Annotated in this window: 42 protein-coding genes and 6 pseudogenes (2 of these 48 cut by a window edge); 22 read left to right on the forward strand and 26 right to left on the reverse strand. The window is 71.1% G+C overall.

Going from position 1 to position 57,671, the window contains the following annotated elements:
- From M2266_RS30290 to panD, 3 genes are all read right to left on the reverse strand, one after another.
- Window positions 1–235, reverse strand: partial view of a carboxypeptidase regulatory-like domain-containing protein gene (locus M2266_RS30290; RefSeq protein WP_277441813.1) — the beginning only. The gene continues 3,854 nt to the left of window position 1, outside the view; the window shows 235 of its 4,089 coding nt (coding positions 1–235); it begins with the start codon at window positions 233–235; the stop codon falls past the left edge of the window.
- Between the two features lie 271 nt (window positions 236–506).
- Entirely contained in the window at window positions 507–1,484 is a 978-nt protein-coding gene (locus tag M2266_RS30295; RefSeq protein ID WP_277441483.1) for a helix-turn-helix transcriptional regulator, read from the reverse strand.
- A 118-nt stretch (window positions 1,485–1,602) separates the two neighbouring features.
- A complete protein-coding gene (panD, locus tag M2266_RS30300) occupies window positions 1,603–2,028 on the reverse strand; it encodes an aspartate 1-decarboxylase (RefSeq protein WP_277441484.1) in 426 nt (141 codons plus the stop codon).
- A gap of 227 nt (window positions 2,029–2,255) precedes the next feature.
- On the opposite strand from panD, the gene M2266_RS30305 reads away from it, so the two are divergent.
- Together M2266_RS30305 and M2266_RS30310 are read left to right on the forward strand one after the other, a co-directional pair.
- Window positions 2,256–4,163, forward strand: a complete 1,908-nt coding sequence (locus M2266_RS30305; protein ID WP_277441485.1) for an SMI1/KNR4 family protein — start codon at window positions 2,256–2,258, stop codon at window positions 4,161–4,163.
- Between the two features lie 401 nt (window positions 4,164–4,564).
- Complete coding sequence (locus M2266_RS30310; RefSeq protein WP_277441486.1) at window positions 4,565–7,168, forward strand: discoidin domain-containing protein; 2,604 nt, start codon at window positions 4,565–4,567, stop codon at window positions 7,166–7,168.
- A 78-nt stretch (window positions 7,169–7,246) separates the two neighbouring features.
- Here M2266_RS30310 and M2266_RS30315 read toward each other — a convergent pair whose 3' ends face one another.
- From M2266_RS30315 to M2266_RS30325, 3 genes are read right to left on the reverse strand one after another with little or no spacing between them, the layout of a single operon-like run.
- Window positions 7,247–7,612 carry a hypothetical protein gene (locus M2266_RS30315; RefSeq protein ID WP_346780969.1) on the reverse strand — a complete coding sequence of 122 codons (366 nt, stop codon included), beginning with the start codon at window positions 7,610–7,612 and terminating at the stop codon, window positions 7,247–7,249.
- Window positions 7,609–7,938: a metalloregulator ArsR/SmtB family transcription factor gene (locus M2266_RS30320; protein ID WP_277441814.1), complete on the reverse strand. Its 330-nt coding sequence runs from the start codon at window positions 7,936–7,938 to the stop codon at window positions 7,609–7,611. The genes M2266_RS30315 and M2266_RS30320 overlap by 4 nt, the downstream gene beginning before the upstream one ends.
- A 5-nt stretch (window positions 7,939–7,943) precedes the next feature.
- On the reverse strand, window positions 7,944–8,132 hold the full coding sequence (locus M2266_RS30325; protein ID WP_277441487.1) for a hypothetical protein: 189 nt from the start codon (window positions 8,130–8,132) through the stop codon (window positions 7,944–7,946).
- Between the two features lie 206 nt (window positions 8,133–8,338).
- On the opposite strand from M2266_RS30325, the gene M2266_RS30330 reads away from it, so the two are divergent.
- The 7 genes and pseudogenes from M2266_RS30330 (at window position 8,339) to M2266_RS30360 (ending at window position 17,980) form a co-directional block, all read left to right on the forward strand.
- Entirely contained in the window at window positions 8,339–10,471 is a 2,133-nt protein-coding gene (locus M2266_RS30330) for a discoidin domain-containing protein (RefSeq protein WP_277441488.1), read from the forward strand.
- Between the two features lie 400 nt (window positions 10,472–10,871).
- On the forward strand, window positions 10,872–11,954 hold the full coding sequence (locus tag M2266_RS30335; protein WP_277441489.1) for an ABC transporter substrate-binding protein: 1,083 nt from the start codon (window positions 10,872–10,874) through the stop codon (window positions 11,952–11,954).
- An 86-nt stretch (window positions 11,955–12,040) separates the two neighbouring features.
- The gene (locus M2266_RS30340; RefSeq protein ID WP_277441490.1) at window positions 12,041–13,681 is read left to right on the forward strand and encodes a sugar ABC transporter ATP-binding protein; all 1,641 of its coding nucleotides are present in this window, start codon (window positions 12,041–12,043) and stop codon (window positions 13,679–13,681) included.
- Window positions 13,678–14,649, forward strand: a complete 972-nt coding sequence (locus tag M2266_RS30345; protein WP_277441491.1) for an ABC transporter permease — start codon at window positions 13,678–13,680, stop codon at window positions 14,647–14,649. The genes M2266_RS30340 and M2266_RS30345 overlap by 4 nt, the downstream gene beginning before the upstream one ends.
- 35 nt (window positions 14,650–14,684) lie before the next feature.
- A pseudogene (locus M2266_RS30350) lies at window positions 14,685–15,678 on the forward strand (ABC transporter permease).
- 135 nt (window positions 15,679–15,813) lie between these two features.
- Window positions 15,814–16,831 (forward strand): annotated as a pseudogene (locus tag M2266_RS30355) (LacI family DNA-binding transcriptional regulator).
- Window positions 16,832–16,897: 66 nt separating this feature from the next.
- Window positions 16,898–17,980: an aldose epimerase family protein gene (locus tag M2266_RS30360; protein ID WP_277441492.1), complete on the forward strand. Its 1,083-nt coding sequence runs from the start codon at window positions 16,898–16,900 to the stop codon at window positions 17,978–17,980.
- 98 nt (window positions 17,981–18,078) lie between these two features.
- Here the strand turns inward: M2266_RS30360 and M2266_RS30365 are convergent, their stop codons facing one another.
- On the reverse strand, window positions 18,079–19,854 hold the full coding sequence (locus M2266_RS30365; RefSeq protein ID WP_277441815.1) for a cellulase family glycosylhydrolase: 1,776 nt from the start codon (window positions 19,852–19,854) through the stop codon (window positions 18,079–18,081).
- A gap of 328 nt (window positions 19,855–20,182) precedes the next feature.
- Here M2266_RS30365 and M2266_RS30370 point away from each other — a divergent pair, with 328 nt between their 5' ends.
- From M2266_RS30370 to M2266_RS30385, 4 genes are all read left to right on the forward strand, one after another.
- On the forward strand, window positions 20,183–21,424 hold the full coding sequence (locus M2266_RS30370; protein WP_277441493.1) for a glycoside hydrolase family 6 protein: 1,242 nt from the start codon (window positions 20,183–20,185) through the stop codon (window positions 21,422–21,424).
- A gap of 276 nt (window positions 21,425–21,700) precedes the next feature.
- Window positions 21,701–24,049 carry an AbfB domain-containing protein gene (locus M2266_RS30375; RefSeq protein ID WP_346780970.1) on the forward strand — a complete coding sequence of 783 codons (2,349 nt, stop codon included), beginning with the start codon at window positions 21,701–21,703 and terminating at the stop codon, window positions 24,047–24,049.
- Between the two features lie 306 nt (window positions 24,050–24,355).
- The gene (locus M2266_RS30380) at window positions 24,356–25,204 is read left to right on the forward strand and encodes an alpha/beta hydrolase (RefSeq protein ID WP_277441494.1); all 849 of its coding nucleotides are present in this window, start codon (window positions 24,356–24,358) and stop codon (window positions 25,202–25,204) included.
- A gap of 295 nt (window positions 25,205–25,499) precedes the next feature.
- A complete protein-coding gene (locus M2266_RS30385; RefSeq protein ID WP_277441495.1) occupies window positions 25,500–25,718 on the forward strand; it encodes a hypothetical protein in 219 nt (72 codons plus the stop codon).
- Here the strand turns inward: M2266_RS30385 and M2266_RS30390 are convergent.
- Together M2266_RS30390 and M2266_RS30395 are read right to left on the reverse strand one after the other, a co-directional pair.
- Window positions 25,683–26,132 (reverse strand): RNA polymerase sigma factor, encoded by a 450-nt coding sequence (locus M2266_RS30390; RefSeq protein ID WP_277441817.1) that lies wholly within the window; start codon window positions 26,130–26,132, stop codon window positions 25,683–25,685. The two genes, M2266_RS30385 and M2266_RS30390, sit on opposite strands and share 36 nt — an antisense overlap.
- Window positions 26,133–26,203: 71 nt before the next feature.
- Window positions 26,204–26,674 carry a DUF4231 domain-containing protein gene (locus tag M2266_RS30395; protein WP_277441496.1) on the reverse strand — a complete coding sequence of 157 codons (471 nt, stop codon included), beginning with the start codon at window positions 26,672–26,674 and terminating at the stop codon, window positions 26,204–26,206.
- A gap of 164 nt (window positions 26,675–26,838) precedes the next feature.
- Here M2266_RS30395 and M2266_RS30400 point away from each other — a divergent pair, with 164 nt between their 5' ends.
- Complete coding sequence (locus M2266_RS30400) at window positions 26,839–27,111, forward strand: GlsB/YeaQ/YmgE family stress response membrane protein (protein WP_138354225.1); 273 nt, start codon at window positions 26,839–26,841, stop codon at window positions 27,109–27,111.
- Between the two features lie 80 nt (window positions 27,112–27,191).
- Here M2266_RS30400 and M2266_RS30405 read toward each other — a convergent pair.
- Window positions 27,192–28,792, reverse strand: a pseudogene (locus tag M2266_RS30405) (Na+/H+ antiporter).
- 81 nt (window positions 28,793–28,873) lie between these two features.
- On the opposite strand from M2266_RS30405, the gene M2266_RS30410 reads away from it, so the two are divergent.
- From M2266_RS30410 to M2266_RS32495, 3 genes are all read left to right on the forward strand, one after another.
- Window positions 28,874–29,134 carry a UBP-type zinc finger domain-containing protein gene (locus tag M2266_RS30410; protein WP_277441497.1) on the forward strand — a complete coding sequence of 87 codons (261 nt, stop codon included), beginning with the start codon at window positions 28,874–28,876 and terminating at the stop codon, window positions 29,132–29,134.
- A gap of 450 nt (window positions 29,135–29,584) precedes the next feature.
- On the forward strand, window positions 29,585–29,797 hold the full coding sequence (locus M2266_RS30415; protein ID WP_277441498.1) for a hypothetical protein: 213 nt from the start codon (window positions 29,585–29,587) through the stop codon (window positions 29,795–29,797).
- Window positions 29,798–29,801: 4 nt separating this feature from the next.
- Window positions 29,802–30,125: a hypothetical protein gene (locus M2266_RS32495; protein WP_346780971.1), complete on the forward strand. Its 324-nt coding sequence runs from the start codon at window positions 29,802–29,804 to the stop codon at window positions 30,123–30,125.
- 26 nt (window positions 30,126–30,151) lie between these two features.
- On the opposite strand, the gene M2266_RS30425 is transcribed toward M2266_RS32495, so the two are convergent.
- Window positions 30,152–31,618 (reverse strand): DHA2 family efflux MFS transporter permease subunit, encoded by a 1,467-nt coding sequence (locus M2266_RS30425; RefSeq protein WP_277441499.1) that lies wholly within the window; start codon window positions 31,616–31,618, stop codon window positions 30,152–30,154.
- Window positions 31,619–31,748: 130 nt separating this feature from the next.
- Between M2266_RS30425 and M2266_RS30430 the strand changes: the two genes are divergently transcribed.
- Window positions 31,749–32,207, forward strand: a complete 459-nt coding sequence (locus M2266_RS30430; protein ID WP_277441500.1) for a MarR family transcriptional regulator — start codon at window positions 31,749–31,751, stop codon at window positions 32,205–32,207.
- 129 nt (window positions 32,208–32,336) lie between these two features.
- Here the strand turns inward: M2266_RS30430 and M2266_RS30435 are convergent, their stop codons facing one another.
- The 4 genes and pseudogenes from M2266_RS30435 to M2266_RS30450 all read right to left on the reverse strand — a co-directional run bounded on the left by M2266_RS30435 (window position 32,337) and on the right by M2266_RS30450 (window position 37,980).
- The gene (locus tag M2266_RS30435; RefSeq protein ID WP_277441501.1) at window positions 32,337–32,918 is read right to left on the reverse strand and encodes a helix-turn-helix transcriptional regulator; all 582 of its coding nucleotides are present in this window, start codon (window positions 32,916–32,918) and stop codon (window positions 32,337–32,339) included.
- A gap of 52 nt (window positions 32,919–32,970) precedes the next feature.
- A pseudogene (locus M2266_RS30440) lies at window positions 32,971–34,993 on the reverse strand (NADPH-dependent 2,4-dienoyl-CoA reductase).
- 105 nt (window positions 34,994–35,098) lie between these two features.
- A complete protein-coding gene (locus M2266_RS30445; RefSeq protein ID WP_277441502.1) occupies window positions 35,099–36,007 on the reverse strand; it encodes a LysR family transcriptional regulator in 909 nt (302 codons plus the stop codon).
- A 287-nt stretch (window positions 36,008–36,294) separates the two neighbouring features.
- A complete protein-coding gene (locus M2266_RS30450) occupies window positions 36,295–37,980 on the reverse strand; it encodes a discoidin domain-containing protein (protein WP_277441503.1) in 1,686 nt (561 codons plus the stop codon).
- A gap of 340 nt (window positions 37,981–38,320) precedes the next feature.
- On the opposite strand from M2266_RS30450, the gene M2266_RS30455 reads away from it, so the two are divergent.
- Complete coding sequence (locus tag M2266_RS30455; protein WP_277441504.1) at window positions 38,321–42,325, forward strand: discoidin domain-containing protein; 4,005 nt, start codon at window positions 38,321–38,323, stop codon at window positions 42,323–42,325.
- A gap of 132 nt (window positions 42,326–42,457) precedes the next feature.
- On the opposite strand, the gene M2266_RS30460 is transcribed toward M2266_RS30455, so the two are convergent.
- Window positions 42,458–43,237, reverse strand: a complete 780-nt coding sequence (locus M2266_RS30460) for a DUF6227 family protein (protein WP_277441505.1) — start codon at window positions 43,235–43,237, stop codon at window positions 42,458–42,460.
- A 213-nt stretch (window positions 43,238–43,450) separates the two neighbouring features.
- On the opposite strand from M2266_RS30460, the gene M2266_RS30465 reads away from it, so the two are divergent.
- Window positions 43,451–44,704: a phosphodiester glycosidase family protein gene (locus M2266_RS30465; protein ID WP_277441506.1), complete on the forward strand. Its 1,254-nt coding sequence runs from the start codon at window positions 43,451–43,453 to the stop codon at window positions 44,702–44,704.
- An 8-nt stretch (window positions 44,705–44,712) separates the two neighbouring features.
- Here the strand turns inward: M2266_RS30465 and M2266_RS30470 are convergent.
- The 6 genes and pseudogenes from M2266_RS30470 to M2266_RS30505 all read right to left on the reverse strand — a co-directional run bounded on the left by M2266_RS30470 (window position 44,713) and on the right by M2266_RS30505 (window position 50,653).
- Window positions 44,713–46,129 (reverse strand): annotated as a pseudogene (locus tag M2266_RS30470) (GH1 family beta-glucosidase).
- Window positions 46,130–46,204: 75 nt separating this feature from the next.
- Entirely contained in the window at window positions 46,205–47,131 is a 927-nt protein-coding gene (locus tag M2266_RS30475; RefSeq protein WP_277441507.1) for a carbohydrate ABC transporter permease, read from the reverse strand.
- Complete coding sequence (locus tag M2266_RS30480) at window positions 47,128–48,090, reverse strand: sugar ABC transporter permease (protein WP_277441508.1); 963 nt, start codon at window positions 48,088–48,090, stop codon at window positions 47,128–47,130. Before M2266_RS30480 ends, M2266_RS30475 begins: the two co-directional genes overlap by 4 nt.
- Before the next feature lie 153 nt (window positions 48,091–48,243).
- Window positions 48,244–49,555, reverse strand: a pseudogene (locus M2266_RS30495) (extracellular solute-binding protein).
- A 476-nt stretch (window positions 49,556–50,031) separates the two neighbouring features.
- Window positions 50,032–50,190 (reverse strand): hypothetical protein, encoded by a 159-nt coding sequence (locus tag M2266_RS30500; protein ID WP_277441510.1) that lies wholly within the window; start codon window positions 50,188–50,190, stop codon window positions 50,032–50,034.
- Between the two features lie 76 nt (window positions 50,191–50,266).
- The gene (locus tag M2266_RS30505; RefSeq protein ID WP_277441511.1) at window positions 50,267–50,653 is read right to left on the reverse strand and encodes a hypothetical protein; all 387 of its coding nucleotides are present in this window, start codon (window positions 50,651–50,653) and stop codon (window positions 50,267–50,269) included.
- A gap of 264 nt (window positions 50,654–50,917) precedes the next feature.
- Here M2266_RS30505 and M2266_RS30510 point away from each other — a divergent pair, with 264 nt between their 5' ends.
- Window positions 50,918–51,145 (forward strand): hypothetical protein, encoded by a 228-nt coding sequence (locus M2266_RS30510; RefSeq protein ID WP_277441512.1) that lies wholly within the window; start codon window positions 50,918–50,920, stop codon window positions 51,143–51,145.
- A 113-nt stretch (window positions 51,146–51,258) separates the two neighbouring features.
- Window positions 51,259–51,504 (forward strand): hypothetical protein, encoded by a 246-nt coding sequence (locus M2266_RS30515; protein ID WP_277441513.1) that lies wholly within the window; start codon window positions 51,259–51,261, stop codon window positions 51,502–51,504.
- 445 nt (window positions 51,505–51,949) lie between these two features.
- Here the strand turns inward: M2266_RS30515 and M2266_RS30520 are convergent, their stop codons facing one another.
- The 4 genes from M2266_RS30520 to M2266_RS30535 all read right to left on the reverse strand — a co-directional run.
- Complete coding sequence (locus M2266_RS30520; RefSeq protein ID WP_277441514.1) at window positions 51,950–52,753, reverse strand: ABC transporter ATP-binding protein; 804 nt, start codon at window positions 52,751–52,753, stop codon at window positions 51,950–51,952.
- Complete coding sequence (locus tag M2266_RS30525) at window positions 52,750–53,715, reverse strand: iron ABC transporter permease (protein WP_277441818.1); 966 nt, start codon at window positions 53,713–53,715, stop codon at window positions 52,750–52,752. Before M2266_RS30525 ends, M2266_RS30520 begins: the two co-directional genes overlap by 4 nt.
- 94 nt (window positions 53,716–53,809) lie before the next feature.
- Window positions 53,810–54,874, reverse strand: coding sequence for an ABC transporter substrate-binding protein (locus tag M2266_RS30530; protein ID WP_277441515.1), 1,065 nt, complete (start codon window positions 54,872–54,874; stop codon window positions 53,810–53,812).
- An 88-nt stretch (window positions 54,875–54,962) separates the two neighbouring features.
- Window positions 54,963–57,671: the 3' portion of an amino acid adenylation domain-containing protein gene (locus M2266_RS30535; RefSeq protein ID WP_277441516.1), read on the reverse strand. The gene runs 1,737 nt beyond the window's last position; only the last 2,709 of its 4,446 coding nucleotides appear in the window; the start codon falls outside the window, past its right edge — the gene reads right to left on this strand; it ends in the stop codon at window positions 54,963–54,965.

Here is a 57,671-nt window from a genome sequence, read left to right on the forward strand (position 1 = left end):
CGTAGGCGCTCTGCAGGTCACCGGGGCCGAACCCGTTCGGGGTGGCCGCGTTGATACCGACGGTGCCGCGCAGGTCGGTGCGGCGCAGTGCGAAGCAGCTGAACTGACCGGGTTTGGCGGCGCCGCACTGGGCCGTGACATCGGGCCGGGCGGAGGGTGCTGCCGACGCCGTCGCCGCGGCGGGCAGTTGGAGGCCGAGCAGGGCGACGGTGGCGGATGCGGCGGCGGCTATCACCGACGCCACACCTCTGCGTCTTCCGGGCCGCCGCTGTAGGGGTATACGCAAAGCAGGACTCCTGGAATCTGACCGGAGCCGGCCGGTACAGGGGGTCGCCCGGCCGACGGCGGGTCCAAAGGACCGCTTGCGTATACCTACGCCTCAGCCGTATCAGCGGAACGTGACAAGGTTGTCGGATACCTGACAGTCCTTGAACCGGCATTCGGCGTCGCGTTCCTGTCAATCGGACGCGGTGGCTCCGGCTGGAGCCCGGTCGCCGTATCGGCGATCACGCCCCCGACTCGTCAAGCCAGTCGTGCCGCGCCGCGTGCCAGACCAGCTGGACGCGGTTCTCGACGCCCGCCGCCCGCTCCATCACCGCGAGATGGCGCTGCACCGTACGGACGGCGACCCCCAGCGCGCGGGCCATCGCCTGGTCGGTACTCCCGTTCACCAGCATCGCCAGGATGCGCAGCTGCACGGCGCTGCGCCCGCCGGAACCCCGTTCGCGCAAGGGCGTACTCGACGCCCACACCGTCTCGAAGAGCGCGACGAGCGCGTCCAGCAGACCGCTGGGACGTACCAACAGCATCGCCGGGCCCGGCACTTCGGCCTCCGGGGCCAGCGGCAGCAGGGCCAGTGACCGGTCGGCGATACAGAGCCGCATCGGCAGACTCCGCGCGACCCGCACCTCCTCCCCCGCCCGCTTCCCGCCGGCTCGGCCCAGGGCGCCGGGGGTCTCCAGCGCCGTCCGGTCCCGCACCACCCGGTGGCGGACACCCTCGTCGAGCCGCTCCGCCGTGTCCAGCGGATCGTGCCACTCCCCGTCCGCGGGAAAGGGGCCGCGCACGAACGAGGCGACCTCGGTCCGGGCGGAGCGCCGCAGCTGCTCGGCCCACAGGCCGGCCGCGCCGTAGCCCTCCACGACCTGGACGATCTCCTCGGACCGGTATCCCTCGTGCACCCGCTGGTACTCGACCGCCAGCCGGTCCAGCAACTCCCGCCCCTGCCGCAGCTGTTCCTGCGTCCGGGCCACCAGCGGCAGCAGTCCGACCCGCGGTGGCGCCGGATACCAGCGCCCGTCCCCGCCGGACCGCGCCAGCCCGCGCGCTCCGAGCTCGGCGCAGACGGCCTCCGCCCGCGTCACCGGCACCCTGAGGTCCCGTGCCAGCCCGTCCACCCCGACCCCGCGGGTGGCCACCAGTAACCGGTAGGCGCGATCCGCATCGGCACTCAACCCCAGGGCCTCAAACGGACGTTCGGTCATGATCGGCCACACTAGCCGGAGTCGGGGCGCGGCTCGCGGGGAACGAGGGTATGTCACACAGCTGATGCACAGCGTGACGCGTAGGGTCACCCCCGCGGAGCCACCACGTACGGCCGGGCTAGCCCGCGGAGCTCAGCGCGTGCGGACCGCGGACGGTCCCACTGCCGGGCACCGGCTCCGACGGGTCCGCGCCCAGCGCGACGATCTTGTTCCCCTCGCCGACATGCACGATCCTCGGCTTCAGGGCCCGCGCCTCGGCGTCGTCGACCTGCGCGTAGCTGATCAGGATGACCAGATCACCGGGGTGCACCAGGTGCGCCGCGGCACCGTTGATCCCGATCACGCCGGACCCGCGCTCGCCCTCGATCACATACGTCTCCAGCCGGGCGCCGTTGTCGATGTCGACGATGTGCACCAGCTCCCCCGGCAGGAGGTCGGCCGCCTCCATGAGGTCGCCGTCGATCGTCACCGACCCCACGTAGTGCAGATCGGCCTCGGTCACCCGGGCACGGTGGATCTTGGACTTGAACATGGTGCGCTGCATGGCAGAACTCCTGGAGCTAGGCTCCCTGCCTGCGTTTTTGCAGGTCAAGGGCATCTTCTGCATCTTACAACTCGTCGCGTCCGCGTCCAGGGCGGCGGCGGAAGCGTGGTCGGGCACACGGACGGCACCGCTGGTCGGGACGGTTCCCACGGCCGGGCTGAGACGCATGTCACGTGGAGGGACCGCCGGGCCGAGCGGTGTCAGTAGGGGGTGGCAGCATCGGGCGTATGACGGAGACCACGGCATTCGACTGGCGGACCTTCCTGCTCACGTGGAGCGGGGAGTGGGCGGATTCGCCGGCGGCGGACGACGAGACGCGGGGCGAGGACGAGGAGGCCGCGCGGCGGGCGCGGTGGCTGGGGTTCCCGGCCGCGTCGGAGGAGCGGATCGCGGCGATGGAAGAGCGCCTCGGTCGCCGCATGCCGCCGTCGTACCGGGAGTTCCTCAAGGTCAGCGACGGGTGGCGGCACGCGGGCGGGTTCGTGTCGCTGCTGGCGGGGACCGAGGGCGCGCGCTGGCACGACAACGAGTCGGGTCTCGCGGACATGTTCGAGGAGTACCTGGACGAGGACGCCGAGCCCGAGGAGCGGCGGGAGGCGGACCTCTGGCGACGCGGGTTGCAGCTCGATGTCGAATCCGACATCACCCACGTCCTGATGGATCCCGAGGAGGTGGACGAGGACGGTGAGTGGGCCGTCTACACCTGGGCGAGTTGGCGGGCCGAGCCGCCCGAGCGGCACGCGAACTTCTCCGCGTTCATGCGGGAGATGTACCAGGAGTTCCACAGCCTGCGGGCGCACCGGCGCGACGGGGAGCCGGTGTTCGCCAACGACACGACGCGGGAGTTGGACACCGCCGTGGACGAGGCCCGGCTGGAGGCGCTGCGCGGCGGCTGGGAGGGGGCCTTGCGGAGACTGGACGAGGCCAAGGAGTACGGCAGGCCGCGGGCCGCCGGGTTGGGCGATCAGATACGCCGCCTGCTCGGACAGACCTACATGGTGTATTACGACGGCCTGGTGACGGACCCGCGGTACGCGCCCGACCTGCTGCCCACGCTGGTCGCCGAGCACGCGGCGCAATCGTACCGGGACGACTCCACGCTGATGTTCCATCTCCGGGGCGCCGACGACGACCTGGCGTCCTCGGCCTACGCGACGCTGGCCCAGATACGGGAGGGCACATACCGGTACACGGCGGCCGGGCCGTTCGGGGAGGCGGTCGAGCGCGCGCGGGAGCTGGCGCGGTGGGGCGACACCGACGGGGCGTGGCGGACTCTGCTGCACGCCCTGCCGCGGTGGGAACCGCTGGGACCGGACCATGTGGCGCCGTTGGGGTGGGTGGCCGACCCCCTGCTCGGACCGCTGCTGACTCCCGAGAGGGGCCGGGCACTGCTGTCCACGCCGAGGGGCGGGCAAACGGGTGGGACACCGGGGCCGACGGTCGAGCTCGACCCGGGGGGCCTGGCGTGGCTCGCGGAGCCGGACCCGGGCAACAGCCGTACGTCCTACCGGTTCGTCCTGGTGGAGGGCGTACAACCGCAGGAGTTGCCCGGCCGTCTCGCGGACGCGGACGGGGACGGCGGCGTGCTGAACGAACCCACGACGTCCTGGGAGGCGCACCGAAGGTTCCGACACGACCAGTCATCGTCCTACGACGACCGGGCTCTGGTGGCGGTCGGCCGGGCCGGCGCCGGTTGGAGCTTCGCCTTCGACGGCAATTGCGCCCCTTTCCGCCGGGAGCGGTTCGTCTCACCCGCCGCGGCCGCCGGCGCGGGCACCCGCGCGGTGGTGGTGTGGAGCGGCCTGAGGACGTGGCACGGCACTCCGTCCTTCCACCTTTCGGTGGCGCGGGACGGCGCCGAAGAGTACGCCTTCGCGTACGCGAACGGCGAGGTGCGCCAGAGCGGGCGGATACCCGGGGCGCTGGATCCGAGCCGGTTCTTCGGTGCCCCGGAGGACGCGGCCGAGGCGGAGCGGCCGCTCCTGGAAGCGGTGGCCGCGGAGTTCGGTGTGTCACTGCCACGTCACGCCATCGTGAGCGGGCGGCTGCACACCTTCACCACCCGCTCCTGGACGCGGCCGCCGGGGAACGGCGAGGCGTACCTGGTGTTCCGCCGAACCCGCCCTGAAAAATGACCCGCCGTCCGGTGTTCATGACCTGAAGGCATGTCAAGCCCGCCCTGCCGCCGCTCGCGGTCGGTTCCTCGCGCGGCGGAGGTGCGGGGCCCGCCGCCCGGAGCGACGCGGCGGATACTTTCGGACATACGCGCTGGTCATCGGCATCGCTTCAACACCTGTCGCAATTCCCGTGCCATTTATCGTTATTGGTGGAGCTTCTTCCGGTCGCACCTCGCACTGCGTGCACAACTCTTGACATGCATGAAACACAAGGAGAACCATCGCGGTGTACCGGGAGAGCGCTCTCTCACACCCGTGGAGGCGCGCCCGCAAGTCGCTGCCCGTGTCGTCGTTCGGCCGCCCCCTGGCCGGACGACCGCCGAGCCGTGCCCTCGCACGTGAAATCAGGAGAGTCGCTCATGCTCGCACCCCCCACCGGTCCACCAGCGTCGAGACCAGCGGCACTGGTGAATCCGCGCAACACGGCAGTGGCGGTCATCACGGCGCTGATCGCCTCGTTGCTCCTCTTCGTCCCCTCGCATTCCGCGCACGCGGCCGACACCCTCCTGTCGCAGGGCAAGGCCGCCACGGCGTCCTCCACCGAGAACGGCGGCACGGCCGCCGCCAACGCGGTGGACGGGAACACCGGGACCCGCTGGTCCAGCGCCGCCGCCGACCCGCAGTGGCTGCAGGTCGACCTCGGCGCCACCGCCACCATCAGCCAGATAGGTCTCAACTGGGAGACCGCGTCCGCCAAGGCCTTCAAGATCCAGGTCTCGGACAACGGCACCGCCTGGACCGACGCGTACTCCACCACGACGGGCCCCGGCGGCGTGCAGACGCTCTCCGTAAACGCTTCCGGGCGTTATGTCCGCATGTACGGCACCGTCCGCACCACCGGCTACGGCTACTCCCTCTGGGAGTTCCAGGTCTACGGCACCACGGGCGGCACCACTCCCCCCGCCGACGGCACGCTGCTCTCCCAGGGCAAGGCCGCGACGGCGTCCTCCACCGAGAACGGCGGCACGCCCGCCGCCAACGCGGTCGACGGCAACGCCGGCACCCGCTGGGCCAGCGCCGCCAGTGACCCGCAGTGGCTGCAGGTCGACCTCGGCGCCACCGCGACCATCAGCTCCGTCACCCTCAAGTGGGAGGCGGCGTACGCCAAGGCGTTCAAGATCCAGACGTCCGACAACGCGTCGACGTGGACCGACGTCTACTCCACCACCACAGGCGCCGGCGGCAACCAGACGCTGGCCGTAACCGGCACCGGGCGCTACGTCCGGGTCTACGGCACCGTCCGCGCGACCGTATACGGCTACTCCCTCTGGGAGTTCCAGGTGTACGGCACCGGCGGCGGGCCCACCGACCCCGGTGGCCCGATCGAGGGCGGCGGCGACCTCGGCCCCAACGTCAAGGTCTTCGACCCGTCCACCCCGAACATCCAGGGGACGCTGGACCAGATCTTCACCCAGCAGGAGTCGGCGCAGTTCGGCAGCGGCCGCTACCAGCTGTTCTTCAAGCCGGGCACGTACAACGGCCTGAACGCGCAGGTCGGCTTCTACACCTCGGTCTCGGGTCTCGGCCTCAACCCCGACGACACCCAGATCAACGGTGACATCACCGTCGACGCCGGCTGGATGGCGGGCAACGCCACCCAGAACTTCTGGCGCTCCGCGGAGAACCTGGCGATCACGCCGGTCAACGGCACCGACCGGTGGGCCGTCGCGCAGGCCGCGCCCTTCCGCAGGATCCACGTCAAGGGCGGTCTGAACCTGGCGCCCGCCAGCTACGGCTGGGCGAGCGGCGGCTACATCGCCGACAGCAAGATCGACGGCACCGTCGGCCCGTACTCGCAGCAGCAGTGGTACACCCGTGACAGCTCGGTCGGCGGCTGGACCAACGGCGTCTGGAACATGGTGTTCTCGGGCGTCCAGGGCGCTCCGGCGCAGGGCTTCCCCAACCCCGTCTACACGACGCTCGCCACCACCCCGGTGTCGCGCGAGAAGCCGTACATGTACCTGGACGGCAGCGAGTACAAGGTCTTCGTCCCGAACAAGCGCGTCAACGCGGTCGGCACGTCCTGGCCGAACACGCCGGGCACCTCGCTCCCGCTGAGCCAGTTCTACGTGGCGAAGCCGGGCGTCTCCGCGGCGACGATCAACGCGGCGCTCGCCCAGGGCCTCAACCTGCTCTTCACCCCGGGCGTCTACCACGTCGACCAGGCGATCAACGTGACCCGCGCCAACACCGTCGTGCTCGGTCTCGGTCTGGCCACCATCGTTCCGGACAACGGCGTGGCGGCGGTCAAGGTCGCCGACGTCGACGGCGTCAAGCTGGCCGGCTTCCTGATCGACGCCGGTGCGGTCAACTCGCCGGTGCTGCTGCAGATCGGCCCGGCCGGAGCGTCCGGCAACCACTCCGCCAACCCCACGTCCATGCAGGACGTGTTCGCGCGGATCGGTGGCGCGGGCCCCGGCTCGGCGACCACCGCGGTCGAGGTGAACAGCAACGACACGCTCATCGACCACACCTGGCTGTGGCGTGCCGACCACGGCGCGGGCGTCGGCTGGAACACCAACCCGTCGGACTACGGGCTGAAGGTCAACGGCGCCAACGTGCTGGCCACCGGCCTGTTCGTCGAGCACTTCAAGAAGTACGACGTGGAGTGGAGCGGCGAGAACGGCAAGACGATCTTCTTCCAGAACGAGATCGCCTACGACCCGCCGAACCAGGCCGCCATCCAGAACGGCGGCGTCAAGGGGTTCGCGGCCTACAAGGTCGATGACAACGTCACGACGCATGAGGGCTGGGGCCTCGGGAGTTACTGCAACTTCACGGCGGACCCGACGATCGTGCAGGAGCACGGCTTCGAGGCACCGAACAAGCCCGGCGTGAAGTTCCACGACCTGCTGGTCGTGTCACTCGGCGGCATGGGCCAGTACGCGCATGTCATCAACGACGTCGGTGCGCCGACGTCGGGCACCTCGACCACCCCGTCCACGGTGACGTCCTACCCGTAACCCGCTGACGGCGTGAGAACGGGGTGTGGGGTGGCCCGGAAGCGGGCCGCCCCACACCCCGACCAGCTCAGCGGGCGCTCACAGGCTCCGCAGCAGCTGTTCCGCACCGGCGACCGCGATGAGACCGGCCCCCAGCAGCCACATGGCGACCCGGGTCCGGCCCTTGCGGCTCAGCTCGATGACCACCCCGCACACGATCAGCGCCGCCCCGTACACCCCCACGACCAGGACCGACGGCTGGTCACCGAGCCGCACCACCAGCACGGCCGCCGCGACGGCCATGAAGAACGCGGCGACGACGATGCGTATCCGGCGGGCCTGCCGGGGTGTCAGCGGCTGTTGGCGGACATCGCGGAGCAGAGCGAGCCGTTCACGCGCTGTCGCGTCCTGCCATCGCTGTCCGAACTGCTGGTCGTCGAGCTCTTCATCGCCGGTTGTCGTCACGGGCTGAGCCTAGGGCCTGGGACGTGGCCCGCGGCCACATCACCGACCAGTCCGCTCAGGACACGGCGGGACGCCCGCATCAGATCGGCGACATCGGCAGACAGGGAGTAGACCACGGTGTCCTTCTCACGGTTCGAGGTGACGATCCCCGCCCGGCGCAGGATCGCCAGCTGCTGCGAGAGGTTGGAGCGCTCCACCTCGATCGCGGCCAGCAGCTCGCGGACCGGCATCGGACCGTCCTGCAGCAGCTCCAGGACCCGGATGCGGACCGGGTGTCCCAGCATCCGGAAGAGCTCCGCCTTCGCCTGGTACAGCGGCACCGGCACGGTCCTCACGTCCTCTCGCTCCCGCCCGTCGTGGGGAGCTCCACGCCGTACAGCCTGGCGAGCCCCAGCGATTCCTCCAACGCGTCGAGTGCCCCGGAGATCGCCCCGTACTCGCCGCCGTCCACCGCTGCCGCCAGGGCCGCGCGCGCTTCGGCCACCCGCCCACGGACCGCATCGGGTGTCATCTCCGTCATCGCACCTCCCGCAAGCCGACCCCTTGATGAGGACATGATGTATGGAAGTGAAGAATTCTTCAATTCGCCAGGCCGGGCCGATTCCCCCGGTTCCCACCGGCTCGCGCGCACCGCGCCGGAGCGCTCTCCCCCCTTTTCGGCGTGCTGACAGCCCCCACCGCACCCGCCCCCGCACACCGAGAGCGCCCTCACCGATGGGAGACATCATGCAACGCACCCCCAGCACCACCCGGCCCGGCGGAAAGCCCCCTCAACACCCCTGGCGGTCACTCGTCCTGGCGCTCGTCGCCGCACTGGTGGCAGCCCTCTCCCTGACCGCGACGGGAGCGCCCGCGCAAGCGGCCGACGCGTTGCTGTCGCAGGGGAAGCCGACGACGGCGTCGTCGACGGAGAACGCCGGCACCCCCGCCTCGGCGGCCGTCGACGGCAACGCCGGGACCCGCTGGTCCAGCGCCGCCGCCGATCCGCAGTGGCTGCGCGTCGACCTCGGGGCGACCGCCACGATCAGCAAGGTCGTGCTGAACTGGGAGACCGCCTACGGCTCCGCGTACCAGATCCAGACGTCGTCCGACGGCGCGGCCTGGACCACGGTGTACACGACCACCACGGGCGCGGGCGGCATCGAAACCCTGAACGTCACCGGCAGCGGCCGGTACGTGCGGATCAACGCGACCGCCCGGCACACCCAGTACGGCTACTCGTTGTGGGAGTTCCAGGTCTACGGGACCACCGGCCCCACCACCCCCACCTGCGGGACCGCCAACGCGGCGCTGAACCAGCCCGCGACGGCGTCCTCCACCGAGAACGCCGGCACCCCCGCGAGCGCGGCGGTGGACGGCAACCTCGGCACCCGCTGGTCCAGCGCCGCCGCCGACCCGCAGTGGCTCCGCGTCGACCTCGGCACCAGCCAGGGGATCTGCGGAGTGCAGCTCGGCTGGGAGGCCGCCTACGCCAAGGCGTACGAGATCCAGACCTCGGCGGACGGCACCACCTGGACGACGGTCCACTCCACCACGTCGGGATCCGGCGCGACGGAACTGATCACGCTGTCGGGAACCGGCCGCTACATCCGCGTGTACGGCACCCAGCGCGCCACCGCGTACGGGTACTCGCTCTGGGAGTTCCAGGTCTTCACCACCGGCGGCAGCACCCAGCCGCCGCAGGACGGCGCGGTCCTGCTCTCGTACAACAAGCCGGGCACCGCCTCCACCTACCAGAACGCCAACAGCTGCACCGGCTGCACCCCGGCCAAGGCCTTCGACGAGGACCCGGCCACCCGGTGGGCGACCAGCGACACCAACGGCTGGGTCGACCCCGGCTGGATCGCCGTCGACCTGGGCGCGACCGCGCACGTCACCAAGGTCGTGCTCCAGTGGGACCCGGCCTACGCCACCGCCTACCAGATCCAGACCTCGTCCGACGGCGCCAACTGGACGAGCGTCTACTCCACCACGACCGGCAAGGGCTTCAAGGAGACCCTGACCGTCGACGGCAACGGCCGCTACGTGCGGATGTACGGCACCGCGCGCAGCAGCGCCTACGGCTACTCGCTGTGGACCTTCGACGTCTACGGCACCGGCGGCAGCCCGACCGCGCCGCCCGCCCTCCCGCCGAACCCGGGCAACCCGACGCACCTGGTGTGGAGCGACGAGTTCAACGGCGCCGCGGGCACCAGGCCGGACACCGGCAAGTGGACCCAGGACGTCGGCAACGGCCAGAACGGCGAGCTGGAGTACTACACCAACGGTGACAACACCGCGATGGACGGCGCGGGCAACCTCGTCATCGAAGCCCGCAAGGAGGCGAGCGGCCAGTACACCTCCGGCCGGATCAACACCTCGGACCACTTCAACTTCACCTACGGCCACGTCGAGGCGCGGATCAAGGTGAGCGGCACGCAGGGCCTGTGGCCCGCGTTCTGGATGCTCGGATCCAACTTCAAGACCGGCACGCCGTGGCCGAATTCCGGTGAGATCGACATCATGGAGCATGTCGGCAAGGTCGCGGACTCGGTCTACTCCACGCTGCACGCCCCGGCCTACAACGGCGGGAACGGCTACGGATCGCCGTACACCCTCGCGGGCAGCGACTTCGCCTCGGCCTTCCACACCTACGCCGTGGACTGGGACTCCACCCACATGACGTTCTCGGTGGACGGCCATGCCTTCTTCACCGCGGACAAGGCCGTGGTGGAGTCGACGAGGGGCCCGTGGGTGTACGACCACCCGTTCTACATCATCCTCAACAACGCGGTCGGGGGTGACTGGCCCGGGGCGCCCGACGCCACGACCGTCCTGCCGCAGAAGATGCAGATCGACTACGTGCGCGTGTCCCAGTAGCCCACCACCCGCACAGCCGTAGGGCCACCGGTGCCGGCCGGGCCCCGTCCTCCCACGGACGGGGCCCGGCCGGCACTTCGGCATGCATCGTTGGAAAGAGGCTCCCCGGGGGAAATCAACGATGTGTCCCGGATGGCGCGTTCCAGGCCGGACACATTTTGGAAATGCGGCAGTCGAACGCTTGTGGGCGGCCGCGCGGCGCGTATATAACGTTGTAAAGCCGAGCGGCGGGAGAGCCTCCCCAGTCGCCGGACCACCGGTATCGGCGCACGTCACCGTGCTGTCCGGGCGCCGCGCTCGCCTTGCGCGGAGGCCCGTCGGCGTGCGCTCCGCAGAACTCCAGGACCGGACCACGTACTGCTCGGCGGCACCGCCGTCGTACCCAAGGAGTGTCGTGAGCATGACCACCAAGAGATCCCGCACCCTCGCCGCCGCCTGCGTGTTCGTCGCGACGGCCGCCCTGGCCACCGCCGGCTGCTCGAAGTCGGAGACGACGGACAAGGCCACGGGCGACACCGGCGCGGGAGCGCAGACCGTCGCGCCGACCACCGCCGCCGCCGGCGCGGGCTGCACGCTGCAGAGTTACGGCGCCACCAAACTGGACCTGAAGAACACGGTGGTCGGATTCTCCCAGTCCGAGAAGGAGGCCAACCCCTTCCGCATCGCGGAGACCCAGTCCATCAAGGACGAGGCCTCCAAGCTCGGCGTCAAGAAGCTGCTCACCACCAACGCGCAATCGCAGCTGCCCAAGCAGATCAGCGACATCCAGGACATGCTCTCGCAGGGCGCACAGCTGCTCATCGTCGCGCCGCTCAACTCCGACGGGCTGCAGCCGGCGCTGCAGGCCGCCGCGGCCAAGCACGTGCCGGTCATCACCATCGACCGCAAGCTCAACGCGACCGCCTGCAAGGACTACGTGGCCTTCCTCGGCTCCAACTTCGTCGAGCAGGGCAAGCGCGCGGCCGACGCGATGATCAAGGTGACCGGTGGCAAGGGCAAGGTGGCGATCCTGCTCGGCGCGTCGGGCAACAACGTCACCACCGACCGCACCAAGGGCTTCGTCGACCAGCTCAAGGCGCAGGCCCCCGGCCTGGAGATCGTCGCGCAGCAGACCGGCGAGTTCGCCCGAGACAAGGGCCAGCAGGTCATGGAGCAACTCATCCAGTCCAAGCCGGAGATCACCGCCGTCTACGCCGAGAACGACGAGATGGGCCTCGGCGCGGTCACCGCGCTCAAGGGCGCCAACAAGAAGCCCGGCAAGGACATCAAGATCGTGTCGATCGACGGCACCCGCAACGCCGTCCAGGCACTGGTCAACGGCGACTACAACGCCGTCATCGAGTCCAACCCGCGCTTCGGGCCGCTGGCCTTCGCCACCGCCCAGAAGTTCTTCGGCGGCGAGGGCATCCCGGAGAACGTGATCATCTCCGACCGGGCGTACGACGACAGCAACGCCAAGGCGTCGCTGGGCGGGGCGTACTGACCCCGGCCCAGCCGTGCGACGGGCCGCCCCCGCACCGGCGCGGGCGGCCCGCACCCTCCACCAGCTCTCCCCGGAAGGCCACGACCATGGCACCATCCGAAGCCGTCGAGGCGGCATCCGTGCCCGCCGGCACCGCGGAACCACCCGGCACGCAGGCCGTGCTGGAGGCCGTCGGCGTCAGCAAACGCTTCCCCGGCGTGGTGGCGCTCGACGAAGTGTCCTTCACCCTGCGGGCCGGTGAGATCCACGCACTGGTCGGGGAGAACGGCGCCGGCAAATCGACGCTGATCAAGCTGCTCACCGGCGTCTACCGCCCGGACGGCGGTGAGCTGCGGCTCGCGGACTCCCCCGTCTCGTTCCACCGCCCCTACGAGGCGCAGCAGGCGGGGATCTCCACCATCTACCAGGAGGTCAACCTCGTCCCCCTGATGAGCGTGGCCCGCAACATCTTCCTCGGCCGCGAGCCCAAGAACCGGTTCGGTCTGATCGACTTCCCCCGGATGCACCGCGAGGCGGCCGAGCTGCTGACCGGCTTCGGGGTCGACGCCGATCCGCGCCGGCCGCTGCGCACGCTGGGCGTCGGCACCCAGCAGATGGTGGCCCTGGCGCGGGCGGTGTCCGTGCAGGCGAAGGTCGTCGTGATGGACGAGCCCACGTCCTCCCTCGAACCCCGTGAGGTCGAGACGCTCTTCCGGGTGATCGACGACCTGCACGGGCGGGGCATCGCGATCGTCTACGTCAGCCACCGCATGGACGAGCTGTTCCGGATCTGCGACCGCGTCACCGTCCTGCGCGACGGTAAGCACGTGCACACCGGCGAGCTGCGCGATCTCGACCGGATGCGGCTGGTGTCGATGATGCTGGGCCGCGAGATCGCGGAGGTCCGCCGGCACGGCACCACCGGCTTCGGCGAGGGCCACCGGGCCGAGCGTCAGCCCGTGCTCACCGCCACCGGTCTGACCAGCGGGCAGGCCCTGCACGACGTCGGCCTGGAACTGCATCCCGGCGAAGTGCTCGGGCTGGGCGGACTGCTGGGCTCCGGCCGCAGTGAGACCGCCAAGGCCCTCGCCGGCGCGCTGGCGCTGGACGCGGGCGAGATCAGCGTCGGAGGCCGCTTGCTGCGCCGGCTCAGCCCCGCCGCGGCGATCCGGGCCGGGATCAGCCTGCTGCCCGAGGACCGCAAGGCCGAGGGCATCGTCCCCGGCCTGTCGGTCCGGGAGAACATTGTGCTCGCCGCGCTGCCCCGGCTCTCGCGCGCCGGGATCGTCTCGCGCGCGCAGCAGGACCGCATCGTCGAGGTCTTCATGAAGCGGCTGCGGATCAAGGCGTCCAGCCCGGAGCAGAAGGTGGGCGAACTGTCCGGTGGCAACCAGCAGAAGGTGCTGCTCGCCCGCTGGCTCTGCCTGGAACCCAAGGTCCTGCTGCTCGACGAGCCCACCCGCGGCATCGACGTCGGCGCCAAGGCCGAGGTGCAGGCCCTGATCGACGATCTCGCGCAGGAGGGCCTGGCCGTGCTGCTGATCTCCTCCGACATCGAGGAGCTCATCGAGGGCTCCGACCGCATCCTCGTCCTGCGCGGCGGCGCGGTGGCCGGTGAACTGACCGGCGACCGGGTCGAGGAGAGCGAACTGCTCGCCGTCCTGGCCGAAGCACCGGACGCGACCGACGCCCCGCCCGACGGCCCGCACGACGAACCCGCGGCCCTGAAGAAGGAGGAACGGCGATGACCGACGTCCCGATCACCCTCGGCGCCCGCGGGCTGGACAAGGCCCGGGTCACGGCGCTGCTCCAGCGGTACGGCGTCTACGGCGCCGTCGCCGCGCTCCTGCTGTTCAACGCGGTCTTCACGGACCACTTCCTGACCGTCGACAATCTGCGCACCCAGCTGGTCCAGGTCTCCCCCATCGTCATCGTCGCGCTCGGCATGGCGCTGGTCATCGGCACCGAGGGCGTCGACCTGTCGGTCGGCTCCACCATGGCGCTCGCCAGCGCGCTGCTACCGCTCTACCTCGGCTACGGCCTGGTCCCCGCGCTGCTGCTCGCGCTGTTCGCCGGCGTTGTGGTCGGCCTGGTGAACGGCTCGCTGGTCTCGCTCGTGGGACTGCAGCCCATCGTCGCCACCCTCGCGCTGTTCGTCGGCGGCCGCGGTCTGGCCCTGGTCATCGCGGACGGACAGCTCAAGCAGATCGAGAACACCGATCTGCTGGGACTGGGCACCGACAGCCTGCTGGGCGTCCCGGTGGTCGTCCTGATCGCCGGGGTGCTCGCCGTCGCCATCGCGTTCCTGGTCCAGCGCACCACCTTCGGGCGGCAACTGGTCGCGGTCGGCGGCAACCGGGCCGCCGCGGCGCTCGCCGGGCTGCCCGTCAAGCGCGTGCTGATCGGCGTGTACGTGCTGTGCGGTGTCCTGGCGGCGCTGGCCGGTGTCCTCGCCACCGCGCGGCTGACCGCCAGCGACCCCTCCGCGCTCGGCAACCTGATGGAGCTGTCCGCCATCACCGCCGTGGTCGTCGGCGGCACCCCGCTGACCGGCGGTTCGGTACGGGTCCTGGGCACGGTGACGGGCGCCCTGCTGATGCAGTTGCTGCACGCCACCCTGGTCACCCACAACCTGCACGACTCCACCGCCCAGATGGCCCAAGCGGCCATCATCCTCGTCGCCGTCTATGTCGCCCGGGAGCGTCGATCCCGATGAAAGCCCTCGTGAAAGCCACCTCCGCACCCGCCTTCGTGCCGCCGGAGGACCTGGCGGCCACCGCCCGGCCCGCCGGGCGGCAGCGCGCGGCCGAACTGCTCCAGCGCCAGGGCGTCCTCGCGGTCCTGCTGCTGGTCGTCCTCGTCTCCTCGTTCGTCTTCGACTCCTTCGCGAGCCTGGACAACGCGCGCGGAGTGACCGTCCAGGCGTCCTTCCTGTCGATCGTCGCCCTCGGGATGACGCTGGTGATCATCACCGGCGGGATCGACCTGTCCGTCGGCTCCGTCTTCGCACTCGGCGGTGTGCTCGCGGCCTGGGCCTCCCAGTGGGGAATACTGCCCGCGCTCCTGGTGCCGCTCGCCGTCTGCGGAGCCATCGGGGCGATCAACGGCCTGCTCGTCGCGCGGGCCGGGATGGCACCGTTCATCGTGACGCTCGCCTCCCTGCTCGCCGCGCGCGGGACTGCTGCTCGCCCTCACCCACGAGGGCGCCACCACCTACCTCGTGCCGCGCGGCTCGGCCTTCGCCGAACTGGGCGGCGGCAGCATCGGCGGCTTCGGGTACCCGGTGTTCATCGCTCTGGCGCTGTTCGCGGTGGGCGGCCTGGTGCTGCAGCGCACCTCGTTCGGCCAGGCCCTGTTCGCGGTCGGCGGCAGCAGCGACGCCGCCACCCTGATGGGTCTGCCGGTGGCCAGGACGAAGGTCCTGGTGTACCTGCTGAGTGGGCTGCTGGCCGGGCTCGCCGGGGCGCTCAACGCCGCCCGGCTCTCCTCGGGCGTCACCATCATCGGCGTGGGGATGGAGCTCGACGCCATCGCCGCCGTCGTGATCGGTGGCACGCTGCTGGTCGGCGGCGCGGGTTCGGTCTCCGGCACCCTGTGGGGGGTGCTGCTGCTGGCGGTGATCCAGAACCTGATCAACCAGATCGGCTCCCTGAACTCCTCCTACCAGTCGGTGGTCAGCGGCGGCTTCCTGATCCTCGTGGTGGTCGCCCAGCGCTATCTTTCCGCGGCCCGCCGCAGTACCTGAACCCGTCCGGCTCCGCCGTCGGTCGTGGACCGGGCGGAGCCGGACGCACCACACTGGGGCCGGACACCGCCGGGTCTCAAGCACCCGGATCGCAACGGCCCGGAGCTCCGCAGCCGGGCCGAAGGAAGGACATTCGTGGGCGCCAGCCTCAAGGACGTCGCGCAGCTGGCGGGCGTTTCCATCAAAACCGTCTCGAACGTGGTCAACAACTATCCGCACGTCACCCCCGGGATGCGGGCGAAGGTGCAGCGGGCCATCGACGAGCTCGGCTACCGACCCAACCTGACCGCCCGTCATCTGCGCAAGGGCCGGACCGGCATCATCGCGCTCGCCGTCCCGGAACTCGGCAACCCGTATTTCGCCGAACTCGCGGGCGCCGTCGTCGACGCCGCCGCCCGGCACGACTACACCGTGCTGCTCGACCACACCGGGCGGCGAACGGCAGAAGGAGATCCTGGTCTCGCAGGGCTTCCGCGCCCATGTCATCGACGGACTCATCCTCAGCCCGATCGAGCTGGAGGCCGCCGACCTGCTGGGCCGGACCGACGACGCCCCGCTGGTGCTCGTCGGCGAACGCGAGTACGACGCCCCGTACGACCAGATCGCCATCGACAACGTCTCCGCCGCGCGCACCGCCGTACGCCACCTCACCGGGCTCGGACACCGGCGGATCGCCTTCCTCGGTGCCCGCAGGGAAAGCGCCCGGCAACCGGCCCACCTGCGGCTGCGTGGCTGGCGGGAGGAGCTGGGCGCGACCGGACTGCCCTGCGACGACTCACTGGTGGCCGCGACCGACGGCTACGGCCGCATTGACGGCGCCGCCGCCATGAACGCCCTGCTGGACCGCGGGGAGCGGCCCGACGCCGTCTTCGCCTACAACGACCTGATCGCGATCGGCGCGATGCGTGCGCTGACCGACCGCGGGCTGCGGGTACCGGACGACGTCGCCGTCGTCGGCTTCGACGACATCGAGGAGGGGCGGTTCTCGACCATCGCCCTGACCACGGTCTCGCCCGACAAACAAGCCATCGCCCGGCTGGCGGTCGAACGGGTGGTGGCCCGGCTCGCGGGCGCCCCCGACCTGGTGCCGGAGCGGATCCAACCCGGCTACACACTGGTGGCCAGGGAGTCCACCGCGCGCCGACCCGGCTGAGCCGGTTCGCGTTCGCGGGCACCACCCGCCGCGTACCCGTCCACCGCACCCTTCTTGAGGACTCACATGCCCCGACCCGCAGCGCACCGTGAACCGTTCGGCACCACCCCGGACGGCCGGCCCGTGGACCGCTGGACACTGCGGTCCCCGTCCGGAGTCACCGCCGAGGTCCTCACCTACGGGGGCGTCCTGCACGCCCTCACGGTCCCGGACCGCGCGGGCCACAGCCGTTCCGTCGTCCTGGCACTGCCCGACCTGGAGGCCTACGCCGGGCCCAGCCCCTACTTCGGCGCCCTCGTCGGGCGTTACGCCAACCGCATCGCGGGCGGCCGGTTCACCCTGGACGGGCAGGAGCACCACGTACCGGCCAACGACCACGGACACGCGCTGCACGGCGGACCCGACGGTTTCGACGGCCGGGTGTGGGACGCGGAACCGGTCGGCGACGACGCGGCCGTGCGGCTGACGCTGCGCAGCCCCGACGGTGACATGGGCTTCCCCGGCGAGCTGACCGTGACGGCGCACTACGCACTCGACGAGCGGGGCACGCTCTCCGTCACCTTCGAGGCCGTCACGGACCGGCCGACCGTCGTCAACCTCACCAACCACGCGTACTTCAACCTGGCGGGGACGGGTACCGGAGCGGGGCCGGGCGGCGTGCTGGACCACTGGCTCAGCGTCGGCGCGGACCGCTACCTGCCGGTGACGGCCGACGCGATCCCGCTCGGACCGGCGCAGGAGGTGGCCGGCACACCCTTCGACCTCACCGCACCGCGCCGGCTGGGCGACTGCCTGGCGGCGGACGATCCCCAACTGAAGGACGCGGACGGATACGACCACTGCTGGGTCCTGCGCCCGCCGGAAAACTCCGACGGCCTGCGGGCCGCGGCACTGCTGCGCGACCCCGCCTCCGGGCGCGAGCTCCAGGTCTGGACGACTGAGCCCGGCATCCAGGTCTACACGGCCAACCACCTCGACGGCTCGCTCACCGACGCGGACGGCAACCGCCACGAGCGGCACGGCGCCGTGTGCCTGGAGACCCAGCACTTCCCGGACGCGCCGAACCGGCCCGACTACCCCAGCACCGTGCTGCGGCCCGGCACCGTCTTCCGCAGCCGCACCGAGTTCCGCTCCACCCACCTGGGCTGAGCGGCCCCGTACGGTCCCGTGGGGCGGCCGGGTGCCGCCCCACGGAGCCGGTCAGGCGCGGTGCAGTCAGGCGCGGTGCAGTCAGGACACGGTGCAGCTCAGGACGCGGTGCAGGTCAGGGTGGGCGCGGCGTTGGTGCCGGTCCACGTGCCCTGGAGCCCGAAGGAGGTCGACGCGCCGGGTGCGAGCCGGCCGTTGTACGCGAGGTTCACCGCGCTGACCCCGGTACCGGACTGCTGGACGGTCGCGTTCCAAGCGTTGGACAGGTGCTGCCCGTTCGGCCAGGTCCAGGTGACCGTCCAGGCGTTGGTCGGCGAGGTCCCCGGGTTGGTGACGGTGACGGTGGCGTTGAAGCCCGGGGTCCACTGGCTGTCGACGTGCCAGCCCGCCGTGCACCCGGACCCCCCGCCGCCTCCGCCGGGGGCCGTGGTGGCGGTGACTCCGGCGGACGCGGGCGAGGTGTTGCCCGCCGCGTCATGGGCCCTGACGGTGTAGACGTACGCGGTCGACGGGGTCAGGCCCGTGTCGGTGTAGGAGGTCCCGGTGCTGCTGCCGACCGGCGTGGTGCCACGGTAGATGTCGTAGCCGGTGACGCCGACGTCGTCGGTGGCGGCGCTCCAGGTCAGCGAAGCGGTGGTGCTCGTGATCCCGGAGACCGCGACGTTCGAGGGGGCGGTCGGCGGCTGGGTGTCGCCGCCTCCGCCGCCACCGGAGCCGAACGAGGGCGCCTTGATACTGGCCAGGTAGGCGTCCTTGGCGGTGTTGACGGTGGTCCAGTCGTCGTTGAGTATTCCGCCGGTGTCACCGGAGTTGGGGTTCCACGACCAGAACGTCCACTGGAAGCTGTCGGCACCGTACTGGGCGGTGGGACGCAGGTACTGCACGAGCGTCTTGAGCCAGGTCTGGTCCACGGAGGCCTGCAGCGTGGTGCCGAACTCCCCCACCCAGACCGGTGCGGTGTTCTGCTGGAAGAGGTAGCCCCAGTTCTTGTTCCAGATGCCTGCCATGTTGCCCGGGAAGGCGGGGTCGGTGAACCAGGGCTGGGAGGCGACACTGGTCGCGTAGTCGTGCGCGGAGTACACGAGCCGGTTGGCGACGCTCAGCCGGACCGGGTACTGGCCGGCGCCCTGGAGGTTGCCGCCCCACCAGTACGAGTTGCCGTTGAAGGTCTGGATGCCCTCGACGAAGACGAGGAGGGACGGGTTGGCCGCCAGCACCGCGTTGCCGCCGCGCTCGGCCGCCAGCCGCCAGTCGGTCGAGGTGTCGCCGCAACCCCAGCAGGCGGGGTCGTGCGGCTCGTTGTGCAGATCGATGCCGATCATGGCGGTGTTGCCCCGGTAGCGGTTCGCCAGGGCGGTGAGGTTGCTGAGCCAGGTGGACTCGGGAACGGCGGCGGTGTACCAGAGCGCCGACTGCCCGCTGGAATCGGGACGGTGCCGGTCCAGGATGACCTTCATGCCGATCGACCCGGCGTAGTTGACCAGCTTGTCCATGATCTGGAGCGACGTCAGACCCGGCAGGTCGGCGTTCATGCCGCCGGAGGTGTTGATGCCGCTCGGCACGGTGCCCTTGAAGATGTCGTCGCTGTACGGCAGCCGGATGGTGTTGTAGCCGGTCGACTTCATCTGGTCGATCATGCTCTTGTAGTCGCGCGACCAGAGGCCGTGCGGCACGTAGTTGGAGGTCTCGAACCCGAACCAGTTGATACCGGCGATCCGCACCGGCTGATCGGCGGCGTCCAGGATCTGCCGTCCGCTGGTGTGCCAGTAGCCCGCCCCGGCGGCGGCCGCGGCGGGCTCCGCGCGGGTGGGTGCGGCGTTGTCGGCGGCTTGAGCGCCCTGGGATCCGGCGAGCGGGCTGAGCAGCGCGGCCATGACCGCTGCGGCGGTGCCGGCCGTGCGCAGTCTGCGCGAGAGATGGAGCACGTCCCTGTTCCTCTCTGACGTTCGGTTCTGATGCTGCGACTCTGATCGATTGCGCGTGGGAGCGCTTCCACTCCTCTCGAACATCACCTCCATAAAACGTGTCCTAGGTCTGGCCAGAAGAAGGGATCTGCGGCACGATTCCTTCAGTTTCCATAGCCATGACGGACCATCAAGGCCCGTGCCATAGAAGCGATGCCCGCAGACGGCGTCAAGATGCCGAGCAGCGTTCATCTCTTGAACGCTTTTTCGGAATTCGAATCGAAGAGAAATGGGCAAGATGAACCGAACACATGTGGGAGCGCTCCCACATAGCCGCCGCTGGACGACGCTTTTCGCGGCAACCGCGGCCGCTGCCGCGACCGCGCTCTGCGTCCTGCCGGCCCCTGCCGCGAGTGCCGCCACCGCCGCCGGAGCGCAGCCCGCCGACCACTCGCTTCCGGCCGCCACGCGCTTCTACACCGACCTCGACAGCCAGGCGGCGCACCAGGCGGTGACCGACCTCAAGGCGCACGACTACGCCGGCGCCCTGTCCATGGCCAAGATGGCCACCTGGCCGGTGGCGCAGTGGTTCAACGGCACGGACACGCCCGAGCAGACCACGAGCGACATGGCGAAGCTGCAGGCCAGAGCCGCACGGCAGCACCAGGTGCCGGTGGCGGTGGCCTACAACGTGCCGGGCCGCGACTGCTCGCAGTACTCGGCGGGCGGCGCGTCGAACTCCACGGAGTACGCCGCGTGGATCGACGCCCTCGCCCGCGGCATCGGCAACCACCGCACCGTCGTCGTCCTGGAGCCGGACGGTCTGGCGCTGAGCCCGGCCTTCTGCGGTGGCACCGCCGCCCAACAGGCTGACCGTGTCGCCGAGATCAGCGGCGCCGTGCGGCGGCTGGAGCGGCAGCCCGGCGCCGTCGTCTACCTCGACGCCGGGCACAGCGCCTGGCAGAACGTGGGCACGATGGCCGAGTTGCTGGTCGAAGGGGGCATCGCACAGGCGCAGGGCTTCTTCCTGAACGTCTCCAACTACCAGACCGACGCGGATCTGGTCCGCTACGGCACCCTGGTCTCCAAGTGCGCCTGGTACCTGCGCAACGTTCCCGGCGCGGCGGCCGGCGACTGCGCGAACCAGTACTGGCCGCCCGCCGACGCGGACGCCTGGTACGCGAGCCATGTCCCCGCGGGGGCGGCGCTGCCGCACTTCGTGATCGACAGCAGCCGCAACGGCCAGGGCCCGTGGACGCCGACCGTCGAGTACAGCGACCCGCAGACCTGGTGCAATCCTCCGGGGCGTGGGCTGGGCACCCGTCCCACCGCCGCCACCGGCGTCCCCTTGCTCGACGCGTTCCTGTGGATCAAGGTCCCCGGTGAGTCCGACGGCAGTTGCACGCGCGGCACCGCGGGACCCACCGATCCCGAGTACGGGATCACCGACCCGGCCGCCGGAGCCTGGTGGCCCGACCAGGCCCACGGGCTCGCCGCCCGTGCGCAACCGGCCCTGAACTGGAACCTGGGCCGGTCCTGAACCGGTACGCGGTGCGGCGGACCTGACCGGGGCCGCACCGCGTACCTCCCCTTGCCCGCGCCGACTTGACCACGCCACCCCGTTCGTCCGGACCCTCGCGGCCCGGTGCGAGCGGGGTGTCGTTGCGTTTACATCGTTAGATGTCAACCGCGCCCAATTGCTGCGCGAGGTCTGGACAGTGACGTGACGGCATGCTGTCATTCCGCTGGACCTTACATTTCCAACGTTAGAAGACCCGCGTCACAGCACGGCCCACCCCACGAAGGAGCCGCTCTGATGAAACGCCCCTCCGACGCCGGGCACCCGCCCTGGCCGCGCCGCCTCGTCTCCGCGTTCGCGGTACTGGCGCTCGCCGCCGGCGCACTGGCCGCCCTCGGCCAGGCGCCGGCCAGTGCCGCCGCCTGGTCGCCGAAAGCCTCCCCCATGACCACGCCCTGGACGGACCAGGTCCCGGTCGACAACCCGTTGCCCGAGTACCCCCGCCCCCAACTCACCCGGCCCGACTGGGCCAACCTCAACGGTATCTGGGACTTCGCCGTCACCGGCCGCGACGCCGGCCCGCCCGCGGCGTTCACCGAGCAGATCCGCGTCCCGTTCGTCGCCGAGTCCGCGCTGTCGGGCATCAAGCGCAAGATCACCGAGAACGACAAGCTCTGGTACAAGCGCACCTTCACCGTCCCCTCCACCTGGAACGGCCGCCGCGTCCAGCTCAACTTCGGCGCCTCCGACTGGCAGACGACCGTCTGGGTCAACGGCCAGCAGGCCGGGTCGGTGCACAAGGGCGGTTACGACGCCTTCGGTTATGACATCACCCCCCTGCTGACCAGCGGTTCCAACACCATCGTGGTCTCGGTCTACGACCCGACCCAGACCGGCGGAGGGGCCGTCGGCAAACAGCGCGTCAACGACGTCTCCCCGCACCCGGGCGGCGGGATCTTCTACACGGCGGCCTCCGGGATCTGGCAGACCGTCTGGTTGGAGCCGGTCGCCGCCGCGCACATCACCCGCGTGGACCTGGTCCCGAACCTGGCGAACAACACCCTGCGTGTCACGGTCAGGGGCGACGGCATCAGCGGCCAGGGCGCCCGTGTCACCGTCTCCACCGCGGGCACCACGGTCGGCACCGCGACCGGGTCCGTCGGCACGGAGTTCTCCGTGCCCGTGCCCAGCGCGCACCGGTGGAGCCCCGACGACCCGTTCCTGTACGACGTGCGCGCCGACCTGACCAGCGGTACCACCACCGTCGACTCGGTCGGCAGCTACACCGGGATGCGGTCGATCGCGATCGCCAAGGTCGACAACGTCCTGCGGCCCGTCCTGAACGGGAAGTTCGTCTTCCAGACCGGCACCCTCGACCAGGGGTTCTGGCCCGACGGCATCTACACCGCGCCGACCGACGCGGCGCTCAGGTCCGATCTCCAGGCGCACAAGGACCTGGGCTTCAACATGGTCCGCAAGCACATCAAGGTGGAACCGCAGCGCTGGTTCTACTGGGCCGACCGGCTCGGTCTGCTGGTGTGGCAGGACATGCCCGCCATGGACACCGGCAAGTCGCCGGACAGCGCCGCCCGCGCCCAGTGGGAGACCGAGTTCCACGCCGTCATCGACCAGCACCGCAGCTCCCCCGCCCTGATCCAATGGGTGGACCAGAACGAGGGCTGGGGCCAGTACGACCAGGCCCGCATCGCCAATGACGTCAAGGCCTACGACCCGTCCCGCCTCGTCGACAACATGAGCGGCGTCAACTGCTGCGGCTCCGTGGACGGCGGCAACGGCGACGTCGTCGACAACCACATCTACGTCGGGCCGGGCAGCACCGCCCCCACCGCGACCCGCGCCGCCGTGCTGGGCGAGTACGGCGGGCTCGGCTTCAAGGTGACGGGCCACGAGTGGTATCCGGGTGGCGGGTTCAGCTACGAGGACCAACCGAACCTGACGGCCCTCAACAACCGGTTCGTCGGGCTGCTCGACGCCATCCGCCTCAACCAGCTGCCCGCCGGGCTCTCCGCGTCGGTCTACACCGAGATCACGGACGTCGAGAACGAGGTCAACGGACTCCTCACCTACGACCGCCAGGTCGTCAAGGTCGACGCGGCCCGGGTGAAGGCCGCCAACCAGGCCCTGATCAACGCCTCCCTCAACCCCCCGCCACCGGTCGTCCTCCCCGTCGGCCAGTACAAGTCCCTAAGGGTCACCACGCCCGGCTTCACCAACAGGTACCTGCGCCATGCCAACGCGCTGGCCTACACCGAGGTCGTCGACGGCAACAGCAGTGCGCTGCTCAAGAGCGACGCGACCTGGAAGATCGTCACCGGCCTCGCCAACAGCGCCTGCTACTCCTTCGAGTCGCGCAACTACCCCGGCGAGTACCTGCGCCACCAGGACTTCCGGGTCCGGCGAACGCCCAACGACGGGTCGGCGCTCTTCAAGGCCGACGCCACCTTCTGCGCCGTCCAGGGCAGCGGCGGCGTCCGGTTCTCCGCCTCCAACATCCCCGGGAGCTACCTCCGGCACATCAACTCCGAGGTCTGGCTGGCCACTCCGGGCGGCGGCCACACCTGGGACAACCCGGCCACCTTCACCGAGGACACCACCTGGTCCGTGGACTCACCCTGGGCGCCCTGAGCCGACCCCGATCCGCGGGAACACCCTGAACCGGCGGCTGGAGGGGAATCCAGCTCCCTCCTCGCCCCTCCAGCCGCCACCCAGGACCCGGATGTGACGCACCGCACACGCGCATCCGGACGGACCGGGGATTGCACCGGCCGTCTCCGTCCTCTCCCCCGGCACAGAGACACGGGACGACAAGACACGGAAGGCGGTCCCATGCCGGTCCACAGGACATCCGGAGCCCGCACACGACGCCAGGCGACACCGCGGGCCACGGACGAAGCGCCGGCGCCTCCCCGGCCCTTCCCTCCCGTGCCGGGAGTGCGCCACCACCACGTCACGATCAACGGCGTGCGGTTGCACTACGCCGAGACCGGCGAACCGGACGCACCGCCGGTGCTGCTCGTCCACGGCTTCCCCCAGCACTGGTACACCTGGCGGCACGTACTGCCAGGACTGGCCGGCGAGTACCGGCTGATCTGCCTGGACCTGCCCGGCTTCGGCTGGTCGCAGGCGTCGCCCGGCGGGTACGGCACGGAGCGGCGGGCGGCGGACCTCGTCGCGGTGCTGGACGCCCTCGGGCTGGAGCGGGTGCGGCTGCTGGCCCATGACTGGGGCGCCTGGGCGGGCTACTTCGCCTGCGCCCGGTGGCCCGAGCGCTTCAGCCACTTCCTCGCGCTGAGCATGGTCCACCCGTGGCCCAGCCGCCGGAACACCCTCCGGCACGCCTGGCGCTTCTGGTACACGGTGCTGCTGGAGTGGCCGCCGCTCGGCCGCCGGGTCCTGCGGCACTGGCCGGCCTTCACCCGGTACCTGTTGCGGCGCGGGGTGGCCGACCGGGCGGCCTGGCGGCAGGGCGAGGTCGAGGAGTTCGCCGCCGCGGCCCGCCAGCCGGACAGCGCGCGAGCCGGTGAGGGGATCCACCGCGCGTTCGTCACCACCGACATCGCGGCCCTGCGCCGCAAGGAGTTCCACTCGCTGCGGCTGACCGTCCCGACCGTGCTCCTGGCGGGAGAGCGCGACGTCGTCATCCCGCCCGGTCTCCTGGCGGACGGCGAACTCTTCGCCGACGCACTGACCGTCGAGGTGCTCAACGGGTGCGGGCACTGCCCGCAGCACGAACGGCCCGAGCTGGTCGTGGCGGCGGCCAGGCGATTGTTCGCGAGCTGAGTTGATGCGGCGCTCTCCCGCAGACCATGCGAAGGAGAGCCGATCCGATGCCCGATGAGGGACACCCGAGGAGCGACGACGCCGGCTGGCCGCGGGCCGGGCTGGATCCGGTGCGGCGTCTGCGGGCGGCGCGGGGGCGGGTGGTCGCGGGGGCGGGTGGTTCGAGGTCGGGCGGCTCGAGGGCGGGCTGCCCGGCGACAACCGGGGTGGTGACGACCGGCCGGCCTTCCGGGCGGTGAGCGTTTCGGGCCACCGGGAGCGCTTCAAGGTCGTTCGGCGACCGGGCTGGTGCCTGATGCGGAGCAGGCTGCCGGCCGGCGGCATGGCCGCGGTGCCCGAGGGGACCGGCACCCGGTTCGCCTTCTTCAGCGCTTACCGCTTCCCGGCCGGCGCCGCCCTCCAGTGGCTGCGCCGACCGGGGGCACGGGCCCGCGGCACCGCCCTGACGACGGCGCCGCAGCGGCGGATCGACGCCAGGTCACGTCCCGGCGCCGCCCCAGGCGCGGCGGAATGACGTCCTGGCGCGGAACAGCCGGGATCTGACGGTCCCCAGCGGGACCGCCAGCACCCGCGCCACTTCCTGCTCGTCCAGGCCCTCGACGTGACGGAGCATCAGTACGGCGCGGTGTTCCGGCGACAGTCGCCGCAGCACGTCCCCGATGTCCTGGCCGAGTTCCGGATCGCCCGGCGCCGGCAGCTCGGAGAGCTCCGCGGGGACCGTCCGCCGCCGTTGCCCGGCGACCCGGACCGCCTCGCGGACGGCGATCACCCGCACCCAGCCGAAGAGCGCCGCCGGCTCCCTCACCTGCCGGATGTGGCGGAAGACCGCGGTCAGTGCCTCCTGCGCCGCGTCGTCCGCGTCCTGCAGCGCGACCGGGCCGCAGACGCGTCCCACATACGGGGTGAGGACGGTGAGCAGCTCGTCCATCGCCAGCCGGTCGCCCCGCTGCGCGCCCGCCACCAGCCGCGCCAGCACGACCGGATCCAGGCGGCCGGTGCTCACATGACTCCCGGGCCCGCGTCCGAACCCGCCCGCGTTCCGCGCCGGTGGACGGCCCAGTTCTGTATCTCGGTCGCGGAGACCGCCTCGATCGCCTCCACCAGCACCCGGCGGGCTTCGGCGTCCCGTTGGTCTTCCGGCAGCAGCCGGTACCGCTCGACGGCGGGGCGCAGCCGCGACCAGGACTCCGCGGCGAGGACGTAACGCTCGGTGTGGTTGAAGACCTGGCGGAACCCGCCGATGAAGACGGCCACGCCCGCCACGGTGGCGGTGACGGCGGCGGGCGCCTGGATGCCGGCAGCGACCACCGTGGAGGCGCCCGCCAGCAGTGCGCCCAGCTCCACGGTCCAGTGCCATCTGCGGGCGTTGTCGCGGGTGCGCGCGTACCAGGCCAAGTCCCGCAGGGCATAGGCCAGTACGGGATCGTCGTGGACCGGAGGCTCGATGGGGGTCCGTCTGCGTATGAACACGCGAACATGTTGCCTCGCGCGCGGGGAAGACGGAGCGCATCAGGGAAGACCGTCGTCCGCGGTGGTGCCCCGGAACCGATCGCTCCGGGATCGCGTCCCTCTCCGTGCGGGAGGGGCCGCGGTGGACCTCGCGGAAGCTGTACGTCGAAAGGAAGGCACGCACCATGGGCATTCTCGCCTGGATCGTTCTCGGACTCATCGCCGGGGTCATCGCCAAGGTCCTGCTGCCCGGACGTGACCCCGGCGGCATCATCATCACCACGCTGATCGGTATAGCGGGGGCGTTCGTCGGCGGCTGGCTCTCCGCGCGACTCCTCGACAAGCCCGTCGGGCACCAGTTCTTCGACCTGGCCACGTGGGGCGCGGCCATCGGCGGATCGCTGGTCCTGCTGATCCTCTACCGGATCTTCTTCGGCGACTCGCGCGCCCGCCGCTGACCACGCGGTCCTGACCGCGCGCTTTTGACCGTCCGCCGCCGTCAGAGCGCCGCCGTCAGGCCGCTGTCAGACCGCCGCCGTCAGGCCGTCTCCTCGCGGTAGGCGGCGGCCTCCTCGAGGTCCAGTCGGCGCAGCAGCGTCCGGAGCATCTCGTCGTCGATGCGCCGGGCGTCGCGCAGTTCCACGAACACCTCGCGTTCGGCGCCGATCATCTGCCGGGCGAGCCGCCGGTAGGTGCCGTCCGCGGACTCCCCGGTCGTCTCGTTGACCGCCCCCAGCCGCTCCCACACCGCGTTGCGCCGCCGTTCCATGACGGTGCGCAGCCGGTCGGCGAGCGGCTGCGGCAGTTCGTTGCGCCGGTCGGTGAGGAGTTCGGTGAGCAGGCGCTCCGCGGCGGCCGACGCCTCGCTCTGGGCCTGCGCCTCGGCGAGCGTCTCGGCGTGCTCGTCACGGGACGGGATCTTCAGCCGGCGGATCAGCGGCGGCAGGGTGAGGCCCTGCACGACGAGGGTGCCGATCACGGTGGTAAAGGTCAGGAAGAGCACGAGGTTGCGGGCGGGGAACGCCTCCCCGTCGTCCAGGGTCAGCGGGATCGAGAAGGCGATGGCGAGCGAGACGACGCCGCGCATCCCGGCCCAGCCGACGATGACGGGTCCGGTCCAGTTGGTGTCGGGTTCGCGCTCCCGGATGCGGGACGACACCTTGCGGGGCAGGAAGGTCGCAGGGAAGACCCAGGCGAAGCGGGCGGCCACCACGACGACGAAGACCGCGAACGCGTACCAGGCGGACTCCCCCACCCCGTACTCGCCGAGTCCGCCGAGCACCACGCGCAACTGCAGCCCGATGAGGGCGAAGACGGTCGACTCCAGGATGAAGCCGACCATCTTCCACACCGCCGCCTCCTGCAGTCGCGTCGCGAAGTCGACCTGCCAGGAGCGGTGTCCCAGGTAGAGGCCGACGACCACGACGGCGAGCACCCCCGACGCCCCGACCCGCTCCGCCGCGGCGTAGGCCGCGAACGGGATGAGCAGCGACAGGGTGTTCTGGAGCAGCGGCTCTTTCAGGTGGGTGCGCAGCCAGTGCAGCGGCACCATGAGGATGAGGCCGACGACGACACCGCCCGCGGCGGCGACGGTGAACTCCCTGATGCCCTCGCCCCAGGTGGCCCCCTCCCCCACGACGGCGGCCAGGGCGACCTTGTACGCGGTGATCGCGGTCGCGTCGTTCACCAGCGACTCGCCCTGCAGGATCGTGGTGATCCGGCTGGGCAGTTTGAGGCGGCGCGCGATGGCGGTGGCGGCGACCGCGTCGGGCGGGGCGATCACCGCGCCCAGTACCAGGGCCACGGTCAGCGAGAGGTCGGGCACCACCAGGTAGGCCACGTATCCGACCGCGATCGTCGCGAACAGGACATAGCCGACGGAGAGCAGCGCGATCGGTCGCGCGTTGGCCCGCAGATCGAGGTAGGAGCTCTCCAGGGCGGCCGTGTGCAGGAGCGGCGCGGCAGCAGCAGCGGGAGCACGATCTCCGGGTCGAGGGTGTAGTCCGGCATGCCCGGCACGTAGGACGCGAGCAGCCCGGCGGTGACCAGCAGCAGCGGCGCCGGCACCGGTGTGCGGCGGGCGGCGCCCGCGATCGCGGCGCTGCCCGCGATCAACATCAGCAGTGGCATGACATCCATCAGCGTGTGCCCGTTCCCATCTGGTTCTCGTTGCCGGGTCTCGTTCTTCGATTGCCGTCGACCCGATCTAACCTGGCAATCATGAGTGAGTGCCCGCATGTTCCCGACCTGCCGCGCCCCGAGCCGGCCCCGCTGACGGCCACCTGTCCGGAATGCCTGGCTGTGGGCAGTCATCCGGTGCAACTGAGGCTGTGTCTCGTGTGTGGCCACGTCGGCTGCTGTGACTCGTCGCCCTACCGGCATGCCACCGGCCATTTCGAGGAGACCGGGCATCCGGTGATGCGGAGCTTCGAGCCGGGCGAGAGCTGGAGTTGGTGCTTCGTGGATCTGCGCCTGGTGTGAGTCCGGCGCCCGCCGACCCGGCCCGGGTCCGCGTCGGGGCCGTGGTCGACGTCGGGGCCGTGGTCGACGTCAGGGCCCGGGTCCGCGTCGGGGCCTTGGTCGATGTCCGGTCCCGGGTCCGCGCTGGGCGGACCCGGCCCGGGACAGCAGCAGGCCCGGCAGGTTCGCACGGGGGTGGCGGCCTGCCGGGCCTGTGCGAACTACGGTAGCGAGGCCGCGCGCCAAATGGCGGCGTCTGGCTCGCAACCCGTGCTGCGGATACACGACACGGCGCAGGCACGCCTGAATCCCGCGGATCGCGTGCCGGAATCCGTCCGCCGACCGGTTGGCCGAATCACGCCGGGGGCGTTCCGGGCCTGTCAACGAGCGGAGCCACGGACGGCGTCCTGTCCCACGCGGCACACAAGCCGCGCACGGTCAGGGATTCCGATTGCGACGGAGAGGAACTCCATGTCGAAACTCCACCTCGCCCGGGGCGTACTGGGCCTGACGGCCGCGCTCGCGGTCGGCGCGACCCTCTTGGCCGGGCCGGCGACCGCGGCCGCCCCGACCCGCCCGCCCCGGGCGGCGCCGGGGCTCCTTACCGGCCATACGGCCGCCCAGTCCGCGCTCGACGGCACCGTCGCGGCGGGCGCGCCGGCTACTCCCGGCCCACCAGCTTGACGAGATGCTCACCACGGCGCCGACCGGCCCGGACTCCCCCGACTACGGTTACGGGCTGGCGATGATGTCCCCACGGCTGCCCTGCGGGGTGACCGTCTGGGGTCATGACGGCGGGATCTTCGGATCCTCGTCGGGTGCGGTCACCACCCGCGACGGCCGGCACAGCCTGTCCACCAACACCAACACCAACACCAACGCGGACTGGATCGGCGGCCAGGACCTTTCCGTCCCGGCGGAGTTCTGCCCGACCGCTTCCGCTCCCTCCCCGGGCAGCACCTCTCCCACCACCGCCTTCCCGACCACCGCGGCCCGGACCCTGGGCTTCTGAGAACACCCCCTGGCCCCCGGCTCCGGTCACACCCGGGCGTGACCGGAGCCGGGCCCCGCCGCCGTGACCGGCGCGGCGGACGCCGGAACAGCGGACCCCGCCCGCGGGTGGTCCCGGACCAGCAGGCAGCCGAGGGCGCCTGCCAGCACCGCCGCGATCGGCAGGGCCGCGGTCACGTGCAGGGTGGCGACGAACGCGTCGGCGTACGTCCTGCCCGCGTGGAGCTCCGCTGCCAGCCGGTTCTGCAGCAAGCCGCCCACGATGGCCGCTCCGACGACGGAGCCGATCTGCCGGATCGTGTTGTTGACCCCCGAAGCGGCCCCGGCCAGCCGGGGATCGACGTTGCGCATCGCCTCGGTGGACATCGGGGCGATCACACAGCCCACCCCGAGACCAGTGACCACCGTCGCCGGTATGAACGCGTACCAGGGACTGGTGGGCCCCGCGATCAGCACGATCGAGAACATCCCCGCCGCGTACATCACCAGGCCGGCCATCAGCAGGTACTTGCCGCCGATGCGGTCGGAGAGCCGCCCGGCGAACGGCCCCACCACCATCGACACCACTGAGGAGGGGGCCAGCACCAGGCCCGCCTTGGCGGCGCTCAGATGCAGCACTGACTGCAGATAGAGGTTGAAGGGCAGCACGAGGCCGACCATCGCCATGGACACGACTCCGACGAGCACCGTCAGCACACTGAAGTTCCGGTCGTGGAAGAGGCTGAACGGCACCAGCGGCTCGCGGTCCTGATGGCGGCGCTGGTGCCGCAGGAAGATCACCACCAGTGCGGCTCCGGCCGCCAGCAACGCCCATATGCCGGTGCCCCAGTGGTACCGCTCCCCCTCTTGCAGGCCGAAGGCCAGCGAGAACAGCGCCGCGGTGGCGATCAGTACGCCGGTCACGTCGAAGCGGTGGCCCCGCCCGGAGCGGATGTCGGGCACGACGAGGAAGGTCAGCACGAGGGCGACCAGCCCAATGGGCACGTTGACCAGGAAGATCCAGCGCCAGCCGACCGTGGACACCAACAGACCGCCCAGGGTGGGCCCCGACAGGGTGGCCAGCCCGGCGACCGTGCCCCAGATCCCCATCGCGGTACCCCGCCGCGCCGGCGGGAAGACCGAAACGATCAGGGCCATCGTCTGCGGTATCAGCAGGGCGGCGCCCACCCCTTGGACGGCACGTGCACCGATCAGCGCCGCGGCGTTCGGCGCCAGCCCGCAGGCGATGCTGGCCAGCGTGAAGACCGCCAGTCCCATCGCGAACAGATTGCGCGGGCCGCGCAGGTCGCCGAGGCGGCCCGCGGTGATCAGGAGCACCGCCAGCACCAGGGCGTAGCCGCTGACCACCCAGAGCGTCTGGTCGAGCGAGGCGCCCAGCCCGTCGATCATCTGCGGGATGGCGATGTTCACGATCGTCAGGTCCAGCAGCGTCATGAAGAATCCGAGGGACAACGTCACCAGGACCGCCCATGGGTTCGCGTGCCATCTGCGCATGATGCAAGGCCTTCCGTTCCTACCCGGCCCGGAATCCCCCGCGCCCTGCCCCGACGATATTCCATCTTTTTCAATACATCAAGAGTGATGCATCAAGAAGTATGCATCGATGTCGATGTACCTTGGCGGCATGAACGGAGTCGAACTGTTCCTCCTGGGACGCACCCTGATGAAGATCGGCGAGGAGGCCATGCCGGAACCGGCGGGCGGCGCGGGCGCCCACGCCGGGAGCCTGCGTTCGGTGCTCGTCGTGGCGAGCGACATCGCCGGCCACCCGGACAGCGCCATCGGCGAGATCGCCGCCCGGACCGGCCTGCCCCAGAGCCAGGTCTCCAATGCGGTGGCGCGGTTGAAGGAGGCGGGTTCCGTGGTCACTTCGGCCGATCCGGCCGACCGCCGGCGGCTGCTCGTCCGGCAGGCGCCCGAGGTCTCGGAACGCGTGGAGCAGGTTCGTGCGACGACGATCGAGGCGGCGCTCGTCGCGATGCTCGGCGCGGACGACCCGCGCCGGCTGCGGGAGGTCACCGCGGCCCTGGACACGCTCGCCCGCCACCTGAGCCCACAGGCCGCCGCTCGGGCACGCGAGTAACCGAGTCCGACCACGCGAGGAGCGCCCGAACCAGCCGGACACGGCGGCCGGGGCTCAGGTCAGCCCCGCCGGCCCCCGCCCGCAGGGCACCGCATCAGCCCCGCCAGGCCCCGCCCGCGGGGGCCCGCGTCAGCCCCGGCCCCCGTCCGCACCGGCCGCACCGTCCACCGCGGTCGCCACATCCGCCCCGCGGAACTCCGCCAGGGACTCGGTGAGCCAGGCGACCCAGAAGGTCTCCAGCCCGATCCCGGCGCGCAGCACCAGATGGCGCAGCCGGTCCTCGCCGCCGAGGTTCCCGGCGGCGAAGTCGCGTTCCTCGATCTCGGTGTACTCGGCCAGCTGCCGCCGGTGGGCGGCGAGATGGCGTTCCAGTTCGGGTTCCAGGCCGTCCCGGCCGACGACCGCCGCCGCGCGCAGGCGCAGCAGCAGGGCGTCGCGGATCGGCTTCGGATCCTGGCTGGTGGCCACCCATGCGGTCAATTCGGCACGGCCCGCGGGCAACACTTCGTACTCGCGCTTCTGGCCTCGGGACGGTGACTGGGCCAGCGCGTGGATGAGGTCGGCCTGCTCCAGTTTTCCCAGCTCACGGTAGATCTGCTGGTGGGTCGCGGACCAGAAGAAGCCGATCGAGCGGTCGAAGCGGCGCGTCAGCTCCAGCCCCGAGGACGGCTTCTCCAGCAGGGCGGTGAGGATGGCGTGCGGCAGCGACATGGCCTCAACGTAGCGGTCCCGCGCCCCCGCCCCGACGCACGCCGGCCCGGTGTCAGAGCGCCGCCGCCAGCTCGGTGCCCTGGCGGATGGCGCGCTTGGCGTCGAGTTCGGCGGCGACGTCGGCGCCACCGATGAGGTGCGCCGCGTGTCCCGCCGCGCGCAGCGCCTCGTACAGGTCGCGGCGCGGCTCCTGGCCGGTGCAGAGCACGACGGTGTCGACGGCCAGGATCTCGCGCCTGCCGTCGACCGTCACGTGCAGGCCCGCGTCGTCGATGCGGTGGTAGGTCGCGCCGGCGACCATCGTGACACCGCGGTGCCGCAGTTCGGTGCGGTGGATCCAGCCGGTCGTCTTCCCCAGCCCCGCGCCGACCTTGCTCTCCTTGCGCTGCAGCAGGTGCAGGCTGCGGGGCGAGGTGCTCCGCTGTGGCTTCCGCACCCCGCCCCGCGTCCCGTAGCCGGGGTCGATCCCCCACTGGCGGAAGAACGCCTCGGGGTCGAGGCTCGCCGCGTCGCCCCCGTCGCTGAGGAACTCCGCCACGTCGAAGCCGATGCCGCCGGCGCCGAGGATCGCGACGGAGTGCCCCACGTGGGCTCCGTCGCGCAGCACGTCCAGGTAGCTGAGGACACTGGGGTGGTCGACCCCGTCGATCTCCGGGGTGCGCGGGACGACCCCGGTGGCGAGAACGATCTCGTCGAACCCCTCGGCGGTGAGGGTGTCGACGGTGACGGTCGTCTTCAGCCGTACGTCGACGCCGTGGATCTCCAGCTGCTCGCGGTAGTAGCGCAGCGTCTCGTCGAACTCCTCCTTGCCCGGGACCTTGCGGGCGATGTTGAGTTGTCCGCCGATCTCCGTCGCGCCGTCGAAGAGGGTGACCTGGTGGCCGCGTTCGGCCGCCGAGACCGCGAAGGCGAGTCCGGCCGGCCCCGCGCCGACCACCCCGACGCTCTTGCGGCGCCGCGTGGGCCGCAGGATCAGCTCGGTCTCGTTGCAGGCCCGGGGGTTGACCAGGCAGGACGTGATCTTCCCGCTGAACGTGTGGTCCAGGCACGCCTGGTTGCACCCGATGCAGGTGTTGATGGTGGCGGACTGGCCGCGCCGGGCTTTGGCGACGAAGTCGGGGTCGGCCAGCAACGGCCGGGCCAGCGAGACCATGTCCGCGCGGCCTTCGGCGAGCAGCTGCTCGGCCAGTTCGGGGGGTGTTGATCCGGTTGCTGGTCACCAGGGGGATGCCCACGGAGCCCATGACCTTCTTGGTCACCCAGGTGAAGGCGCCACGCGGGACGGAGGTCGCGATGGTCGGGATCCGCGCTTCGTGCCAACCGATGCCGGTGTTGATGATCGTCGCGCCGGCCGCCTCGATCTCCCGGGCGAGGATGATCACTTCCTCGAGGGTGGATCCGCCCGGTACGAGGTCGAGCATCGAGAGGCGGTAGATGAGGATGAAGTCCGGCCCGACGCGCTCACGGACCCGCCGCACGATCTCGACCGGGAAACGGATCCGGTTCCGGTACTCGCCGCCCCAGCGATCCTGCCGCTGGTTGGTGGGCGCCGCGATGAACTCGTTGAGCAGGTATCCCTCGGACCCCATGATCTCGACACCGTCATAGCCGGCGAGCTGCGCGAGCGCGGCCGCCCGGACGAAGTCCTCGACGGTCTGCTCGACCTCGTCCTCGGTCAGCGCGTGCGGGGTGAAGCCGCTGATGGGCGCCTGGAGGGCGCTGGGCGCCACGAGGTCGGCGTGGTGCGCGTACCGCCCGAAGTGCAGGATCTGCATCGCGATCTTCGCGCCCTCGCGGTGCACGGCGGCGGTGACCGCGGTGTGCTGCTCGGCCTCAGCCTCGGTCGTCAGCTTCGCGCCGCCCTCGTATGGGCGCCCCGCGTCGTTGGGGGCGATCCCGCCGGTGACCATGAGGCCGACGCCGCCTCGGGCGCGGGTGGCGTAGAACTCGGCCATCCGCTCGAAGCCGCGCGGCGCCTCCTCCAGACCGACGTGCATCGAACCCATCAGCACCCGGTTGGGCAGGGTGGTGAAGCCCAGGTCGAGAGGGCTCAGCAGGTGGGGATAGTCGCTCATCAGGGGGCCTCCTCGCGCGGACTCGTAGCGCAAGTTCTAGACGAGTCGAGCCGATTATGCAACAAGTTGCATAGAGTCCCGGGAATCGACGCGGGCCACGCGAGCTCAGGCGGGAGCGTCCTCCGTGCGTTCGGGCAGCGTGGCGCGGGCCCGCCGGACCAGGGCGCGGGCCGCCGGGCCGGCCGGGCCCTCCGCCCGCCAGGCGAGCGCGAGCCTCCCGCGCAGCTCTGGCCCGGTCAGCCGTACCGGGTGCAGTTCGCCGGGGTGGGAACGGGCGAGGGACTCGGGCAGGATCGCCACCCCCAGACCCCGGATCGCGAACTGCGCCAGGACGGTGGGATCCCCCGCCTCGAACGCGATCCGCGGCTGGAAACCCGCCGCGGCGCAGCCGCGGTCGACCGCGGTGCGCAGCCCGGTGCCGCGCGGCAGGCACATCAGGGGGAGCCCGGCGAGGGCCTCGAAGGCGATCGAGGTCCGGCGCGCCAGCGGGTCGCCGGGGGCGACGGCGACGACGAACGGCTCGTCCACGACGACCCGCACCCCGATGCCCGGCGGCGGCTCGTCCGCCAGGCTGACCACCGCCACATCCAACCGCCCGGTGAGCAGCGACTGGAGGAGGTTGTCCGACGTGTCCTCGACGAGGCTGATCTCCACCGCCGGGTGGCTGTGATGAAAGTCGGCGAGCAGTCCGGCCAGGTCGACGGCGCGCCCGAGCGAGGTCACGGTGCCGACCGCGACATGCCCGCGGACCAGCCCGGTCAGCTCCTCGACGGCCTGCCGGGCGCCGGCGACGGCGGCGAGGGCCGCACGCGCGTACGGCAGCACCGCGGCGCCCACGTCGGTGGGCCGGACCGTGCGCCCGGAGCGGTCCAGCAGGTCCTGGCCCAGCTCCCGCTCCAACTGGCGAATCTGGGCGCTCACCCCGGGCTGCGCCACATGGAGTCTGGCCGCCGCCTTGGTGAAGCTCGCCTCCTCGGTGACCGTCACGAGGTATTCCAACTGGCGTAGTTCCATAACCCATGACGCTAAGGGCTGTCCCGTGATCCCTGGTGGATCAGCGCGCGGCGTCAGATGCGGTGCATCGCACGGCGGAGGGGCGCCCGCGTGCTGCATGTATTCGGGCGTTCCGACAACGCGGCGAGGTGCCGTGGCTGTCGTCGGGCGCCCGCCAGGGATTGCGGGACAGCCCTTAGCAGTCGGGATATCCATCGCCAGGGCTTATGGGCGGCGATCGACGCCGGGGTGCACCGGTCCGGCATCGGTCAGGGCGCCGACGCCGAACCGGGCGCGAAGGGCGGCCGTCAGGACGCGAACACCTGGAGCTCCGCGACCTGCCCCGCCGGCCACCCCGTATTGCCGGTGAAGTGCACCCGCAGATACCGGACGGTCGCGGTGGCCGGGAACGTGACGGTGACGCGGTTGCCCGTGGCCGGATCGAAGGTGCGCCCGGCCGACCCGGCCAGAGTGGCGAAGTTCGAGCCGTCGGTGCTGCCCAGGACGGAGAGCGTCTGGGTCCTGGTCCCCCAGGCGGTGGCCGGCGGCACGGACAGGACGACCCGCTTCGTACCCACCGCGGAGCCGAGATCGACCTGCAGCCACTGCGGGAACGCGTTGTTGGCGCTCTCCCAGTAGCTGTCGGCGTCTCCGTCGACGGCGTTGCCCGCGCCGTAGCCCTGCGTGTGGCTGCTCTCCGTCGTCGGCCGGTGCAGCGCGAGGTTCACGTCGACGGGCGGGGGCCCGCCACCGATGACGGGAACGGTCGGGCGGACCGCCGTCAGCGGGAGCAGGCCCTTGAGCATCCTGCCGCCGTCGGCCGTCAGCCGCAGGTAGTAGTCGGCGGAGCAGGCCGTCCCGTCCTCGTCCAGCCCCAGCAGACCGGAGCCCGCCGGGATCATGGACGCGTTCTCCGCCGTCTTGGCGATCTGGTTGCCCTCGTTGTACTCGTCGAACATCGAGATGTAGATGCCCTGGGCGCCGGCCCGGACCACGTTGTAGAACTGCCGCCACATGAAGTCGCCGTGCGCCCGCTGGCGTCCTGCCACGTCCCCGGGAAGGACGCACGGCTGGTAGTCGATGCCGTGGGCGTTGCAGTCGGCCTGGTCCGGGACGGTGCACAGGTCGTAGAAGTGGTCGGAGTCCCCCGCGTTGCCGATTCTGCCGACCATCCACGGGGAGAGCATGTGGAAGGCGCGGTAGACGTCGAGGTAGCCGGGTCGTGAGTCGTTGACGCCGGTGCGCCAGTACGTCGGCACGCCGCCCATGACGTAACAGCCCTGGTTCTTGAACCAGTTGACGACATCGAGGCAGGCCGCGGGGGACCAGGGGTGGTTCTCGTCGGCGAAGCCGAAGCCCCAGACGCCGACCACCGGCTTGCCGTTCTGCCGCGCGTACGCGGGGGACGACGTCAGGGCCGACATCTTGGCGGTCCAGTCGGCCTTGATCTCCGGCTGCATGTTCGCCCAGCCGCTGACGTCGTACATGACGTAGAACTTGCGGTCGTTGGCCTCCGCCGCGCTCCTGACCTTCCCTGCCATCGCGTCACGCGTGGCGCCCTCGCCACCGTTGGGGTTGAACCGCTGCAGGGCGGCGGTGTCGCAGCCGTTCTGCCGCATCGACAGGAAGTGGGCGTTGACCGTCTGCTGGTCGTAGGAGGAGAAGAGCGTCGCGGGCTGCCCGTTGCCGAGGTTGCCGTAGGCGGTCCGGTAGGCCCCGGTGTAGTCCCGCATGTCCGGCCACGCCCTGATCGCGTTGTTGGACGGGGACGGCGGCTGGGACCAGTTCCGGCTCCAGTGCCACCAGCCGTTGACGGGGGCTCCGTCGCCGGGTGCGGCGAACCAGCCCTGGTAGCCGACGGTGATCTTTCCGACCACGTCACCGGGAGGGCTCGCGGCAACGGCCGCCCCTCCCAGCGCACCGGCGGCCGGCAGGGCGCCGAAGGCGACTCCCGCCGTCACCGATCCGATGAACGCCCGGCGTGAGATCCCCATCTGGACTCCTCCCGTTGTACACGGTTGCGCGCCGCTGACCGGCCAGCGGCAGAGCGTAGCCACGACGACAGAGAGACGCAATAGAGCGCGCACGGCGAGCAAATTCGTCAACTTACTCTGAAATTACGCTCCATGGTCGGTCCGGAGCGCGTCAAGCCGATCTTGCGCGGGCGTAGACGCCGTCGTAGCCCGTCTGTAACATTCTGCTAACTCAATGCAAATTCATTGCAGAGTGATGTTCATTCTTCACCGTTCTCCGCAACTTCGACGGCGAGAGCGTGGCCGTGGCCTCACTCGCCCCCCACTCCTGGCACTTTCGGACGAGAGACAGAGGAACGCAGTGAGATCGAAGCGGATACCCAAGCTGGTCGCGGGCTCGCTCGCGACCAGTCTGATGCTCCTCGGCGGGCCGGTGCTCCGGGCCGCCGCGGCCGAGCCCACCCCCCACGCGGCGACGTCAAAGACGGCCCGCGCCTCCAGTGGCGGCAGCACGGCCGGAAACCTGAACGACGGCGACCAGTCCACCTACTGGGAGGGCAGCGGCAGCGCCCTCCCGCAGTGGGCCCAGGTCGACCTCGGGCGCAGCAGGACCATCGACCAGGTCACCCTGAAGGTCCCCGCGGGCTGGTCGAGCCGCACCCAGACGCTCGCGGTGCAGGGCAGCGCGGACGGCACGAGTTACGAGACGATCGTCGGCTCCGCCAAGTACGTCTTCGCTCCCGGCTCCGGCAACGCCGTGAAGATCCGGTTCCCGGCGGCCACCACCCGCTTCGTTCGGGTCGCCGTCACGGCGAACACCGCCAAGGCGGCCGCCCAGATCTCCGAACTGCAGGTCTCCGAGGCAGCGGCCTCCACCGACAACCTCGCCATCTCCAAGACGATCACGGCGAGCAGCTCCAACGCCCCCTACGTGCCGGGCAACGCCAACGACAGCGACCAGGCCAGCTACTGGGAGAGCAACAACAACGCCTTTCCGCAGTGGATCCAGGCCGACCTGGGAGCCACCGTCGGGGTGAACCAGCTGGTGCTGAAGCTGCCGACCGGGTGGGAAACCCGGACGCAGACGCTGTCGGTACAGGGCAGCACCAACGGCTCGACCTTCACCGACATCGCCGCCTCCAAGGGGTACGTCTTCGATCCGTCCGCCGGCAACACGGTGACGGTGAACTTCAACACGATCAACACCCGGTACGTGCGGCTGAACGTCACCGCCAACACCGCCTGGCCGGCGGCCCAGCTCTCCGAGTTCGAGCTCTACGGGCCGACGACGGGTGACACGCAGGCGCCCACGGCGCCGGCGGGCCTGGCCTACACCCAGCCGGCGTCGGGCCAGATCAAACTGACGTGGAACGCCTCGACGGACAACGTCGGCGTCACCGGCTACGACGTGTATGCCAACAATGTGCTGCGCACCAGCGTGGCCGGAAACGTGCTGACCTACACCGACAGCCAGCCCGACACGGCGACCGTGGCCTACTACGTCAAGGCCAAGGACGCGGCCGGCAACCAGTCGGGCAACAGCAACACCGTCACCCGCACGGGCACCGGTGGCGGCGGCTCCAACCTGGCGGTCGGCAAGGCCATCACCGCCTCGTCCACCACCCAGAACTTCGTCGCCGCGAACGCGAACGACAACAACGTGGCGACCTACTGGGAGGGCGGCAGCAGCTACCCCGACACGCTGACCGTCGCGCTGGGCTCCAACGCCGACGTCAACTCCGTCGTGGTGAAGCTCAACCCGGACGGCGCGTGGGCGACGCGTACCCAGACCATCCAGGTCCTCGGACGTGAGCAGAGCTCCTCGTCCCTCACCGGCCTGACCTCGCCGACCGTCTACACGTTCAACCCCGCCACGGGCAACACGGTGACGATCCCCGTCGCCGGACGGGTCGCGGACGTCCAGCTCAAGATCACGTCGAACTCCGGCGCGGGCGGCGGCCAGGTAGCCGAGTTCCAGGTGATCGGCACGCCGGCTCCCAACCCGGACCTGACGGTGTCCGCACTCTCCGCCTCGCCCGCCGCACCGGTCGAGACCGACCCGATCACGCTCTCCGCGACGGTGAAGAACATCGGCCCCGCGGCCGCGGGCGCGACCAATGTCAACCTCTACCTCGGCACCACGCTCGCCGGCACCGCGCCGGTCGCCGCCCTCGCGGCCGGGGCGTCGGCCACCGTCTCCGCCACTATCGGCACGCGCACGGCGGGTTCCTACCCGCTGACCGCCAAGGTCGACGAGGCCAACGCCGTCATCGAGCAGAGCGAGGCGAACAACGCCTTCAGCAGCCCGAGCCCGCTGGTCGTCACCCCGGTGGCCAGCTCCGACCTGATCGCGTCGCCCGTCAGCTGGACCCCGGGCAACCCGGCGGCCGGCAACACGGTCACGTTCTCGGTGGCCATCAAGAACCAGGGCACCGTCGCCTCCGCGAGCGGCGCCCACGGCATCACCCTGACGGTCACGGACACCACGTCCGGCTCCGTCGTCAAGACCCTGACCGGCGCCTACAACGGGACGATCGCGGCCGGCGCCACCGCCGCCCCGGTCAACCTCGGCACCTGGACGGCGGGCAACGGCAAGTACAGCGTCAAGACCGTCCTGGCCAACGACGCCAACGAGCTGCCGGTCAAGCAGGCCAACAACACCAGCACCCAGCCGCTCTTCGTCGGACGCGGCGCCAACATGCCGTACGACATGTACGAGGCCGAGGACGGCGTCCTCGGTGGCGGCGCGGCCGTCGTCGGACCGAACCGGACCGTGGGCGACGTGGCGGGCGAGGCGTCGGGCCGCAAGGCCGTCACGCTGAACTCGACCGGCTCCTCCGTCGAGTTCACCACCAAGGCCAGCACCAACACCCTGGTCACCCGCTTCTCCATCCCGGACGCCGCGGGCGGCGACGGCATCAACTCCACCCTGGACATCTACGTCAACGGCACCTTCCTCAAGGCCATCGACCTGACGTCCAAGTACGCCTGGCTGTACGGGAACGAGACCGGTCCCGGCAACTCACCCGGCGCCGGCGGCCCGCGTCACATCTACGACGAGGCCAACATCCTGCTCGGGACAACCGTCCCGGCCGGATCGAAGATCAAGCTGCAGAAGGACGCCGCCAACACCACGCAGTACGCGATCGACTTCATCAACCTGGAGCAGGCGACGGTCATCGCCAACCCGGACCCGGCCAAGTACACGGTCCCGGCGGGCGTCACGCACCAGGACGTGCAGAACGCGCTCGACAAGGTCCGGATGGACACCACGGGCACCCTGGTCGGCGTCTACCTGCCCCCGGGCGAGTACCAGACGGCGAGCAAGTTCCAGGTGTACGGCAAGGCCGTCAAGGTGGTCGGCGCCGGACCCTGGTTCACCCGCTTCAACGCTCCCTCGACCCAGGCCAACACCGACATCGGCTTCCGGGCGGAGGCGTCCGCGAACGGCTCCTCGTTCTCCGGCTTCGCCTACTTCGGCAACTACACGTCGCGCATCGACGGCCCCGGCAAGGTCTTCGACTTCTCCAACGTCGCCAACATCACCATTGACAACGTCTGGAACGAGCACACGGTCTGCCTCTACTGGGGCGCCAACACCGACAACATCACCATCACCAACTCCCGCATCCGTGACACGTTCGCCGACGGCATCAACATGACGAACGGCTCCACGGACAACCACCTCAACAACATCGAGGCGCGGTCCACCGGTGACGACAGCTTCGCGCTCTTCTCCGCCATCGACGCCGGCGGGGCGGACGAGAAGAACAACGTCTTCGAGAACCTGACGTCAATCCTGACCTGGCGCGCCGCCGGTGTCGCGGTCTACGGCGGCTTCGCGAACACCTTCCGCAACATCTACATCGCCGACACCCTGGTCTACTCGGGCATCACGATCAGCTCGCTGGACTTCGGCTACCCGATGAACGGCTTCGGCACCGACCCGACCAACCTGCAGAACATCTCGATCGTGCGGGCCGGCGGGCACTTCTGGGGCAGTCAGGTCTTCCCGGCCATCTGGGTCTTCTCGGCCTCGAAGATCTTCCAAGGCATCCGCGTCACGGATGTCGACATCGTGGATCCGACCTACAGCGGCATCATGTTCCAGACGAACTACGTCGGCGGGCAGCCGCAGTTCCCGGTGAAGGACACCGTCTTCACCAACGTCTCGATCACCGGTGCCCAGAAGAGCGGGGACGCCTTCGACGCCAAGTCCGGCTACGGGATCTGGGCCAACGAACTGCCCGAGCCCAACCAGGGCCCGGCGGTGGGCACGGTCACCTTCAACAACCTGCGGATGAGCAACAACTTCCAGAACATCAAGAACACCACCTCGACCTTCACCATCGTCCAGAACCCGTAAGGAGCGGATGGCCCCACAGTTGGACGCGCGTGCCGCCGGGAACCCTGACTCTCCCGGCGGCACGCGCGTTCGTGTGGGTACTCAGCAGGATCCGGTGCTCAGAGGGATTCGGTGCTCAGAGGGATGGGGCGCTCAGAGCGATTCGAGGAGCCGATCCGCCGCGTCGCGGGCGGTGTCCTGGCGGTCGTAGACCTCGCAGACGGGGTGGCGGTCCGGGGTCATGGAGTGGTCCACCTCCCAGAGGCTGACCTCCTCGCCGCCCGGGAGCAGGAACGCGTGTTCGTACAGGGTCCAGCCGGCGCAGCGCTCGTCGACCGTCCTGCTGTTGCTGCCGGCGAAGGCTATGTCGTGGCCGACGGCGGAGAGCACCCGCAGGCGGATCGCTTCACCCGGGAGGTCGGGGTTGACCGCCCGGCGCAGCAGCCGCATGGCGTGATCGGCGGAGTCGGCCGCCTCGTACCTGCGGCGGCGGCCCGCGGCCGAGGGGGCGACGTACAGATCGAGCCGGTGCTCCGGCAGGTTTCCGAGGGCGGTGCTGTGTTCCAGGTCGCCGAACCGGATGTCCACCTCCAGCTCGGCCGCGAGCAGGGCCGGCTCGTCCGCGTAGATCTCGTGCACCAGGTGGGCGCGGGGACCGGTGTCGTGCTCCAGTTCCCACAGGACCGGGGTCGTGCCGTCCGGCAGCAGGAAGACATGGCGCAGGGTGCGGCGGCCGAGGACGCGGCCGGGCTCCCTGCCGTAGCGGTTCGAGACCAGCTCGGTGCGGTGCACGATGGCGGTGCGCAGCCGCGCGAGCAGCGTCGCGGCGATGGGCGCCGGTCGGCCCGCCCGGGCCAGTAACCCGTTCAGGTGGTCGGACGAGGTCCGGTCGTTGAAGTCGTCTCGCGCCATGATGGGTTCCGGGTACGTCATGTGGCCCTCTTGATGATCACGTCCCTGCCGTTGAGGCGCTCAGAGTAGTGGTCCGGGCACACTCTGTGCCAGGGGTCGTGCGGTGTTCGTTCGACTGGGCCGATCGTGGCCCGTCGCGGGCGCGCGGGTGGTTCTGCCGCCATCGCGATTAGGCCGAGAGGTGAGCGGATAGAGCGGATGAGATCACCCACGGTTCACAGGTGAAGGAGTGCCATGACGGACGGGGCGGGCGGACGGATCACGGACGTTCAGGGGGCGGCGGAGCCCGGTGGCGTCGCCGGTGCCGACGTGGCCGAGAACGGGGCCCGGCGGCGTCTGCTGCCGTGGAAGCACCGGCGGGACCTCTCGCCCGCTCAGCTGCGCCGGAGACAGGCCCTCACCCGGGGCGGCCTCGCCGTCACGCTGGTGTGTGTCGGCACGGTGGGCTGGTCGGTGGGGCAGGCCCTCACCTACCCGGGCAAGGACAGCGTGATGGCGCGGCTGGCCGAATGGAGCCGCGACCACCGACTGGGCGTGGTGGTCGACAAGCTGGAGGACCTCCAGTACCAGCTCGACCCACCGGAGGTGGGCGGCACCCTGCCGCCCGACGCGCTGGCCCGGATGAACGCGGTCGCTCCCGCCATCGTCCACCAGTCGGAAGAAGTGCCGCTGCGCGAGCCGATGGAGCCCGTCGTCAGTCCCGGGCTGCCGGGCGAGGGCGTCTGGCGTCCGGTGGCGAGCTCCCACGGCCTGCCGATCGTGCAGGCGACCTACGTACGGCCCGACAGCGCGCACACGTCCTACCAGGCGGCGATCGCGTGGATCAGCACGAAGCACGCGCGCTTCCAGCTCCACCCGGGCTTCCGCGAGCCGGGCGGCACCTTCTCCGTGCCCCCGACCATTCCCGAAGGCCGGCGAACCGGGCTCGTCGCGACCTGGAACGGCGGATTCCGGGTTACCGACGGCGGGTCGAACGGCGGCTTCTACCTCGACGGGCGGACCGCCGGTGAGCTGCGGCCCGGCGCCGCTTCCGAGGTCTTCTACCGCGACGGGTCGTTCGAAATCGGCGTGTGGGGCCGCGACGTCGGTATGACGCCGGACGTCGTCGGCGTCCGGCAGTGCCTGGAGCTGATGGTCGACGGCGGCAGCGTCGTACCGGACATCGGGGACGACTCCAAGTGGGGCGTCACCGACCAGAGCAAGATGTACGTGGAGCGCTCCGGCGTCGGGGTCACCGCCTCCGGCGACGTCATCATGGTCGTCGGACAGGCGCTTACCGCCCGAACCCTGGCGGACCTGATGCAGCGGGCCGGCGCGGTCCGTGCCATGCCGCTGGACATGAACCGCGCCTGGCCCTCCTTCATGGCCTACGACGGCAGCCGTGACCCCGCCAACCCCACGCCGACCAACCTCCTCGACTTCGAGAACCCGGCCGACCGCTACTACGTCAAGGCGACACGCGACTTCGTGGCCGTCTACGGCAGGTAGCGTCCGGCCTACGCCAAGGAGTCCCCGGCCCGCAGGCCGCCGGCGCGGATGACGTCGGCGTACCACCGCGCGCTGTCCTTCAGGGTGCGCTGCTGGCTGGCGAAGTCGACATGGATCATGCCGAAACGCTTGCTGTACCCGTACGCCCACTCGAAGTTGTCCAGCAGCGACCAGAGGAAGAAGCCGCGGACGTCCGCGCCCTCCGCGATGGCCCGGTGGACGGCGGCGAGGTGGGAGCCGAGGTAGGCGATGCGCTCGGGGTCGTGGACGTCGCCCGACGGATCGCGGTAGTCGTCGTACGCGGCGCCGTTCTCCGTGATGAGCAGGGGGAAGTCGGGCAGTTCGGCCCGGAGCCGGGTGAGGATCTCGTACAGCCCGCTCGCGTCCACCGGCCAGTCCATCGCGGTGGCGCGGGCCGGGGGCGGCCACGAACCGGGCGTGCTGCTCGGCCCCCGGCCAGGCCGACGGGATGGCGCTGGTCCCGGCGGCGACGACGGTGGGGGTGTAGTAGTTCAGGCCGAGCGAGTCGATCGGCCGGGAGATCGCGGCCAGGTCGCCGTCGCGCACGAAGTGCCAGTCGGTGAGCGACGAGGTGTCGTTGATCAGGTCCTGGGGGTACCGGCCGTGGAACACCGGGTCGAGGAAGACCCGGTTCGCGAGCGCGTCGATCCGGCGCGCGGCGTCCAGATCGGCGGGCGATCGGGTCAGCGGCCGGACCGCGGCGAGGTTGAGCGTGAGGGAGACCTCGGCCGTCGACGGCAGCAGGTCCCGCAGCACGCCGACGGCCCGGCCGTGGGCGAGGTTCAGGTGGTGCGCGGCCCGCAGCGCGGCGGTGGGCTCGGCGCGGCCCGGCGCGTGCACCCCCTCCGCGTACCCCAGGAAGGCGCTGCACCACGGCTCGTTGAGCGTCGTCCAGGTCGGTACCCGGTCGCCGAGGGCGCCGGCGACGATCGCCGCGTAGTCGGCGAACCGGTCGGCGGTCTCGCGGACCGGCCAGCCGCCCGCGTCCTCCAGCTCCTGCGGCAGGTCCCAGTGGTAGAGCGTCAGGACGGGCCGGATACCCCGGTTCAGCAACTCGTCGACCAGCGAGCGGTAGAAGTCCAGCCCCTTCTGCAGGGCGGGGCCGCGCCCGGTGGGCTGGACGCGCGGCCAGGACACGGACAGCCGGTAGTCGGTCAGGCCGAGTTCTGACATCAGGGCGACGTCCTCGGGCATCCGGTGGAAGTGGTCGGCGGCGATATCACCGGTGTCGCCGTTGCGGACCTTGCCCGGGGTGTGGCTGAAGGTGTCCCAGATGGACGGGGTGCGGCCGTCCTCCCGGGCGGCGCCCTCGATCTGGTAGGCGGCGGTGGCCGCGCCCCAGCGGAAGCCCGGAGGGAAGGTGAGTGCGGTGGCGGCTTCCGGGCGCGCGTCGATGGCGGTCATCAGGAAAGGCTCCCAACACGGTCGTGAGGATTCGGAGTGGTGGCGCGGGGCGGAGCGGGGGGAGGAACGGACGGCTCACCCCTTGACAGCGCCGTGCATGATGCCGCCGACGATCTGCCGGCCCAGGAGCCCGAAGACCAGCAGGACGGGCAGGGTGCCCAGCAGCGTGCCGGCCATGATCACCGACTGGTCGTGCACGTATCCGCCGCCCAGTTGGCGCAGTGCGACCTGCACGGTGGGCTCCTGCGAGGTGAGCGCGATGACCGGCCAGAAGAACTCGTTCCAAGAGGCCATGAAGGTCAGCATGCCGAGCACCGCCATGCCGGGCCGGGCGATGGGCACCACGATGCTCCAGAAGATCCGCGCGGTGGACGCGCCGTCCACCCTGCCCGCCTCGATGAGCTCGTCGGGCAGCGCCTGCACCAGGTACTGCCGCATGAAGAACACGCCGAAGGCCGAGACGAGGCCGGGCAGGATCACCGCTTGCAGCTGGTTGATCCAGTGCAGCTTGGCGATCAGCATGAACAGCGGGATGACGCCCAGCTGCGGCGGGATCATCATCGTGCCGACGGTGATCGCCAGCAGCGGGTTGCGGCCCCGGAAGCGCAGCTTGGCGAAGGCGAATCCGGCGAGCGTGGAGCACAGCACGGTACCGACGGTCACCGAGCCCGACACGATGAAGGAGTTGAGCAGCGCCTTGCCGATGTCCGCCTGCTCCAGCACCTGCTGGAAGTTGTGCGTCAGGTTCGGGCCCGGCAGCAGCGACGGCGGGCTCTGCGCCAGTTCGGCGTTGGACCGGGTCGCCGCGACGATGGTCCAGTAGAAGGGGAACGCGGACAGCAGCGCGGCGACGATGAGGATCGCGTAGGCGAGCCGGCCCGCGTGGTGCTGGCGGCCGGCGCCGGTGGCCCGGCGGCGTACCTTCCCGTGCCGTCCGGTAGCCGGGCGGTCCTGGTCGTCCTCGGCGCCTGAGCGCGGCGCGGACGTGGTGAGCGAGGTCATCGGACGGCCTCCTGACGGGTACGCCGACGGGCGACGGCGGCGTTGGCGCCGACGAGCAGCACGATCAGGACGAACATGATCCAGGCGATGGCGGCGGCGCGGCCGAGGTGGAAGTAGCCCCAGCCCTGCTCGTACATATAGAGGCCCAGGGTCTGGTACTGGTGCGAGATGCCGCCGGAGATGCTGCCCTCGAAGAGCAGCGGCTCACCGAACAGCTGTGTCGCGCCGATCGTCGAGACGACGACGGTGAACAGGATGGTCGGACGCAGGCCCGGCAGCGTCACGTGCAGGAACTGCCGCCAGCGGGACGCCCCGTCGATCTGCGCCGCCTCGTACAACTCACCGGGGATGGACTGCATGCCCGCGAGGTAGATGAGCGCGTTGTACCCGGTCCAGCGCCAGGTGACGATGGTGGAGACCGCGATCTGCGAGGCCACCGTGCCGGACTGCCAGTCCACCGGTGAGAAGCCGACCAGTCCGAGGACCCAGTTGATCAGGCCGAAGTCGCGGCCGAAGAGCTGGGCGAAGACCAGCGTCGCCGCCGCGACGGAGGTCGCGTACGGCAGCAGCACCGCGACCCGCAGGAACGTGCGGCCGCGCAGCTTGTAGTTGAGCAGGTGGGCCAGGCCCAGGGCCATCAGCAGCTGCGGCACAGTGGACAGGACACCGATGCTGAACGTGTTGCGCAGCGCCGTCCAGAAGTAGCTGTCGCTCAGCAGCGCGGTGTAGTTGTCGAGCCCGCGCCACTCCATCTGGTCCGGGGTCTGCAGCTCGACCCGGTACAGCGAGACGTACGCGGTGTAGATCAGCGGGAAGAGCCCGAAGGCGACGAAGAGCGTGAAGAACGGGGCTGTGTAGGCGTACGGCGACATCCGGCGCAGCAGCCGGGTGCGGCGCTCGGCGCGGAGCCGTGGCGGGGGCGCCGTCCGGGCGGGCGGCGTGGTGACGGACACGGTCATGTGCCAGGCCTTCGTATCGGGGAACGGTGCTGAGGTACGTGTCGAACCGGTCGTACGGGAAGCGGGTGGCGACGTGGGGCAGCTGGTGCGCCGGGTCCGGGCGCGGCGGGGAGGTTCAGGCGTCCGGACCCGGCACCATCAGGCCGGCCCCGGTCAGCCGAGGGCGTTCTTCACGCCCTTCTGCGCGTGGCTCCAGGCCGCGTCGGCCGACGTGCCCTTGCGCTCGACCTCGCCGAGGGCGTTGGTGATCTGGGTGTTCACGTCGTTGTCACGCAGACCCGGCACCTGGACGGGCGCCTGCTCGGCGGCCGTTCCGAAGACCGTGCCGATCGGGGCGTTGCTGAAGTAGGGGTCCTTCACGTCCTTCACCAGGTCGATGGCACCGAGGTTGGAGGGGAAGCTGCCCTGCTTGGTGAAGAGCTTGGCCTGCTGCTCCTTGGCGGTGATCCACTTGATGAAGTCGAAGGCCTCCTTGGTGTGCTTGGCACCCTTGGGGATCGACAGGTAGGACCCGCCCCAGTTCCCCCGCGCCGCCCGGCAGGGCCGCGACGTCCCACTTGCCCTTGCCCGCGTCGGCGGCCTGGCCCTTGATGTAGCCCAGCATCCAGGCGGGGCAGGCGATGGTGGCGAAGGAACCGCTGCTGAAGGCCTGGTTCCACTCGGGGGCCCACTGGGCGAGCTTGGCGCTCAGACCGTCCTGAGCGGCCTTGACCGAGGCGGTCCAGGCCGCCTTCACCGCGGGGTTGGAATCGTAGATCAGCTTGCCGGAGGCGTCGTAGTAGCGCTCCTTCTGCTGTCCGACCATCACCGAGTAGAGGCTGGCGATGCTGTCCATCCAGTGGCTTTTGGCCGGCGCCTTGGCGGCGTACTGCCTGCCCAGGGCGAGGTAGCCGTCCCAGGTCGCCCACTGCTTGGCGAGCTCGACCCGGTCGGTGGGCAGCCCGGCGGCCTTGAACAGGTCCGCGCGGTAGCAGAGCGCCTCGGGTCCGGTGTCGGTGCCCAGACCCAGCACGCGCCCGTCGGGCGCGGTCGCGGCCGACCACTTGGACTGCGAGAACTGCGCCTGCAGGTCCTTGGCGCCCAGCGCGCTGAGGTCCTCGAACTTGTCGGCCTGCTGCCGGGTCACCGAGGCGATGCGGCCGACCTCGACCCCCTGCACGTCGGCGAGGCCGCCGCCCCCGGCGAGGCGGGTCTGCAGCGCCTTCCAGTAGTCGGCCTCGTTCTCGGTGTCGCTCTCCTTGATCGTCACGTTCGGGTGGAGCTTCTGGTAGTCGGCGTAGAGGCCGGCCTCCTGGTAGCCGAAGGTGCCGAAGAGGTCGACGGTGAGCGTGACCTTGCCCCCGTCGGCACTGTCCGCGGAGCTGCTCCCAGAAGAGCTGGATCCACAGGCGGCAAGGAGCGCCCCGGCCAGTGCGACCGCCCCGAATCTGATGGCGACGTGTCTGGCGGCTCGGGCAACGGGCATGGAAGCCTCCCATGGCTTCAGGACGGACGCGAGTTCTTGAGAGCGCTCTCAAGCGATGGCCAGGAGCGTGCCCGGACATCAGGTCGGCGTCAAGTGTTGAAGCGGAAATGCCTCGCGGCGGCTTGCGTGGACTGGGCGGCGCGCCACCGCGGAGCCCTGCCGGACAGATCGCGGGGAGCGGCCGACGCCGACCCGTGAGGCGCCGGACGAGACAAGTCACGGGGGCGCCACCGGTTGTTCGAACGCTTGAGCAGCCGCGCGACGGAGAGCGCTCTCCTCCATTCGTGGCAAGGCCGTCGCGCTCGTGGACGCCTCCGGGTCGGCGCCGACGACTCCGGCGGGCGCCCTGGCGTCGGGTGGGCGTTCACCACCTGAACCGCTTCCGCGTTCGGGGCGCTGAACCCGTCCATTTCTTGCCCGCGGCGGCGCCCAGCCGAACTCCGATTCGGCCGGGCGCCGCCGGTCGGCGCCGGCGGTCAGACGTCGTCGCCCCGGGCGGGGGTGGCGGCCGGGCGTTCGGGAGTCTCCCGCACGTCATGGTCGGTGGGCCGGCCGGGCTCGCCCTCCGGGACGGCGGCGCGGGCGACTTCGGCACGCAGCATGGCGTTCAGGGCCGCGAAAGGGTCGATGGGCATGCAGAGTCCTCCGGGATCGGGAAGTGGGGCCGGCGTGCGGAGCGGAAGGGGGCCGGAAAAGCGGCCCTCGGTCCGGTCAGCAGCGCAGGACCACACAGCTCAGCCCGAGGAGTCCGGTACCAGGCCGTTCGGCGGTCGGCACCGGGACACCGCGCCGCGGGGCGGCCGCGGCGGGGTGGGTACCGGTGCGGGCCGCGTGGCGTACCACCCGCGAGGGCCCGGCGGCCCGCGGGACCCGGGCCGCTCGTACCGTGGCGCCGGCCTCGTTCGGGTGCTCGTCGCCCGCGGCGGACAGCGGCTCCGACACCACGGTCCGGGGCTGGATGTCCCCGTCGGCCATCAGGTCCGGTGACAGCGTCCCGCCCACCAGCAGAAACACGGCGACGACGGCCAGCAGGACGTCCAGGGCAGCGTCGCGCCGGCTGCGGCGCTGCGCGCGGCGGCACGGCGGAACGGCACCCATGGATCGGACCTCCTGATCACGGGTCCTATCCGCATTCCGTCCTGTGATCACCTGCCGGCCGTCCGCGTCCCCCGCTTGGCCTGCGGTTTCATTCGAATCGGCGAGTCCGCGCACACGCGGTGTGACGGGCCCGGGCGCTACCGGATACCCGCGCGGAACGTTCCACGTGGGATGCTGGGAAGTGACGGCCGTTCTCGAGGCCGCAATCGCCACCGTCCGGACCGTTCCGGGTGGCCCCGTTCTGTGAAACCTGACGAAGGTGCCATGACCACGCTTTTCTCCAACCCTGATCCCTCCACGCCGGTCGCGCCGCATACCTCGCCGGTCCCGTCGACCGACCCCTTCCACCAGGCCGACCTGGGCGACGACCCGGACGCGCGGTACGAGGACGAGGACGAGCACGGGGACGTGAAGGCCGACCTGACCGCTCCCCCGGCACCGCCGGCGCAGACCCGGTCCCGGCGCACGTCGCGGCCCGCCGCCAGGCGGTAGTGCTTCGTAGGACCCGCCTCCCACCTGGCCTTTCGAGCTCGGGACGGTGCGCGCCGCGTCCGGCGCGCACGCGGGACCCACGGAGTGTCAGACCCACGCGGCAGACTGTGCACATGGACGCCGCAGACGACGAACTCGCCATCCTGCAAGCCCTCCACGCACATGCCCGCGCCGTGGGAGAGGACCCGGGCCTGGTCGAGGATCTCATCGGCCTCGTACGGGGCTTCGGCTCGCTCGACGCCGCCGCCGAGGCGTCGGCAGAGGCCGAGCGCCGTACGGACGCCCAGACCCGGGAGCTGTCCGCGAAGATCGATCTTTGGTGCAACCTGCCCGACACCGACCGCAGTCGGCACCGGTAGGCGGTACGGCCCGGCGGGTCCTTCGCGGGACCACCTACGGACACGCGTCGGCCCCGCGACCCGAGGGGGGTGGGCGCGGGGCCGACGGCGCCGGGCGGTGTCCTCACAACCCCGCCCGGCGGGAAACGCCCGGGAACCAGTCGGGCGTTCTGGTCTGCGCGCGGCCCGGCCGGGTGATCGGTGGACCGGGGGAAGACCACCGAGACCTCGGTTCGGGCCGCGCAGTTTCATGGTGCAGCCGGGGGTCCCTCCTGCTCAACCCGGCCGCTCCCCTGACGCATGCCCGCCCGACCCCTGATCATTCCTCCGGAGCGACGGGGTATCTGGCGCACCGCCGAAAAGCGTTCTCCGAACTCCGCCCGCACTCGTGGGGCGAGCGGCCGTCGGGCGGCCTGACGCATCGTCTGTCCACGACTCCCGGTGACAAACCCTCGCTCGCGCCGTCTCATCCGGCGGCCGTGGCCCGTTCGACCAACTGCAGCGCGAGCGGGTCTGCGGCGTAGACGATCCGCACGACGCCGTCGGCGTGCCGGTCCGCGCTGGCCGCGACCCCGAAGACGTCGCGCAGCACCACCGGGGTGAGCACGTCCAGCACCGGCCCTGCCGCGACCACGGCGCCCTGTTGCAGGACGACGAGGTGGTCGCAGAGCCGGACGGCGAGGTCCAGGTCGTGCAGGACCGCCAGCGTGGTGGTGCCGATGGCCCGGATCAGCGAGAGCAGCTCGAAGCGCGCGCGGATGTCGAGGTGGTTGGTGAGCTCGTCCAGCACGAGTAGGTGCGGGCGCTGGGCCAACGCCCGGGCCAGCAGCACCCGTTGCCGCTCCCCGCCGGAGAGCGAGGCGAAGTCGCGGTCGGCCAGCGGGCGGGCGCCGCACTGGTCCAGCGCCCGCTCGACCGCCTCGTGGTCCTCGGGGCCGTCCCGGCCGAGCAGGCCGTGGTGCGGGGTGCGCCCCAGCGCCACGATCTCCCGCACGCACAGCCCCGTCGCATGGCCCACGTCCTGCAGGACCGCGGCGGTGCGGCGGGCGGCGGCGCGGGCGGGGATCGTCCAGATGTCGTCCCCGCCCACGCACACCGCCCCGCCCTCCGGCCGCAGCGAGCGGTAGACCGAGCGCAGCAGCGTGGACTTGCCGCTGCCGTTCGGCCCGACGAGCCCGACGATCTCGCCGGACCCCACCTCCAGACAGACGTCCCGCAGGATGGGCCGGCGATCCAGGGTGACGTCGAGCTGGTCGACGCTGAGTCTCATACGGAATCCAAGCTCGTGTTGCGGCGCAGCAGCCACAGGAAGAACGGCGCGCCGAAGAGGGCGGTGAGGATGCCGAGCGGCAGTTCGTTGGGCCGGTCCAGAGTGCGCGACAGGAGGTCGACGACGACGAGGTAGATCGCGCCGGTGGCCGCGGCGAGCGGGAGCAGCCTGCGGTGGTCCGCGCCGACGGCGAGCCGCACGAGGTGCGGGATCATCAGGCCGACGAAGCCGATGCCGCCCGCGACCGCGATGATGGTGCCGGTCAACAGCGAGGACAGCACCAGCAGCGCGGCCCGCAGCCGGTGCACCTCCACCCCGAGTGCCGTCGCGGACTCGTCCCCGGCCAGCAGCGCGTTCAGTCGCCGCCCGTACAGCGCGAGGGCGACCGTCGTCCCGAGCACGGCGCCGCTCACCAGCGGCAGTTGGCTCCACTGTGCCCCGGCGACGCTGCCGAGCATCCAGAACATCACCGAGCGCAGCTCGTTGGGGGTGGCCCGGAGCTGCAGATAGCTGGTGGCCGCGAGGAACAGGTAGCCGATGGCGACACCGGACAGCACCAGACGGGTGGGAGCCAGTCGGCCGCCGCGCCGGCCGAGGAGGAAGACGAGGGCGACGGCCGCGACGGCGCCGGCGAACGCCGCCGAGGAGACGCCCAGGCCGCCGAGGGCGCCGGTGGTCAGCGTCATGACCAGCACGGCACCGAGCGACGCCCCGGAGGAGACGCCCAGGACGTAGGGGTCGGCCAGCGGGTTGGCGACGACGGCCTGCAGCACGACCCCGGCGACGGCGAGGCCGCCGCCCGCGAGCGCGGCGAGCAGCACCCGGGGGATACGGAAGTTCCAGACGATCTGGTCCTGGACGGGGTCGCCGGCGAAGGTGCCGCCGCCCAGGTGGGCGAGGACGATGTGCCAGACGTCCCCGAGGGGGACGTTCACGGCTCCGATGCCGACGGCCACCATCATCACCAGAACGAGCAGGGCGAGGAGGGCGGGCAGGACAAGCAGGGCGGACAGCGGGGAGCGGGGACGCAGCGCGCGTGGGGTCATCTGCGGCGCGTCAGAGGGCGTCGGGGTGCAGCATCCGGGCGATGCGTTCGACGGCGACGTCGTTGCTGGGCCCGAGATAGATGGAGTCGGACAGGACCGTGAATCTCTTGTCCCGTGCGGCGTTCCACTGCGGGAACCGCGCCAGCAGCTTGCGTGCGTAGCCGGCGGCGTCCGGGTCGTGGTAGCTGACGACGACGAGCGCGTCGACCTGCGCGGCGGCGACCTTCTCCTTGCTGAGGTCGGCGAAGGAGTTGCTCGTGACGGAGGCGAACGCGTTGGCTCCCCCGGCCTTGGCGAGGATGTCGTTCCAGATGCCGACGCCGGCGATCGAGCTGAACTCGTTCGCTCCCATCGACATGTTGGAGAAGATCACCATCACCTTCGACGGCCGTGCGGCGCCGGCTGCCGTCGCCGGCCTGGCGGTCACCTTGGTGCGGACGGCGGCGACGTGCGCGCGGGAGTCCGCGATCAGCTTCTCGGCGCGGGCGCTGACGCCGAAGATCCTGCCGAGGTCGCGCAGCATCGAGTAGCTGTCGTCGATGGACGGCGGGCCTGTGAGGGAGCCGGCGTCGTCGCAGCCCTTGACCGGCAGGTAGGTGTGCGCGCCGATCGACGCGAGGTCCTTGCGGGTGGCGTAGCCGTTCTTGGGGTCGAAGCCGAACCCTGTGGTGGACAGCACGAAATCCGGCCGCAGGTTCAGCATCGCCTCGCGCGGGATGTCCTGGATGTCGTTGAGTTTCACTCCTCCGGTGGGCAGCTTCGCGATGGCCTCGGCGCGTCCCGGTACCTCCGACATGCCGTAGGACTGGGCGTTGGCGACGATGCGGTCACCGAGCCCGAGGGCGAGCATCGAGGACACCTCGGCGACGGACGCGCCGTTCATGACGACGACACGGCTGGGCGCCTTGGTGTACGTGGTGGTCTGCCCGCAGTCGGTGACGGTGACCGGGTAGCCGGGCCCTGGTGGTTCCGCTTTTCCGGCGGAGGCCGCCGTCCTCGACGAGGTGCCGCAGGCGGCGGTGGCCAGACAGAGTGCTCCGACCGCGAATGCGGCGGTTGGCTGTTTCCATGACATGCGGGCTCCTCGGGTGGTGCGGACTCCGCTTCAGTAGTCGGAGCGGAGTCCGCCCGGGTTCCCGGATGTCGTGAACCAGATCTCCGCATCAGCGACGGGCCTGGTGGGGGACGCGGGGCCGTTGCCTGTCGGGCGGCGGCAGCGCCCCCGTCGTGACGCAGCGCTCCAGGTACCGGTGGACCAGCCGCCGGTCGATGGAGGGGCAGCTGACGCCACTGCCCCGGAGCCCGTGCAGCAGGTTGTCGGCGACGACCCGGCCCAGCCCCAGTTCGGGTTCCGCGACGGCGTCTTCCGCCGCTCCGGCGACGGGGTCGTCGGTCCGGGAGTCGAAGAACGCCAGGGTCGTGGTGGCGACGTCGGCGGCGCGCGGCAGTTCCGCCCGCCACCGCGCCAGCGGCATGCTCTCCAGCGGGTAGCCGAACTCTCGTATCCAGGCGTAGAGATCGGCCAGCCGGACGGTCGGCACCGGCGCGTGGTTGTACACCGGCCGCTCGGCCGGAGCGCTCGCCGTCACGGCGGCGGACAGCCGGACGACGGCCCGCGCCACATAGTCGACCGGGGTCCACACCTCGGCCTCGAACAGGTCGGGCACGATGCCGGCCGGGATGCCGGCGCGCAGCACGCTCCACAGGAAGTCGCGCTCGTTGACGTAGCCGGTGCCGGCGGCGCCGACGACCCGGCCGAGCCGGTGCACCGTGACGGGTAGCCCGCGTTCGCCCGCCTGCTCCACCAGCCGTTCCGCGGCCCACTTGGACTGCTGGTAGCCGTGGACGAGGCCCGGATGCGGGGGCAGGAACGTCTCCGCGACCTCAGGACTCGCCCCGGCGGGCGGCGCGACGGAGAGGGTGGAGACGAGGTGGAACGGGATCGCGCGGGTCGCCGCCATCCGCAGCAGCTGCCGGGTGGACTCCACGTTGGGCCCGCGCAGGCTGGCGTACTCGCGCATGATGCTGACGGTCGCCGCGTTGTGGTAGATCGCGTCGCAGCCGGACGAGAGTTCCGCGAAGCGGCCCTCGGTGAGTCCGAGCAGCGGGCGGGCGAGGTCGCCCGGCTCGGCGACGACCCGCTGCTCCCATCCATGAGGCGGCGTCAGTTCCTGTTCGGCGAGTGCCCGGTGGATCCGTCCTTCGGCCGCCGCCCGGTCCTCGGCCCGCACCAGGCAGACGACCTCCGCGTCGGTGGCCGTCAGCAGCTCGGCGAGCAGCTGGGCCCCGACGAAGCCGGTCGCCCCGGTCAGCAGCACCCGTCGTGGCGGGGACACCGGCGGGGTGCGTCCGCCGGGGCCGACGGTGATGTCATCGTGCAGAACGGAGTCGGCGAGTACGGCCTGCGGCACCGGACCGCTTGGTGCCGCTTCGGGTACGGCCGGACCGCGCTGGTCGTCCAGATGGCGGGCGAGTTCGGCGGCCGTCGGGTACTGGAAGAGCCAGGCGACGCGGACGTCGGCCCCCAGCTCCACACCGAGCCGGTTGGCGACCTGGATCGCCTGCAGCGACTGGCCGCCGAGGTCGAAGAAGTCATCCTGCGGGGTGATGTCCGCAGTGCCCAGGACCCGCGCCCAGGCGGCGACGACGACCTGTTCCGTACGGTGCACGGCGTCATCGGTGACGTCGTCGGCGACCGGTGCCGAAGCCGCGGCCGGCGCCGCGAGCGCGTTGCGGTCGATCTTGCCCGCGCCCGTTCGGGGCAGTCGCCCGGTGAAGAGGACGGCGGACGGGATCATCGCGGCGGGCAGCGTGGTCCGCAGGTGCTCGCGCACGTCGGCGGCGGACGGCGCCGGCGGGTCCGCGACGACGTGCGCGACGAGGCGGCGCGTACCGTCCGGCAGCACCTGCCCGACGACGGCCGCCTCCCGTATCCCCTGATGCGTGAGCAGGACGGTCTCCACCTCCGCCGGCTGCACCCGGTGCCCGCTGATCTTGAACTCACCGTCGGCGCGTCCGACGAACCGGAGCTGTCCGTCCGTCCCGAGCCGTACGAGGTCTCCGGTCCGGTACGCGCGCGGCCGGTCCGCCGGCTCCGGCAGCGGCTGGAACCGCGCGTCGTCGCCGCCCGCGCCGCCGCGGTACCCCCGGGCGAGCGCGTCACCGACGAGATACAGCTCGCCGACCGCGGAGTCCGCGCCCGCGTCGTCCGCGGACGACAAGACGACGACGGCCCTGGTGCCGGGCAGCGGGCGGCCGATCGGGACGTCCCCGCGCGCCAGTTCCGGCACCTGCAGTTCCGCCACGATGGCCACCACGGTCGTCTCCGTCGGCCCGTAGGTGTTGAACAGCCGAACCGAGGACCCGACGGCGTCCCGCCAGCGGTCCACCCGCTCCGGCAGCGCCGCCTCACCGCCGATGATCACGGCCCGCAGCATTGGCGGCAGCTTCGCGGCGCCGGTCGAGACCGCGTACGCCAGCTCGTGCCAGTACGCCGTTGGCAGGTCGAGGACGGTGATCCCCAGCCGCTCGCAGGACCGCGTCAGAACAGGCACGGACTCGGTCATCGCGTCAGTGCGCACCACGAGCGTGGCGCCGGCGCAGAGCGTCAGGAAGATCTCCTCCACGCTGGCGTCGAAATGCAGCGGCGCGAACTGCAGTACGCGGTCGTCCGGGCCGATCCCGTACCGGTCGCCCGCCCCCGCCACGAAGTGCGCCAGCGCGGCATGGCTGATCTCGACGCCCTTGGGCCGGCCCGTGGACCCTGAGGTGTGGATGACGTACGCGAGCCGGTCCGGGTCCGGCTCGGCAGTGCCACGCGCCGCATCCGCGACGTCCAGGGAGTCCGGTCCGTCCAGCAGGAGCTGCGGCAG

This window comes from Streptomyces sp. SPB162, assembly GCF_029504575.1.
Lineage (GTDB): Bacteria > Actinomycetota > Actinomycetes > Streptomycetales > Streptomycetaceae > Actinacidiphila.

Bases quoted from the DNA above. Each gene is read 5' to 3' on its own strand.
- M2266_RS30415 (WP_277441498.1), top strand. From the start codon at position 29,585: ATGTCGAAACTCCACCTCGCCCGGGGCGTACTGGGCCTGACGGCCGCG.
- M2266_RS30370 (WP_277441493.1), top strand. From the start codon at position 20,183: ATGAACCGAACACATGTGGGAGCGCTCCCACATAGCCGCCGCTGGACG.
- M2266_RS30360 (WP_277441492.1), top strand. From the start codon at position 16,898: ATGCCCCGACCCGCAGCGCACCGTGAACCGTTCGGCACCACCCCGGAC.
- M2266_RS30400 (WP_138354225.1), top strand. From the start codon at position 26,839: ATGGGCATTCTCGCCTGGATCGTTCTCGGACTCATCGCCGGGGTCATC.
- M2266_RS32495 (WP_346780971.1), top strand. From the start codon at position 29,802: ATGCTCACCACGGCGCCGACCGGCCCGGACTCCCCCGACTACGGTTAC.
- M2266_RS30530 (WP_277441515.1), bottom strand. From the start codon at position 54,874: ATGTCATGGAAACAGCCAACCGCCGCATTCGCGGTCGGAGCACTCTGT.
- M2266_RS30385 (WP_277441495.1), top strand. From the start codon at position 25,500: ATGCGGAGCAGGCTGCCGGCCGGCGGCATGGCCGCGGTGCCCGAGGGG.
- M2266_RS30425 (WP_277441499.1), bottom strand. From the start codon at position 31,618: ATGCGCAGATGGCACGCGAACCCATGGGCGGTCCTGGTGACGTTGTCC.
- M2266_RS30430 (WP_277441500.1), top strand. From the start codon at position 31,749: ATGAACGGAGTCGAACTGTTCCTCCTGGGACGCACCCTGATGAAGATC.
- M2266_RS30510 (WP_277441512.1), top strand. From the start codon at position 50,918: ATGACCACGCTTTTCTCCAACCCTGATCCCTCCACGCCGGTCGCGCCG.
- M2266_RS30340 (WP_277441490.1), top strand. From the start codon at position 12,041: ATGGCACCATCCGAAGCCGTCGAGGCGGCATCCGTGCCCGCCGGCACC.
- M2266_RS30460 (WP_277441505.1), bottom strand. From the start codon at position 43,237: ATGACGTACCCGGAACCCATCATGGCGCGAGACGACTTCAACGACCGG.
- M2266_RS30515 (WP_277441513.1), top strand. From the start codon at position 51,259: ATGGACGCCGCAGACGACGAACTCGCCATCCTGCAAGCCCTCCACGCA.
- M2266_RS30465 (WP_277441506.1), top strand. From the start codon at position 43,451: ATGACGGACGGGGCGGGCGGACGGATCACGGACGTTCAGGGGGCGGCG.
- M2266_RS30310 (WP_277441486.1), top strand. From the start codon at position 4,565: ATGCTCGCACCCCCCACCGGTCCACCAGCGTCGAGACCAGCGGCACTG.
- M2266_RS30345 (WP_277441491.1), top strand. From the start codon at position 13,678: ATGACCGACGTCCCGATCACCCTCGGCGCCCGCGGGCTGGACAAGGCC.
- M2266_RS30390 (WP_277441817.1), bottom strand. From the start codon at position 26,132: ATGGACGAGCTGCTCACCGTCCTCACCCCGTATGTGGGACGCGTCTGC.
- M2266_RS30500 (WP_277441510.1), bottom strand. From the start codon at position 50,190: ATGCCCATCGACCCTTTCGCGGCCCTGAACGCCATGCTGCGTGCCGAA.
- M2266_RS30450 (WP_277441503.1), bottom strand. From the start codon at position 37,980: ATGGGGATCTCACGCCGGGCGTTCATCGGATCGGTGACGGCGGGAGTC.
- M2266_RS30435 (WP_277441501.1), bottom strand. From the start codon at position 32,918: ATGTCGCTGCCGCACGCCATCCTCACCGCCCTGCTGGAGAAGCCGTCC.
- M2266_RS30330 (WP_277441488.1), top strand. From the start codon at position 8,339: ATGCAACGCACCCCCAGCACCACCCGGCCCGGCGGAAAGCCCCCTCAA.
- panD (WP_277441484.1), bottom strand. From the start codon at position 2,028: ATGCAGCGCACCATGTTCAAGTCCAAGATCCACCGTGCCCGGGTGACC.
- M2266_RS30505 (WP_277441511.1), bottom strand. From the start codon at position 50,653: ATGGGTGCCGTTCCGCCGTGCCGCCGCGCGCAGCGCCGCAGCCGGCGC.
- M2266_RS30295 (WP_277441483.1), bottom strand. From the start codon at position 1,484: ATGACCGAACGTCCGTTTGAGGCCCTGGGGTTGAGTGCCGATGCGGAT.
- M2266_RS30475 (WP_277441507.1), bottom strand. From the start codon at position 47,131: ATGACCTCGCTCACCACGTCCGCGCCGCGCTCAGGCGCCGAGGACGAC.
- M2266_RS30410 (WP_277441497.1), top strand. From the start codon at position 28,874: ATGAGTGAGTGCCCGCATGTTCCCGACCTGCCGCGCCCCGAGCCGGCC.
- M2266_RS30445 (WP_277441502.1), bottom strand. From the start codon at position 36,007: ATGGAACTACGCCAGTTGGAATACCTCGTGACGGTCACCGAGGAGGCG.
- M2266_RS30325 (WP_277441487.1), bottom strand. From the start codon at position 8,132: ATGACGGAGATGACACCCGATGCGGTCCGTGGGCGGGTGGCCGAAGCG.
- M2266_RS30305 (WP_277441485.1), top strand. From the start codon at position 2,256: ATGACGGAGACCACGGCATTCGACTGGCGGACCTTCCTGCTCACGTGG.
- M2266_RS30480 (WP_277441508.1), bottom strand. From the start codon at position 48,090: ATGACCGTGTCCGTCACCACGCCGCCCGCCCGGACGGCGCCCCCGCCA.
- M2266_RS30375 (WP_346780970.1), top strand. From the start codon at position 21,701: ATGAAACGCCCCTCCGACGCCGGGCACCCGCCCTGGCCGCGCCGCCTC.
- M2266_RS30365 (WP_277441815.1), bottom strand. From the start codon at position 19,854: ATGGCCGCGCTGCTCAGCCCGCTCGCCGGATCCCAGGGCGCTCAAGCC.
- M2266_RS30525 (WP_277441818.1), bottom strand. From the start codon at position 53,715: ATGATGGTGGCCGTCGGCATCGGAGCCGTGAACGTCCCCCTCGGGGAC.
- M2266_RS30335 (WP_277441489.1), top strand. From the start codon at position 10,872: ATGACCACCAAGAGATCCCGCACCCTCGCCGCCGCCTGCGTGTTCGTC.
- M2266_RS30520 (WP_277441514.1), bottom strand. From the start codon at position 52,753: ATGAGACTCAGCGTCGACCAGCTCGACGTCACCCTGGATCGCCGGCCC.